The organism is Oligosphaera ethanolica, from assembly GCF_030814695.1.
GTDB classification, from domain to species: domain Bacteria; phylum Verrucomicrobiota; class Lentisphaeria; order Oligosphaerales; family Oligosphaeraceae; genus Oligosphaera; species Oligosphaera ethanolica.
Window position 1 is genome coordinate 4,266,619 of the sequence record NZ_JAUSVL010000001.1, and the last position, 57,671, is coordinate 4,324,289.

General features: G+C 61.3%; 43 protein-coding genes and 1 tRNA gene (1 of these 44 running past the window's edge). 14 read left to right on the forward strand and 30 right to left on the reverse strand.

Translation table 11 applies throughout. The features are described 5' to 3' along the window. Positions 1 to 324: 324 nt before the first annotated feature. A complete protein-coding gene (gene purM / locus J3R75_RS14915) occupies positions 325 to 1,380 on the forward strand; it encodes a phosphoribosylformylglycinamidine cyclo-ligase (protein ID WP_307263076.1) in 1,056 nt (351 codons plus the stop codon). A 69-nt stretch (positions 1,381 to 1,449) separates the two neighbouring features. Next, positions 1,450 to 2,436, forward strand: coding sequence for a uracil-DNA glycosylase (locus J3R75_RS14920; RefSeq protein WP_307263078.1), 987 nt, complete (start codon positions 1,450 to 1,452; stop codon positions 2,434 to 2,436). Between the two features lie 1,143 nt (positions 2,437 to 3,579). Here the strand turns inward: J3R75_RS14920 and J3R75_RS14925 are convergent. Both J3R75_RS14925 and J3R75_RS14930 read right to left on the reverse strand, forming a co-directional pair. Next, entirely contained in the window at positions 3,580 to 4,629 is a 1,050-nt protein-coding gene (locus J3R75_RS14925; protein WP_307263081.1) for a uroporphyrinogen decarboxylase/cobalamine-independent methonine synthase family protein, read from the reverse strand. Positions 4,630 to 4,832: 203 nt separating this feature from the next. Then, complete coding sequence (locus J3R75_RS14930; RefSeq protein ID WP_307263083.1) at positions 4,833 to 8,732, reverse strand: hypothetical protein; 3,900 nt, start codon at positions 8,730 to 8,732, stop codon at positions 4,833 to 4,835. A 1,508-nt stretch (positions 8,733 to 10,240) separates the two neighbouring features. Between J3R75_RS14930 and J3R75_RS14935 the strand changes: the two genes are divergently transcribed. The 6 genes from J3R75_RS14935 to J3R75_RS14960 all read left to right on the forward strand — a co-directional run bounded on the left by J3R75_RS14935 (position 10,241) and on the right by J3R75_RS14960 (position 17,384). Next, positions 10,241 to 11,359 carry a Gfo/Idh/MocA family protein gene (locus tag J3R75_RS14935; RefSeq protein WP_307263087.1) on the forward strand — a complete coding sequence of 373 codons (1,119 nt, stop codon included), beginning with the start codon at positions 10,241 to 10,243 and terminating at the stop codon, positions 11,357 to 11,359. Positions 11,360 to 11,509: 150 nt separating this feature from the next. Beyond that, entirely contained in the window at positions 11,510 to 12,880 is a 1,371-nt protein-coding gene (gene uxaC, locus J3R75_RS14940; protein WP_307263090.1) for a glucuronate isomerase, read from the forward strand. Positions 12,881 to 12,936: 56 nt separating this feature from the next. Then, entirely contained in the window at positions 12,937 to 13,884 is a 948-nt protein-coding gene (locus J3R75_RS14945; protein ID WP_307263094.1) for a metallophosphoesterase, read from the forward strand. A 58-nt stretch (positions 13,885 to 13,942) separates the two neighbouring features. After that, positions 13,943 to 15,043, forward strand: a complete 1,101-nt coding sequence (locus tag J3R75_RS14950) for a sugar kinase (protein ID WP_307263097.1) — start codon at positions 13,943 to 13,945, stop codon at positions 15,041 to 15,043. A gap of 27 nt (positions 15,044 to 15,070) precedes the next feature. Continuing rightward, a complete protein-coding gene (locus tag J3R75_RS14955; RefSeq protein WP_307263099.1) occupies positions 15,071 to 15,703 on the forward strand; it encodes a 2-dehydro-3-deoxy-6-phosphogalactonate aldolase in 633 nt (210 codons plus the stop codon). Between the two features lie 73 nt (positions 15,704 to 15,776). Next, a complete protein-coding gene (locus J3R75_RS14960; RefSeq protein ID WP_307263102.1) occupies positions 15,777 to 17,384 on the forward strand; it encodes a glycoside hydrolase family 5 protein in 1,608 nt (535 codons plus the stop codon). A gap of 536 nt (positions 17,385 to 17,920) precedes the next feature. Here the strand turns inward: J3R75_RS14960 and J3R75_RS14965 are convergent. Then, entirely contained in the window at positions 17,921 to 18,139 is a 219-nt protein-coding gene (locus J3R75_RS14965; RefSeq protein ID WP_307263104.1) for a hypothetical protein, read from the reverse strand. Between the two features lie 100 nt (positions 18,140 to 18,239). On the opposite strand from J3R75_RS14965, the gene J3R75_RS14970 reads away from it, so the two are divergent. Beyond that, the gene (locus J3R75_RS14970; RefSeq protein ID WP_307263107.1) at positions 18,240 to 19,436 is read left to right on the forward strand and encodes a mechanosensitive ion channel; all 1,197 of its coding nucleotides are present in this window, start codon (positions 18,240 to 18,242) and stop codon (positions 19,434 to 19,436) included. A 350-nt stretch (positions 19,437 to 19,786) separates the two neighbouring features. Then, positions 19,787 to 20,749 (forward strand): right-handed parallel beta-helix repeat-containing protein, encoded by a 963-nt coding sequence (locus tag J3R75_RS14975; RefSeq protein ID WP_307263109.1) that lies wholly within the window; start codon positions 19,787 to 19,789, stop codon positions 20,747 to 20,749. Positions 20,750 to 21,040: 291 nt separating this feature from the next. Here J3R75_RS14975 and J3R75_RS14980 read toward each other — a convergent pair whose 3' ends face one another. From J3R75_RS14980 to J3R75_RS15040, 13 genes are all read right to left on the reverse strand, one after another. Then, positions 21,041 to 21,742 carry a DUF1559 family PulG-like putative transporter gene (locus J3R75_RS14980; RefSeq protein WP_307263112.1) on the reverse strand — a complete coding sequence of 234 codons (702 nt, stop codon included), beginning with the start codon at positions 21,740 to 21,742 and terminating at the stop codon, positions 21,041 to 21,043. Between the two features lie 227 nt (positions 21,743 to 21,969). Then, on the reverse strand, positions 21,970 to 23,628 hold the full coding sequence (locus J3R75_RS14985) for a hypothetical protein (RefSeq protein WP_307263114.1): 1,659 nt from the start codon (positions 23,626 to 23,628) through the stop codon (positions 21,970 to 21,972). 586 nt (positions 23,629 to 24,214) lie between these two features. Further along, positions 24,215 to 25,120: a hypothetical protein gene (locus tag J3R75_RS14990; protein WP_307263116.1), complete on the reverse strand. Its 906-nt coding sequence runs from the start codon at positions 25,118 to 25,120 to the stop codon at positions 24,215 to 24,217. Further along, a complete protein-coding gene (glmM, locus tag J3R75_RS14995; RefSeq protein ID WP_307263119.1) occupies positions 25,117 to 26,469 on the reverse strand; it encodes a phosphoglucosamine mutase in 1,353 nt (450 codons plus the stop codon). The genes J3R75_RS14990 and glmM overlap by 4 nt, the downstream gene beginning before the upstream one ends. Positions 26,470 to 26,767: 298 nt before the next feature. After that, positions 26,768 to 29,044 carry a hypothetical protein gene (locus tag J3R75_RS15000; RefSeq protein ID WP_307263122.1) on the reverse strand — a complete coding sequence of 759 codons (2,277 nt, stop codon included), beginning with the start codon at positions 29,042 to 29,044 and terminating at the stop codon, positions 26,768 to 26,770. After that, on the reverse strand, positions 29,041 to 29,601 hold the full coding sequence (locus J3R75_RS15005; protein WP_307263125.1) for a DUF6125 family protein: 561 nt from the start codon (positions 29,599 to 29,601) through the stop codon (positions 29,041 to 29,043). The genes J3R75_RS15000 and J3R75_RS15005 overlap by 4 nt, the downstream gene beginning before the upstream one ends. Positions 29,602 to 29,865: 264 nt before the next feature. Beyond that, positions 29,866 to 30,246 (reverse strand): YdbL family probable chaperone protein, encoded by a 381-nt coding sequence (locus J3R75_RS15010; RefSeq protein WP_307263127.1) that lies wholly within the window; start codon positions 30,244 to 30,246, stop codon positions 29,866 to 29,868. 54 nt (positions 30,247 to 30,300) lie between these two features. Continuing rightward, positions 30,301 to 30,510 carry a hypothetical protein gene (locus J3R75_RS15015; protein ID WP_307263129.1) on the reverse strand — a complete coding sequence of 70 codons (210 nt, stop codon included), beginning with the start codon at positions 30,508 to 30,510 and terminating at the stop codon, positions 30,301 to 30,303. Between the two features lie 24 nt (positions 30,511 to 30,534). Next, positions 30,535 to 33,459 (reverse strand): intermembrane phospholipid transport protein YdbH family protein, encoded by a 2,925-nt coding sequence (locus tag J3R75_RS15020; protein WP_307263134.1) that lies wholly within the window; start codon positions 33,457 to 33,459, stop codon positions 30,535 to 30,537. A gap of 102 nt (positions 33,460 to 33,561) precedes the next feature. Further along, on the reverse strand, positions 33,562 to 35,922 hold the full coding sequence (locus J3R75_RS15025) for a DUF8769 domain-containing protein (RefSeq protein WP_307263136.1): 2,361 nt from the start codon (positions 35,920 to 35,922) through the stop codon (positions 33,562 to 33,564). A gap of 395 nt (positions 35,923 to 36,317) precedes the next feature. After that, positions 36,318 to 38,282: a carbohydrate ABC transporter permease gene (locus J3R75_RS15030; protein WP_307263138.1), complete on the reverse strand. Its 1,965-nt coding sequence runs from the start codon at positions 38,280 to 38,282 to the stop codon at positions 36,318 to 36,320. Between the two features lie 31 nt (positions 38,283 to 38,313). Then, positions 38,314 to 40,986, reverse strand: a complete 2,673-nt coding sequence (locus J3R75_RS15035; RefSeq protein ID WP_307263140.1) for an extracellular solute-binding protein — start codon at positions 40,984 to 40,986, stop codon at positions 38,314 to 38,316. 106 nt (positions 40,987 to 41,092) lie between these two features. Beyond that, positions 41,093 to 43,129, reverse strand: coding sequence for a DUF6785 family protein (locus J3R75_RS15040; protein WP_307263142.1), 2,037 nt, complete (start codon positions 43,127 to 43,129; stop codon positions 41,093 to 41,095). Positions 43,130 to 43,904: 775 nt separating this feature from the next. On the opposite strand from J3R75_RS15040, the gene J3R75_RS15045 reads away from it, so the two are divergent. From J3R75_RS15045 to J3R75_RS15060, 4 genes are all read left to right on the forward strand, one after another. Then, positions 43,905 to 44,252, forward strand: a complete 348-nt coding sequence (locus J3R75_RS15045) for an HTH domain-containing protein (protein ID WP_307259070.1) — start codon at positions 43,905 to 43,907, stop codon at positions 44,250 to 44,252. Between the two features lie 2 nt (positions 44,253 to 44,254). Then, the gene (locus J3R75_RS15050) at positions 44,255 to 45,613 is read left to right on the forward strand and encodes a transposase (RefSeq protein ID WP_307259069.1); all 1,359 of its coding nucleotides are present in this window, start codon (positions 44,255 to 44,257) and stop codon (positions 45,611 to 45,613) included. 1,912 nt (positions 45,614 to 47,525) lie between these two features. Beyond that, positions 47,526 to 47,601: transfer RNA gene (locus tag J3R75_RS15055), tRNA-Lys, on the forward strand. A gap of 136 nt (positions 47,602 to 47,737) precedes the next feature. Next, positions 47,738 to 48,817 carry a tyrosine-type recombinase/integrase gene (locus tag J3R75_RS15060; RefSeq protein ID WP_307263144.1) on the forward strand — a complete coding sequence of 360 codons (1,080 nt, stop codon included), beginning with the start codon at positions 47,738 to 47,740 and terminating at the stop codon, positions 48,815 to 48,817. 74 nt (positions 48,818 to 48,891) lie between these two features. Here J3R75_RS15060 and J3R75_RS15065 read toward each other — a convergent pair whose 3' ends face one another. The 14 genes from J3R75_RS15065 to J3R75_RS15130 form a co-directional block, all read right to left on the reverse strand. After that, positions 48,892 to 49,299, reverse strand: coding sequence for a hypothetical protein (locus tag J3R75_RS15065; protein ID WP_307263146.1), 408 nt, complete (start codon positions 49,297 to 49,299; stop codon positions 48,892 to 48,894). Positions 49,300 to 49,313: 14 nt separating this feature from the next. After that, positions 49,314 to 50,318, reverse strand: coding sequence for a hypothetical protein (locus J3R75_RS15070; RefSeq protein ID WP_307263149.1), 1,005 nt, complete (start codon positions 50,316 to 50,318; stop codon positions 49,314 to 49,316). After that, positions 50,315 to 50,533, reverse strand: a complete 219-nt coding sequence (locus J3R75_RS15075) for a hypothetical protein (protein ID WP_307263151.1) — start codon at positions 50,531 to 50,533, stop codon at positions 50,315 to 50,317. The genes J3R75_RS15070 and J3R75_RS15075 overlap by 4 nt, the downstream gene beginning before the upstream one ends. Positions 50,534 to 50,589: 56 nt before the next feature. Further along, on the reverse strand, positions 50,590 to 50,712 hold the full coding sequence (locus J3R75_RS15080; protein WP_307263154.1) for a hypothetical protein: 123 nt from the start codon (positions 50,710 to 50,712) through the stop codon (positions 50,590 to 50,592). Between the two features lie 27 nt (positions 50,713 to 50,739). Further along, the gene (locus J3R75_RS15085; protein WP_307263157.1) at positions 50,740 to 51,147 is read right to left on the reverse strand and encodes a hypothetical protein; all 408 of its coding nucleotides are present in this window, start codon (positions 51,145 to 51,147) and stop codon (positions 50,740 to 50,742) included. Positions 51,148 to 51,238: 91 nt separating this feature from the next. After that, entirely contained in the window at positions 51,239 to 51,415 is a 177-nt protein-coding gene (locus J3R75_RS15090; RefSeq protein ID WP_307263159.1) for a hypothetical protein, read from the reverse strand. Between the two features lie 226 nt (positions 51,416 to 51,641). Next, positions 51,642 to 51,932: a hypothetical protein gene (locus tag J3R75_RS15095; protein WP_307263162.1), complete on the reverse strand. Its 291-nt coding sequence runs from the start codon at positions 51,930 to 51,932 to the stop codon at positions 51,642 to 51,644. 11 nt (positions 51,933 to 51,943) lie between these two features. Further along, a complete protein-coding gene (locus tag J3R75_RS15100) occupies positions 51,944 to 52,345 on the reverse strand; it encodes a hypothetical protein (protein WP_307263165.1) in 402 nt (133 codons plus the stop codon). 3 nt (positions 52,346 to 52,348) lie between these two features. After that, positions 52,349 to 52,978 carry a hypothetical protein gene (locus J3R75_RS15105; RefSeq protein WP_307263167.1) on the reverse strand — a complete coding sequence of 210 codons (630 nt, stop codon included), beginning with the start codon at positions 52,976 to 52,978 and terminating at the stop codon, positions 52,349 to 52,351. Between the two features lie 130 nt (positions 52,979 to 53,108). Next, positions 53,109 to 53,294, reverse strand: a complete 186-nt coding sequence (locus J3R75_RS15110) for a hypothetical protein (RefSeq protein ID WP_307263169.1) — start codon at positions 53,292 to 53,294, stop codon at positions 53,109 to 53,111. Next, positions 53,291 to 55,240 carry a hypothetical protein gene (locus J3R75_RS15115; protein ID WP_307263171.1) on the reverse strand — a complete coding sequence of 650 codons (1,950 nt, stop codon included), beginning with the start codon at positions 55,238 to 55,240 and terminating at the stop codon, positions 53,291 to 53,293. The genes J3R75_RS15110 and J3R75_RS15115 overlap by 4 nt, the downstream gene beginning before the upstream one ends. 10 nt (positions 55,241 to 55,250) lie before the next feature. Then, positions 55,251 to 56,168, reverse strand: a complete 918-nt coding sequence (locus tag J3R75_RS15120; RefSeq protein ID WP_307263174.1) for a hypothetical protein — start codon at positions 56,166 to 56,168, stop codon at positions 55,251 to 55,253. A gap of 2 nt (positions 56,169 to 56,170) precedes the next feature. After that, entirely contained in the window at positions 56,171 to 56,473 is a 303-nt protein-coding gene (locus J3R75_RS15125; RefSeq protein ID WP_307263176.1) for a hypothetical protein, read from the reverse strand. A 14-nt stretch (positions 56,474 to 56,487) separates the two neighbouring features. Next, positions 56,488 to 57,671, reverse strand: partial view of a hypothetical protein gene (locus tag J3R75_RS15130; RefSeq protein WP_307263178.1) — the 3' portion only. The gene runs 1,261 nt beyond the window's last position; the window shows 1,184 of its 2,445 coding nt (coding positions 1,262-2,445); the start codon falls outside the window, past its right edge; its stop codon occupies positions 56,488 to 56,490.

A 57,671-nucleotide genomic window follows, 5' to 3' on the forward strand; every position in this document is an offset into this window, starting at 1 on the left:
AGCCCAGGGCAAGCACGCTGGAAGCGTGCGCCGCCCTGGGTACAACGGCGACCATGTTCGTGTTCCTCGGCCCCTTTTGCCCCTGTCGGCGAAGCTGACAGGGGCAAAAGGGGCAATGGAACTCACTTGCTTACCTGGGATTGACATCGGCGGCAGGTTTGGCCGCCATTATCAATGGGTGACCGCTTACGGCGCCGGGTGAAAAAAGCGTCTGGTGGGGCAAAAGAAGTGCCAGTTGGTGGTATATTACGGCTCATTCCGTAGATACGAGCCGCGTCATAGACTCGTTGCAATCATCCATGGACGCATTTGGAGACACATCCCTTGAGCAAGAACACAGCAGGCAAGTCAGAGGCCTACAAGGCCGCGGGTGTAGATATTGATTTGGCGACCAAATTGCTGGGACAGGTCAAGGCCAAGATTTCTGCCACCCGGCGGCCGGAGGCACTGGCCCCCATCGGCGGTTTTGGCGGTCTGTTCAAGATTGACCTGACACGCTGGCGCAAGCCGGTGATGGTCACCAGCATTGACGGCGTCGGTACGAAGCTCATGGTCGCCGCGATGATGGATAAGCATCGCAGCGTCGGTCACGACATTGTCAACCACTGCATCAACGACATCGCCGTGCAGGGCGCTGAGCCCGTGTATTTTCTGGACTACATCGGCATTGGCAAGCTGCGTTCCCCCCTCTACGAAGAAGTGCTTGAGGGCATTGCCGACGCCTGTCTGGCACAGAATGTCACCCTCATCGGCGGCGAAACGGCAGAAATGCCCGGCATGTACGGCAACGACTACGACCTGGTCGGCTGCATCACGGGCATCGTCGACGAGGATGCAATCATCAGCGGCGAGAAGATCATGCCCGGGCATATTGCCATCGGCCTAAGCGCCGACAGCCTGCACACCAACGGCTTCTCGCTGGCTCGCAAGGCCCTCTTTGACCAGGGCGGCTACACGGTGCACAGTACGCCGGCTGAGCTCGAAGGCGAGTGCGTTGGCGATGTGCTGCTCAAGCCGCACCGCTGTTACTGGCCCGCGATCCGGGAGGCGATGGCCTCTGGCCTGCCGCTGGACGGCATCGCCCACATCACCGGCGGCGGCCTCTATGACAACGTGCCGCGGATTCTACCCGAGGGCGTCGGCGCGCATTTTGAGGCCTCGGCCATGCCCGTGCCGCCCATTTTCTCCCTGATCCAGCAGGCCGGCGGCATTGACAGCCATGAGATGTACCGCGTGTTCAACATGGGCGTCGGCATGGTGTGGTTTGTGCCGTCAGCGGCCATGGAAGACGCCATGGCCATCTGCCAACAAAATGGCTTTGTGGCGGCGGTTATCGGCGAAGCCGTCAGCGGCGACCGCCGCGTCAGTATCAACCTCTGAACGAGTAGGACATCGCCATCGTCGGCAGCTGACTTAGTTAAAGCGCTTGGCGACGACAGGCCCTGAACAATGCCTGAGTCCATCAGCCATGAATTACTGCGACTTCTCGCCGCGATGAAAGCCGGCGGCCGGCGGGTGGCCTGGCTCTCCGATGCCAACCGGAACCTATTGCGCAATCCGCGCGCCGCCATGCGCCCCCCTGCTGGGCCGCCGGACGCGACGATGTCCCGCACCGGCATGACTGCCGACAGCTCGGCGACGACGGCTATGCCGACCGCACGACTGGCGCCGGTCATGCCGGCCGCCGGGTTTACGCCGCCACCGCCGGCGGCCAACACGCCACCTGTGCCGGCGCCGCCAGCGGTGCCGGCGTCAGTGCGTTTTTCCCCTGCCAGTCAAGAGCCGCCGGCGGCGCCTCTGGCGCCTTTGGCGCCACTTGATCTAGCGGCGACGGACTGGACTGCGTTAGAGGGTCTTTGCGCAGCCTGTAAGCGCTGCGAATTATGCCGGACGCGTCATCACGTCGTCTTTGGCCAAGGTCAGCGCAATGCCCGCTTGATGTTCATTGGGGAAGGGCCTGGGCATGACGAAGACATGCAGGGCCTACCCTTTGTCGGCGCCGCCGGCCAGCTGCTGACGAAGATGATTGCGGCGATGGGGCTGGACCGTCTCAGCGAGGATCCGGCGCAGGGTGTGTACATCGCGAACATCGTCAAATGCCGGCCACCACACAATCGCAATCCCGAGCAGCGGGAAGCGGACGCCTGTCTGCCCTACCTGCGGCGCCAGATCGAGCTGGTCAAACCCGAGGCGATAGTGCTGCTGGGCGCCGTGCCGCTGCAGTATCTGCTAGGCATCACCGGCATTACCAAGACTCGGGGGCAGTGGCTCAACTATGGCGATATTCCCGTGATGCCGACCTTCCATCCCGCGCTGATCCTCCGCTTCAGCAATTCGCCCCAGCTGGAACGGGAGAACAAGCTCAAAGTGTGGGACGACCTGCAGAAGGTCATGGCGCTGCTGAAACTGCCCCTGCCGCCGCCAAGAAAGCAGTAGGGAGCAGCCATTGCTGCCAGGCGTCCAGCGGGATAGGGCGCCGGCGGGACAGGGCGCCGTGGCCGGCTCGTCCTCCCCCGAGTCGCTCGGTGTCGTGTGTAAGCGCTGAGCGCAGCGCCGGACGCTAAGGTGCCGTTCACAAATTACGTTTACACATTGCCGTGCAAACGCTCTTTCATGTCATACCTTGTCGCCGGCCAACATATCCCTGGCCGCGAAGCGGCAAGCGCCCTGGAGGGGCGCTGTCATCGTAGCCCAGGGCAAGCGACGCCGAAGGCGGAGCGCCACCCTGGGTACAGCGCTTATTGCGCTCGTGTTCCTCGGCCTCTTTGGCCCCAGTCGGCGCAGCTGACTGGGGCCAAAGAGGCAATGGAGCCTCACCTTTTTTTTTTGCGATGTCGCACGCTTTCAGCGTGCCTGGGTATAGCTGTAAATGTAATTATCGAACGGCCCCTAAGTAAGAGGTCGTCCGTAAAAAGAAGCGCCAAGCGATTTTCGCCTGCCGCAAGCGCGTTCTCAGCCTTTCTATAGCCATAAAATCGTCATGACTACCGCGTAAACGTAATCGCTCAGCCACTATAATGTTGACACGACAAGCCCCTGTTTGCTGTGGTGGGACGTGACGTGTCAAGCCAATGTGGCGCCCTTCAGGCGCAATTCCAAGTTGCTTTCACACCCCGGGTTGCGGCGCCCTCCGGGCGCCTCACCCGGGGCTATGCATGGTACGGCCCTCCGGGCCGAACTTGGCCGATCTGACATTGTATTGCCGCGAAGCGGCAGAAGCGCTGAAAGCGCTAAACATACCAGCCCAGGGCAAGCACGCTGAAAGCGTGCGCCGCCCTGGGGACGACGGCGACTATGTTCGTGTTCCTCGGCCCCTTTGGCCCCAGTCGGCGAAGCTGACTGGGGCCAAAGGGGCAATGGAACTCACTTGCTTACCAGGGGTTGACGTCGGCGGCATGCCTGGCATCCGATATCAATGGCTCCTATGAAACACGCTGCCGCAAAGGTCGGCGGAAATCAAGGTCGGATGGCTGGGCGGCGGCGGGCCGTGGGTTTCCTGCAAATTGTCCCAGCGAAGCGCCGGGGTGTACACTGACCGGCTACGCGTAAACAGTGAGAAAAGCCCAGCCCAAGCCCTAGTTACGGGCAGTGTACGCGGCCGTGCAGATCGCGTCCGGCGCGCAAGGCCGCTTCGGCGGCATCGCGGCGCAGACCGATAATGAGGATGCCACGGTCTATGCTGTGCTGGAAGATCAGCTCCATGTCGTTGTATTCCGGCTGGGACAGATTGATGGCGCCCAGGCCTTCCTGGCGGCAGAGCGAAGGAATGTAATGCTCGCCACGACCGCAGAAATGCTCGGCGCCGCCGCCGAATTCGCGTAGCAGCCGCTGGTTGTAGGGGAAGATGAAGTCGTCGAACAGGTCCGGTGATAGATTCATGGCCGAGTCGTCGCGCAGCATGATGCAGCCGGGCTGCATCATGCTCCAGTGGCATGAGGTCGGGCCGGCATAGGGGTAGAGCGCGAGCCACTCGCGCATGAAGGCCGCGTAGGTGTCGGTAATCAGCGCCAGGGCCTGATGGGCCAGCTCGGGGCTGTCCATGAGGTCCAGGAACATAGCTGAGCCGCGCAGCAACTCATAGACGTCCATCGGGCCTTGGAGGTCCGGATGATAGACATTGACGTAACGGCGAATACGCGGGTAGGGCGCGAAGAGCTCGCGATAGAACTCGCCCATGGCGAAGACTTTTTCGCCGAGGCCTCGGCGCAGGTCGGGGATGCCGCGGTCCAGGAGCCGCCGTAGCTTGTCGTCATCGGTGGCCAACGGCGTCGTGGTGGGCAGAGTGTTGTGACAGTCGTCCATGATGAAGAGCTCGGCACCAAAGAGAGTCGGCATGATGCCGGTACCGTAATTGGCGCGGACGGTCAGCATCGCGCCACTGCCCTGAGCGACCTGCGCGCTGCAGGTCGCAAGCTGTTGCAGCGCCATCAGGCTGTAGTCATCCAGCGCGGCATTCACGCGCGGTGACGGCCAACTCAGCGTGGCCGCTGCGGTCGCGCGCCGGCGGGGCGAAAAGATGTCGCCACGGAACTGGCCGGCGCAGAATGCCGACCAGTCATTGCTGAGGGCCGTTTCCACGGCGTCATCAAGGCGGGTTTCCAGGTCGTCGAGATAGGGGCGCAGGTCCATGGGGCTCCTTGCTGGGGGGCTGATGATCGGTCTGATCGTTTGTCTTTTGTCTTCTTCGCGGACGGATCGTCTGTCTTTTGTCTTTCTTCGCGGACGGATCCGACGGATCGGACGGATCCGATTTCTGATCGGTCGGATCGGTCTGATCGGTCTGATCGGTCTGATCGGTCTGATCGGTCTGATCGGTCTGATCGGTCAGCTTGTCAGTCTTTGCGGTCGAGGCTGCGGTAGTAGTCATTGAGCAGGGGGCGGTATTCGTCCGCGACCTTATCAAAATCGGTATCGATGACGGCGTTGCCGCCGGTTTGGCTGATGCTGGTGACGGGCATGGGCAGTGCGGCGCCGCCTTTGAGTTCGATCTGGCTGTCTTCCAGGCGGCGGAGGACGCGTCGGCGGAGGCCGCCGAGTTCCTGCATTTGTGGCGGGGCGCTTTCCAGGGCGCGGAGGTTACGGGCGGCTTCGCCGAGGCCGCCGCTGCCGATGTAGAGCAGCCTGGCAGTAGCGAAGAGCACTTCGGTTTCCTGACGCAGTTTATGCGGCATCATGCCGGGGCCGGTCTGGTGCAGATCGCGGCGCGGTGCGGCGCCGAACATGCCGATGCTTTCGGATTGCCCGCCGAGCTTGCCGCCACCGGTGGCGCGTGCGTCCATGGTGGAGTCTTCGTCCTCGGTGACCATGCCCTTCTGGAATTGGTCGTGGGTGCGGCGGGCGTGGGTTTCACGGCCCTCATAGCCCTTGACGTGGTTTTCCACCAGTTCGCCGGTGGCCTGGCCCTCGCGACCGGAGCCGCTGCGGCCAGTCATTTCGTTGTCGTTGGGGCGGGTGTTGCCGGATTTGCCCTTGGCGGCGAAGGACGGCATGGGGCCGTCCATCACGGCCCAGCCCATCTCGATGTCGGCGATGATGTTGTTGCCGGTAGTGTCCTGGCTCTGCATGTCGATGTCGTTCGCCTGCTCCAGAAGTTCGCCGACGATGTCTTCGAGCTCGTCGGGCAGGGGCACCAGCGGGATGTCCGGCATCTCGTCAGTATCAAAACTCTCCATGTTCCAGACGAAGTGGTCGGGCACGTCCGGTAGCCACATTTCGACGTCCTCAACGCGCTCTTTGGTGTTGCGGATGGCGTCTAAGAGCGCGTCTTCCTTCTGGACGGCAATTTCGATGGAGGGCATGTTTTCGCTGTCGAGGGCCTGCATGACGTCTTCGAAGACTTCGCGCATTTTGCTGTTGAGTTCATTGCAGACCGGCAATTCGGGAAACTGGTAGAGATCGTTGGCCAGTTTTTCGACGAGATCGGCCATCTCCTTCTGTTCCTTGTCCATCTTGGCGAGCTGTTCCTGGACTTCCTCGTCGAAAACGCCACGGGCTTTGAAGTCGCGAGTGACTTCGGCGATGCGGGCCTGCTTTTTCTCCATGCCGTCGAGTTCGGCGGCGACATTTTTGATGACGGCGCTGGCGTCGTCGACGATTTTGCGGGCGTTGTCGACGCGCCATTGATTGAGGATGTTGAGGGCCTTCATGAGTACGGCGATGGTATCTTTTTGGCTGATGATGGCGGCCTTGAGGTCTTTTTCGCTGAGTTCTTCGGCGGCCTGGAGGGCTTTTTCGTAGGCGTGGTCCTGGTTGATGACGTCGTGGGCGTTGCGCAACTGTACGGCGAAGTCGTCTTTGGAACGCATTTCGGCTTGTGCGAGGCATTGGTCGCTGAAGATCATGATGCCTTCGGCGATCTGATCCTGGTTGTGGCCGAGGGCTTTCACGGCGATGTCCTGGCCATCGCTGGCTGCTTGAGTGTCCTTGATGGTCTCTCGCTGCATCTTGATGATTTTCTGCAGGAGCGCGAAGATGTCCGCCTTGTCCTGATGGGCTTGTTCGCTGGTGACGCTGTCGGCCATGTTGGCCAGAGCGCTGATGATGGCCGTCTGCAGCTTCGTGCACTGCGGGAGCAGCTCAGCGCGTTCGGCGCTGCCGGCGCGATGCAGCGTCGCAAAGAGCTTGAGCACCTCGGCCATTTCGAGATTGACCAGGCCGCTGAGGATGTCGCCCAAGCCGCCCAGGCCATCGCGCTGATCCAGGAGGGCAATGCCCATGGTGCGTACTTCCTGCTGCTGATTTTCCACGGCGCCGATGCGCTGGGAGCTCAGATCGCGGCCGAGCGCCGCCAGTTCGGCCAGCTGACGGGTGTCCCGCAGGGCGTCCCGCTGGACTTTGAGCAGCGCGGCAATGCTGTTTTCAACCTGCTGGCGGATTTCATCGCGCTTTTCGCCACTATTTTCCGCGCTGGGTATAATCACGCGGATGATGGCTGAGTAGCCGCGGCGCCTGGCGGCGTCGGGTGCTTCGTCTTCAGCCCAGACTCGGAAGCGACAGAGGGCGCCGCCGCGCGTGTTGAGCGTGCTCGTGTCAATGACAAAGCGGCCGGGAAACACCTTGGCGGCCTGGTCTTCCACTTTTACCGTGGCGATGTTGTCCGGCGTGCCAGCCTCTTTGAGCTGCTCGATGCCGACGGCGCCGACACCGAAGTCGTCTTCAGCCTTGAAGATGACGGGCAGGCCCTTGCCCGGGCTGACGGTCAGCTGCGTCGGCGTATCCACGAGGGTGACCACCGGCGCCTTGTCAGGGACAATCGTGAAGGGCAGGGGCAGATCGGCTTCAATCTGGTCGCTGGATAGCATGCGGATGCGCAAGGTGCCACCGTGGCCGACCCGGCCAGTGAGCTTGAATTGGCTGCTATCGCCGGTCTCGCTGCTGGCGATGCTGTGCTCGCCCTGGAGGAGTTCGACTTTGGCCAGCTTCGCCGTCGCCTGGCCGGCAAAGACCATCGCGGCGCCGGCCGGAAGCGCAAAATCCTCGGCGTCATGACGGATGAGCATATTCTGCTGGCGCATATGCGCCGGCGGCGCCACGGCGCATTCCCAGCGCAACAGCCCGGGCGGGTTGCTGACGTCGACGTGATACCACTCGGAACGCGCGTCGCCAGCCAGGACGCGATAGCGGGTCTTGGCGAAGAGCGGCTTGCTTTTGACCGTGAAGACGCCGCCGTCCTGCGCCGCCAGCGCGATCTTTTCACTGCCGTCCTCACTTTCCCACTGCAGCTCGGCGGTTTCGGGTAGGACGCCGGCCAAGGCGACGCTGAGGTCCAGTTCGGCGCCGCGTTGCCAAGTGCCGCTGCCGGGCTTGACCTTGGCGATGATGGTGTCGGTGTGCGGTCTGATCCCCACAAAGGGCATGAGCACGCGTAGGGTGGCCGTGCCCATGCCGCGCGGGGAGCAGGTGAAGGCCAGCAGCCATAACGACACCAGCGCCGGCATGGCCCGCTTCAGGTAGCGCCCAGGCTTGGGCGAATAGAGCTCGCGGGGCAGGACCTGCTCAAGACGTACCGGCGATTCGGCTAGCACGGCCTCGATGAATTCCGGCGAGCAGTCGTCCCGACGGCTGAATTGCACGGCGTTGATCAGGCGGTTTTCAGTCTGGGGGCGGACTTTCTCCACCACGGTGGCCATCGCTTCGTGACTGAGGCGGCGGCGGGAAAAGCGCAGGAGCCAGGCCGCAGCGCCGCCGCCAGCGCCTAACAACAGGGCCAGAGTCAGCCAGCGCCACGCGGTCGCCAGCGGCCAGAAAAAGTCAATGAGGACCACTACGAGCAACGCCGTGGCCAGCGCGCAGGCCATGGCGGCGCCGGCGAGGCCCGTCAGCTGGCCTTGCCGCTGCCGCTGTAAGCTGTCCAGACAGGACAGCGTCTGCCGCAGGCGGAGGCCCTGGGGGGCTGAAGGATTGGCTGTTGCTGCTGGTTGGCTCATGGGTGCTGGATCCATGCGGGGCGGCGGTTGCGTGGCGGGGGCGGAAAGCAGTCGCCGAGGCAACCAGTAGTATACAACCGGAACGCCGGCGAAAAAAGGCCCGCGCGTGCGTAACCGCGCTTTCTTATGTAATTGGTCAGTGTACACCCCGGCAGGGAATTCACCGGGGACAATTTGCACGAAACCCACGGCCAACCGCCGCCCAGACATTACACATAGGTGGCTAACCAGGCAGCGGATTTCATAGGAGCAATGCTCTTCACATAGCATGCGGCAATCGCCGGCGATGAGTTGATTGGTAACCATGCACAAGATCATTCGCCGAGGTTTTGAGCACCGAAGGTGCGCCCTAAGATAGCCCAGGGCAAGCGCCCGCAGGGCGCGTCGCCCTGGGTAAGGTGCCCCATCCCAAAAGAGCCCTGAAGGGGCGGCCTAAAAGACCTGCGACGAAGGGTCACAGCGCAAAATTGCCGCAGCAATCAATGAGTTCCATTGCCTCTTTGGCTCCAGTCAGCTTCGCCGACTGAAGCCAAAGAGGCTGAGGAACACGGACCAATATGGCGCGCTACCCAGGGCGGCGCGCGCCTTCGGCGCCGCTTGCCCTGGGCTATCTTAGTCCGCGCTTTCAGCGCTTCTGCCGCTTCGCGGCGGAAATGCACGACGAGAAAAGGCTGCTTGGTTGAAACAACAAGTGCCGTGGATACCGTTAAATGAAGAGCATCGGTTTCATAGGAGTGATTGATAATTGAGCGGTAGAGCAACAGGCGGCCCTAGGCGCGCCCGTCTCGGCTTTCAGCCTGCGCCGTCGCCAGAGGCTAGCGGGAGTCCACTGGCGCGCCTGTCTCCCAGGCCGCGAAGCGGTAATAAAATGCCAGATCGGCCAAGTGCGGTCAGGTAATAATAATGGATGCCAGTCAGTCCCCGGCGTCCAAGCAGTCCACAACTGGTCCCCGGTGTCCAAGGCGTCCTTCCACATGGTCCAGAAAGTCCCCACGGTCCAATCCATGGGACCATGCCTCATGTGTCTGTGAGTCCTCGCCCCAGTGCGCGCAGTCGCCAAGTCGTCCCATGGTCCCAGTCGTCCTCTGAGACCGGCCAATATCAATCTCTCCTATGAAACACGCTGCCGCAAAGGTCGGCGGAAATCAAGGTCGGATGGCTGGACGGCGGCGGGCCGTGGGTTTCCTGCAAATTGTCCCAGCGAAGCGCCGGGGTGTACACTGACCGATTACATTTTGCGTAATCGGTCAGCCATTGATATTGGATGCACGACATGCCTCTGTCTGGCGCGTTGGGACGCGACGTGCCTCGCCAATGTGGCGCCCTCCGGGCGCAATTCTAACTTGCTATCATACCCCGGGTTGCGGCGCCCTCCGGGCGCCTCACCCGGGGCTATGCATGGTGCGGCCCTTCGGGCCGAACTTGGCCGATCTGCATTTTATTGCCGCGAAGCGGCAGAAGCGCTGAAAGCGCGAAACATACCAGCCCAGGGCAAGCACGCTGAAAGCGTGCGCCGCCCTGGGGGCAACAGCGACTATGTTCGTGTTCCTCGGCTCCTTTGGCCCCAGTCGGCGGAGCTGACTGGGGCCAAAGGGGCAATGGAACTCACTTGCTTACCTGGGGTTGACGTCGGCGCAGGTTGGGCATCCAGTATCAATGGCTGACCGATTACATTTTGCGGCTTTAGTTTGGGGGTTTTCACTTGGATTTGAGCGGCAGGCAATTATGCTATAGCGTTTTTCAAGACTGGCGTCGCTCCGGGTGCGGCGTCAGCGTTGTCGTCATCACTGCAAGCAAAGCCCAGGAGAGAGACTATGGCAGCCCTTGAGAAGGTCCGTTTTGGCATTTTTGGCGCAGGCAGCATCGCGCTTTTCCGGCATGCGTTGGAATTGTCCCAGAATCCCGCTGCGGAGATCGTGTTGGTATATGACCCCATCAAAGCGCGTGCCGAGTATCTAGTCAGCCGTTTTGGCGGCACCGTGGCAACAAGCGAAGAGGAGATTTTCGCGAGCAAGAAGATCGATGCGGTGGTCGTGGCGACGCCGAACAGCGAGCATGCGCGGCTGACCATTGCGGCCTTCGCGGCAGGCAAGCACGTCCTCTGCGAGAAGCCCATGGCGACCAATCTTGAAGACGCCGCAGCGATGATCGCCGCCGGCAAGAAGGCGGGCAAGAAGCTGATGATCGGCCACAACCAGTGCCTGATGGCGCCGCACCTCAAGGCGAAAAAGCTGTTGCAGGAAGGCATCATTGGCGACGTGCTGACCTTCCGGACCTCCTTCTGCCACGGCGGGCCCGAAGGCTGGTCGCAGGACAATGGGCCGCACACGTGGTTCTTCAAGAAAGAGAAAGCCTACGTGGGCAGCATGGGCGACCTTGGCGTGCACAAGGCCTATCTGATTCCTTGGCTGCTGGGCACGGACATCGCCGAAGCCGGCGCCTTCATCGCCACCATGCACAAGAAGAACGAGAAGGGCAAGCCCATCACGGTCGACGACAACGCCGTGTGCATTCTACGCATGGCCAACGGTATCATCGGTCAGCTGACCGCCAGCTGGACCTACTATGGCGGCGAAGACAACACCACGACCTTCATCGGCACCAAGGGCCGTATGGTCCTGGGCGCCAATCCAGACTACCAGGTCGAAGTTTTCCTGGGCAACGGCGAACGCGTCCTCTACAAAGTCGGCGCCGTCGCCACCAACACCGTACAGGTCAAAAGCGGCATTCCGGACTTGTTTGTGGACAGCATCCTCGACGATTTCGAGCCGCCCTTCGATGGGCTCAAGGGCTACAAGGCCCTCGCTGCGGTCGTCGCCTGCATGAACTGCGCCGAAACGGGCCAGATATCCAAGGTCAACAACGTGCCGGTGCCAGTGAAAGCCGCCGCCGCCGCCAAGGCCAAGGCCACGAAGAAAGCGAAAAAGGCCTGATAGCGGCCTTGCCGGCAGCGCTGCGTAACTCGGCACGCCGCCGGCTGGGGCGGCAAGTCGCCAGAGACGGAAGCAGGGGGCACCACGTCAGGATCGTGGTGCCCCGTTGTTGTCAGAGCAGAACATTTGAGTACAACACCAGGAGTGACCATGGCTTTTCTTGATGCACATTATCTCTTGCAGGGCAAGACGTCCGAGGCCATCTACGCGGACATCGCGGACTTGCCCATTATTGACGCACACAACCACTGCGACGTCAAGGCCCTCAGCGAGAACCGCTGCTTCAGCGATATCTGGGAAGCCGAAGGCGCGACCGACCACTATGTGTGGGAGTGCCTGCGCAAATGCGGCGTGCAGGAAGAATACCTCACGGGCAAAAACCGCAGCAATCAGGAGAAGTGGCTGGCCATGGCCGCGGCCTTTGACAAAGTCGCCGGCAATCCCACCTACGAGTGGATACACCTGGACCTCAAGCGCCGCCTCGGCATCGACGAACTGATCAGCGCCGAAAACGCCCAGCTCATCTGGGACAAGAGCAAGGCCGTGCTCAACCGGCCGGACATGGCCCAGCAGGAGCTGATCAAACAGATGAAGGTGGAGGCCATGTGCTCCACCGATGACCCGGTGGACACCCTCGAATACCACCTGGCCCTGCAGAAATCGCCGCTGGCGGGCGTGGTCCGCCCGACCTTCCGGCCGGACCGTGCCATGAATGTGTACAAGCCCGACTGGGCGGACTACCTCGCGCAGCTCGAACGCCGCTGGCAGACCCACTGCAATTCCATCGACGACCTCATCGCCGTGCTGCAAAAGGCGCATGACTTCTTCGCCACCCTGGGCTGCAAGGCCAGCGACCACGGCATGACGGTGCCCTACGGCTATCAAGTCAGCACCGCTGACGCCAACGAGATTTTCCTGCGCGCCCGTGACCGCAAGAAACTGAGCAAAAATGACGTCGTGGCCTTCATGTCTTACGTCTTCAATGAAGTGGCCGAGATGGACGCGAAGAAGGACTGGGTCTTCCAGATTCACATCGGCGCTGTCCGCGACACGCGCGACTCGCTGTTCAACAGCATCGGCGCCGATGTCGGCGGCGATATCTCCGACCACCTCACGGACTACGTGACGCCGTTGCTGCCTCTGCTCAACCGTTTTGACCACCGCCTGAAGATCGTGTTGTATAACATGAACCCGATCCACAACGCCACCCTGGCGCAGCTGACACGGGCTTTCGGCGAAAAGGTCAGCCTGGGCCTGGCCTGGTGGCTCAACGACTCCTATATCGGCATGAAAACCCAGCTGGACTACGTCGGCTCAGTGGACGTGCTCAGCAATCTGGCCGGTATGGTGTCAGATTCGCGCAAGATTCTTTCCTATGGCTCGCGTCATGAGGTGTTCCGGCGGACGTTGTCGCGCTCGCTGGCCGGCATGGTGGACCAGGGGCAGATGCCCTGTGAGGTCGCCAAACGCCTGGCCGTCAGCTTGGCTTACGAACGCCCCAAGGCGCTTTTCGGTTTCTAAACACATACCGCCACTGCCTGCGGCCTGGCCATCGGGCGAACAACTGATTCAGACTCATGGGCAAACGTATCTTACGACGTCAGGACTTCGGCTGGAAATTCCAGCTGTTGCGGATAGTCTCGCCGTTTTTGTTTGCGGCGGGCTTCTGCACCTACTGGCTGGAGTCGTCGAAGATCACGCTGCGGCGCTGGCCTCTTGACGGCCAGGAGTTGCCGGTGCCGATGACCGGGCCTTTGCGCATCTTGCACCTGACCGACCCGCATCTGAGCGGCAACGCAGCCGTGCGGCGCTTGGAAAACGCCATATCCCTGGGGCTGGCCCAGCAGCCGGACCTGGCCTTGTTTACCGGCGATTTTGAGTTTGATGATCGCGAAGACCTGAGCGCTGCCGTGCACGCGGCGCTCCTGCGCCTGGGCACGGCCGTGCCCACCTATGCCTGTCTGGGCAACCACGATTACGCCAGCGGCGAACACGGCAAAGCCGTGCGCAAACCACAGTCGCGCCTGGCTGATATCAGGGCCTGCCTGGCAAAATGCCAGATCCAGTTGCTGCAGAATCAGCGGCAGGAAATCGTGATTCGTGGCCAGCGTCTGGCGATAGTTGGCCTGGGCGACTGGTGGTGGGGCGACATGAAGGGCAAGAAATGCCTGAAGATGGCCGGCAGCGAGGACCTGCCGGTGCTGCTCATGTCGCACAATCCCGACACCCACGTGTTTCTGCAGCCGTTCGCCTGGAATGTGATGTTCAGCGGCCACGCTCACGCCGGCCAGTTCCGCCTGCCTTTCACCCAGCGCTATCCCTTTGCGCCGTTACGCGACCGCAGTCTGGCGAGGCCGGGCCTGCATGCCCTCAAAGGCGGCCGCGTCCTCTGCGAAAGCGCCGGCGTCGGCGCTTACCTCGGCGTACGCCTCAACAGCCCGGCCGACGTGACCGTGCTGGATATCGGCGAAGGCGTTAGCGCAAACGCACCAGAAGGCCCCGCACCAGCGGCGCCCCCGCAGTGATCTTGTTGACTTGCATCCTCATTACGAAACGCCACCAAGAAAAACGAAAGGTCGTGTCATGTCGGAAAAAACGGTTGTTGGCTTTGGTGAAGTGATGTTGCGTCTCTGCCCGCCCGGCAAGCAGCGTTTTGGTCAGGCCCTGCCGGGCTCTTTGGATGCGACATTTGGCGGTGGCGAGGCCAATGTCTGCGTGTCGCTGGCGACGCTGGGCATGTCCGCCCGCTATCTGACGGCCCTGCCGGACAATCCGATTGCCCAGGCGTTCATTAGCCAGCTGCGTGGTATCGGCGTGGACACCAGCCGCGTCCTGCTCAAGAAGAGCGGTCGCATGGGCGTTTATTACGCCGAGCACGGCGCCGCCCAGCGCGGCTCCAATGTCATCTACGACCGCGAGGGGTCGGTGATCTCGCAGTGCGGTCCGGAAGACTATGATTTTGCGGCGATGCTCTCCGGCGCATCCCATCTGCACGTGACGGGCATCACCCCGGCGCTGAGCGAAAAGGCCTTCCTGGCCACGCTGGAAATCGTCCGCGCCGCCCAGAAACTGGGCCTGAGCATCTCCTGCGACCTCAACTACCGCAAGAAACTCTGGAAGTGGCGTGCGGGCACCAAGCAGCAGGAGCTAGCCGGCGAGTGCATGGGCCAGATCGTTCCCGAGGCGGATATCATCATCGGCAATGAAGAGGACGCAGCAGACGTCTTCGGGCTCAAGGCCGACGGCAGCGCGATCGAATCCGGCACCCTGTCCACGGCGGGCTATGTCCAGGTCGCGCAGAAGCTGGCGGCGCGTTTTCCGCGGGCGAAGTACATTGGCATCACCCTGCGGGAGAGCTTTTCGGCCGACCACAACAACTGGGGCGCCATGCTCTACGACTGCGAGGCGAAGAAGGCGTACTTCGCACCGCTGGACGGCAGCGGCCAGTACCACCCCTACGAAATCAAGAACATCATCGACCGCTTCGGCGGCGGCGACTCTTTCTGCGCCGGCCTGATTTATGCGTTGCATCACGACGATTTCAAGGCGCCGCAGACCGCGTTGTCCTTTGCCGTAGCCGCCAGCTGCCTGAAGCATTCCATACCCGGCGACTACAATTACTCCTCCCTCGGCGAAGTAGTCGCGCTTATGGGCGGCAATGCGTCGGGCCGGGTTATGCGCTAAGAAAGTACCAAGAAGGAAACCGAGACAATGACACTGCTTGACAGCTATATGGCTGAATGTCCCCTGATTGCCATCCTGCGCGGTATCAAGCCGGAGGAGATGCTGGCCGTCTGCGACGTGCTGGCTGACGAGGGCATCCGCCTGATTGAAGTGCCGCTGAATTCGCCCGATGCGCTCCGCAGCATCGGCATCGCCGCCGCCCATTATCACAGTGGCGGCCGGCTGCTGATCGGCGCCGGCACGGTGCTGACGGCGGCCGATGTCGAGCAGGTCGCCCAGGCCGGCGGCAAGTACATCATCTCGCCGAACAGCGACGCCGCGGTGATTCGCCGGACGGTGGAGCTCGGCCTGGTGTCCATCCCGGGCTTTCTGACGCCGACGGAGGGCTTCGCTGCCGTGGCCGCTGGCGCTCATTTCCTCAAACTCTTTCCGGCGGGCCCTTTCGGCGTGGGCTACATCAAGGACATCAAGGCGGTGCTGAAGGCGCCCATACTGGCCGTCGGCGGCGTCAACAACGACAATATTGGTACTTTCCTGACCCAATGCGCCGGCGTGGGCATCGGGTCGAGTCTCTACAAGCCCGGCAAGAGCCTGGAGCAAATACGGCAGGACGCGCGGGCGTTACTAGCAGCATTGAAGGCGTCCCGTAACGCCGGGTGAGGGCGCCGCCGCTGTTGCCACTGTTGCCACTGTTAGCCGATGATCGATACAGACTAAGCGAGGAGTAATCACGATGATGCAAAAGCTGCTGATGTCCATGGCCGGCATGTTCCTGGCCGCCACCTGCGCCCAAGCCCAGTTGTGGCCAAAAGACCCGGCCAATACCGCGCCATGGCGTCTTGACGCTGACAGCCAGTGGCTGCAGGAGGACGGCGCGATGGTGTTGAAAGTGGCCGTGCCACCGGAACGCGCCGCCGGCATGCACGGCGCCAGCATGGGCGTTGATCTCACGCCTTACCATGGCAAACAGATTGAAATCAGCTGCATCACTCGGCATGAGAAGCTCAGCAAGCCCAGCAAGGGCTACCTGGGCTTCAAATTCATGCTGAGCTTCGTCAGCAAAGGCACTCGCCAGTATCCCGGCGGTGGTGGCGGCATATCCCTGCCGGCGAACAGCGACTGGCGCCAGGTGGCCTTCATTGCCAATGTCCCCGACGATGCCAGCGAGGGCCTCTTCAATGTCGGCCTGCAGGAAGGCAGTGGCACGGCTTGGTTTAAAGACCTCAGCATCCGTGAAGTCAATATCTACCCGACCGTCGCGGAACTCCCCGAGGGTTTCCGCTGCGAATACGACGAGGCAGTCACCAAGCTGCCCATTCTGCGTGGCTGCATGAGCCCCGGACTCTCCGAAGGCGCCAAGGCCGAGGACCTCGAAGAACTGGCCCGTTGGGGTGCCAACGTCATCCGTTGGCAGTTGAATGCGCCCAAGGAAGTCCGCAGGGACAAGGAGCAGTACCGTGCCGTCTTCCGTCAGCACATGAAGAACCTCGACGAGCATATTCCGCTGCTTACGCGCCTGGGCCTGAATGTGATCGTTGATATGCACTGCCCACCGGGCGGCCGCTACCGCGATGGCATCGCCGGCACGGCCGGCGTTCTCGCCGGCAATGTCGCCGTCAACGAAAGCAACTGCGTCATCTTCTTCGAAAAAGACTACCTGGACCTTTTTGTGGAGGTCTGGCGGGAGATTGCGCAGCATTATCGCGGCGTGGGCATCGTCGTGGCTTACGATCTGATCAACGAGCCCACACAGTACAACGAAGTGCCTTATGACTACTTGACCTGCCAGTACCTGGCGGCGCAGGCTATCCGGGAAATTGACCCTGTCAAACCGATCATCATCGCCGCTAACGAGTGGAGCAACGCCAAGGCCTTCGGCTACCTCCAGCCGCTGCCGCTGAAAAATCTCCTCTACCAGGGCCATCTGTACGATCCCGGCGAATACACCCACCAGGGCGTCGGCCCCGGCAATATGGAAAAAGTGCTCCGCGGCGAACTCAAGACCTACCCCGGCCTTTTCGGTGGCATCGAATTCAACAAAGATACCCTGCGCAAAGTCCTCCAGCCCATTCGCGACTTCCAGCTCAAGTACGGGGCCAGAATCTACATGGGCGAATTCTCCGCAATCCGTTTCGCCCCGGGCGCCGCGCAGTATCTCGAGGACGTCATCTCACTCTTCGAAGAATATGGCTGGGACTGGAGCTACCACGCCTTCCGCGAATGGTACAACTGGAGCGTCGAATACGACGAAAATCCACATAACAACCAGCCCGCTACCACGGACACTGAACGCAAGAAAATCCTCCTGAAATACTTCTCGCGGAACCAAAAACGCCCGTGAGGGAGTCGGGGCGGCCCTGTGTGTCCGCCAGCATTTTTAGTCGGGGCGGCCCTGCGTGTCCGCCCTATTCATATTCTGCCAGTTACTGGCAGTCGTAATTACGGGGCAATGTGCGAAATCTTGTGATAGAAAGAGAGACTTGACACAGTAGTTCCGAACCCTTTGTCTACGCCGTGGGCGCTATCCCTGGGCTGGTATGCGTCGCGCGCCCGTCTCCCGGCCGTGGTGCGGGCGTCCCGCCCGCACCGTCGCCTGGGATCATGACCTTACCCGACCTCCAAACAGCCACACGCAAACGTGTCCGCCGCAGCAATCAATGAGTTCCATTGCCTCTTTGGCCCCAGTCAGCTGCGCCGACTGGGGCCAAAGGGGCCGAGGAACACGAGCGTAGAGGGCGCGCCACCCAGGGCGGCGCGCGCCTTCGGCGCCGCTTGCCCTGGGCTGGTATGCGGCGCGCTTTCAGCGCTTCTGCCGCTTCGCGGCGGAAATGCACGACGAGAAAAGGCTGCCTGGTTGAACAAGTGCCATGGATACCGTTAAATGAAGAGCATCGGTTTCATAGGAGTAACCACCCCGGTGTTTTCCCCACCGGGGTGGTTACTCCTATGAAACACGCTGCCGCAAAGGTCAGCGGAAATCAAGGTCGGATGGCTGGGCGGCGACTGGCCGTGGGTTTCCTGCAAACTGTCCCCGGTGAATTTCCTGCCGGGGTGGTTACTGACCGATTCCCAAGTAATTGCTACGATTGCATGCATTGAGCTTGCACAGCCTGACCCGAGCAGATAGAGTAAGGCAGTTCGGTGAACTTTTTCCCGGCTACCGAGGAGTGCGTCATAATAACCCCAGGAGGAAACCATGGAAGCAGTACGTGAATTCATTGATCCGTTCTTGAACACAATTGGCGAGTATCTGCCCAACGCGTTTGGTGCACTGATTGTGCTTGTCGTGGGCTGGTTGTTGATTGAGCTGCTCACCAAGGGACTCAACGCGCTCCTGGGTAAAGCCAAGCTGGACGAAAAACTCTGCTGCGGCAAAGAGGAGTGCAAATGCCAGGCCGGCAAGGGCCTTTCCAGCGTCCTGGTCACGGTGTTTCGTTACCTGCTGCTACTCTGCCTCCTGCTGCTGGTTCTGGACATCCTCGGTGTCAAGGGCGTGCTGGACCCGGTCCTGAACATGTTCAATCAGTTCATGGCGGCGATTCCCAACATCATCGCCGCGCTGCTCATTGCCATCATCGGCTATATCATTGCCAAGACGGCGTCCAGCGTGGTAGCGACGGTTTTGGGTTCGTTGGACAAGTACAAGGCCAAGCTGGGCCTGGCCGAGGGCTTCAGTCTGGCGCGCTTTGTTGGTCAGATTGTTTTCATCTTCGTCTTTGTGCCGGTGCTGATTGCGGCCTTGGACGTGCTCAAGATCGAAGCCCTATCGAAGCCGGCGACTGACATGCTGCAGTCGCTGATGCTGGCGGTGCCGAAGATTCTCAGTGCGGCGATTATCTTGGCCGTGGCGTTCTTCGTCGGTCGTTTTGTGACGACCGTGGTGAGCGACCTGCTCAAGAATCTCGGTGTTGACGCCATTCCTGGCAAGCTCGGTTTGGAATCGAGTTTCAGTGGCAAGTTCACGCTGTCGAAAGTCATTGGCGGCGTCGTGATGTTTTTCATCATGCTCGCGGCACTGGTATCGGCGGTTGAGAAGCTTGAGATGGCGAAACTTTCCGAGCTGCTTGGGCAGCTGACCCTGTTTGCGGGTGACATCGCCCTCGGCCTGGTGATTCTGGTCATCGGCGGCCTGCTGGCCAAAGCCGCGCATGGTGCCATGCGTGCTACGGGCACCAGTCCCTTCATGGCCGGCCTGGCGCGTGTGGCCATCATTGGCTTGGTCGTGGCCATGGGCCTGCGTTCCATGGGCATTGCCGACGACATCGTCCGCATGGCCTTTGGTCTGACCCTCGGCGGCGTTGCTGTCGCTTTCGCCCTGTCCTTCGGCCTCGGTGGCCGCGAAGCCGCTGGCAAACAGCTGGAAGACTGGTTCAGCAAAATCCGCGGGAAATAAGCGATCAGGTGCGGCTTGCGTCGGCGCAGCCAGCCGGTAGCAGTTTGACACGCAAGCGGTCGAAAAAATCACATGTGTGTACGGCGGTTCCCGCGTTATAGTGCGGGACCGCCGTTTATTTTGGCGACAATGGCCCGGCAACGCGGCTAATCGTGAAAAACACGCCGTGGTCTTGAGTTCAGCGTAGTGAAAAAATACCACAAAGAGGAGTTTTCGCCATGTCCCTGTATCGTATTGCTTCCAGGCGTGTTGCTGCGTTGTGCAGCGGCGTTGTTGTTGCCGCTGCCATGACCGGCTGTATCTGCTGTAAAACAATGCTGTCTGAAACTGACAACGGAGGAACGGAAAAAATGGTTGCGCAGAATGTCTTCGATGTCTCTCTGGCGGATTTTCCCCGGCTGGAGGGCGAAGTGTCCGACAATGGCCGCTTCAATCGTGCCGTGGCGGCCGGCGCCAACGGCGTGCTTTTTGTGCCTGCTGGCGTGTATGAGCTCAACGAGACGCTGAAGATCACCAATCTGTGTTCGCTGCTCATGCACAAATCCGCCGTCCTTCGCGCCGTAGCCGAGATGGACTACGTCATGGTGTACGACGCCAAGAATCACTGGACGAAGGGCAATGCGACCGATTTCAATCTCTTCATCAGTGGCGGTGACCTGGATGGCAATGGCCTGGCTAGCTGCTTGATGCTGACCGAATTCCACCATTTCACGCTGCGGGACATCACGTTGCGCAATGGCCGCAAGTACGGCCTGCGCGTGCAGGACTACGGCGGCAGCTACGAGCTGGTCGCCAATAACGTCTATGGTCGCTGCTATCTGCCGGGCCTGGCGGGCAATGTCGGTATCAGTCTTAATGGCGGCGACAGCCATTACACTGACTGCATTATGGTCGATTACACTATCGGCATGGAAATTACCCGGGGTGGCTCTAACCGCTTGACCCGCTGTCATGTGTGGGGTGGACCACTCCCGCCGCGCCAGGAAGGCGAAGACCGCGAAATGCTGGTCGATTCCATCAATTACAAGATCGCTGGCAGCGACACGGTGCTGCGCGACTGCTACGCCGACACCGGCAAGACCGGCTTCCTTATCGAGGGCAATGCCCGGCTGCTGGGCTGCGCCTACTACAATAACTACAACTTCAAGCTCGACGACATTACCGTCATTCGCCACCGTAAGGGCAAGCTGCTAGTGTCTGATGGCTACTTTACCAAGACGTCGCCAAAGGCGACGGTTTACGACGGTATCGGCGGCGCCATCTGGCGCGATAATATCTACAACGGCTTCAACGAGGCCGACCTGCCCAAATAATCACGACGACACGTCGCTCTACGGCAAGCCGCGGGGCACGGTACGGCACGGTGCGGCAGGCCGTCCGGCACTCCGGGGCAATGCTGCTATTCGGTAGCCCCACGGCAAGTTGCTGGGCACGGCAAGCCGCGGGGCACGGTACGGCGCGGTGCGGCAGGCCGTCCGGCACTCCGGGGCAATGCTGCTATTCGGTAGCCCCACGGCATGCCGTGGGGCGAAAAAAAGCGCCGGCGGGCATGAGTGGTGCCCGCCGGCGCTGCTGTATTTATGGCGTTTAGCTATTTACCGCGTTTAATCGGCGGTGCCGGTGTAGGTGGGGCTCCAGAAACGGCTGCTGCTGTTGCTGTAGGAGGGTATGGAAATTTGTTTGACGGCGCCGACATGGCCATCAGCGAAGGTGACGTTCAAGCTGCCGTTATGGCGGCCATATATGCGCATGCTGGTAGTCGGTGCGCTGGTCTTGGTGTAGCTGTCGACGTAGTAGGTAGGGGTTGAACCTAAGTCGTCAGTGCTCTCCAGGATTAATGCGGTGGTGCTGGGGCTAACGTAAGCCGAGTCGGCGATATTCAAGCAGCCGGCATTGAAGGTGTAATGGCCCTGCCATTTGTCGTTGGGCGCGCCCTTGTAGGCGTTTTTGGTCGCCGACGGGCAGTTGAAGCTCTTGATGTCGCCAACATTGGCGTATATCTGTTCGCGCCAAGTCACGACGTTGGGGTCCATGTAGTTTGCCGCGGCCATGCTGCGCTGCACGCCGTCGGGCCAAACGATGGTGGCGACCCAGTAGACGCGGTGGGTCATGCCGCTGGGATAGTCGTCAAAATACATGCGGCAGCCCAAGCCGATCTGTTTCAGATTCGAGGTGCAGGAGATCGCGCGGGCCTTCTCGCGGGCTTTGCTCAAAGCCGGCAGCAGCATTGCCGCCAAGATGGCGATAATCGCAATCACGACCAGCAGTTCGATGAGGGTGAAATGACGTCCGCGGAGCTTGTTCATCGGGAGTTTCCTTTCTGATAGCATGGGCCGTTCGGTGGTACGGTTGGTGTGAAAAGTCATGTTGGGAAGGCTGACATGACAAACGCGCTTATGCAAGTAAAATTGTGCTGGGCAAAGTATACAAAAAATCGTCGAAGACCACAAGAGAAATCGTGAGCAGAGCATAAAAAAGCCCCGGCACGGCGGCGGCGGGGCTGGATAGATCACGAGGCGTCTCGAAATGGGGATTATTTTTCTGCGTCGAGGACGGTGAGTTTGACATTGCGGAACATGTGGGTGTTGTCGCTCACGCGCAGGGCTTTGCCACTGTCGCTGCGGACGCCTTTGACGACGACTTCCTTGGTGATTACGTAGGGGAATTTTTCCACGTAGTCGCTGCTGGTATTTTTGGGATTGAAGTTACCGAAGATGGCTGGTCCGGCGTAGTTTTCGGGTGCATTGCCGTCTTTGATATGCAGGCCGTCGATGACGACGCGTTCGGGCATGTAGCAGGTATAACCAAAGTCGTGCATGCCGGAGTAGGCGCCGCCGAAGATGGTCGCGGCGGCTTTGGCGCCGCCAGCGGGTATGAAGACGCAGTTGCGGATGATGAATTCGCCCTGCCAGGTGCTGCCGTAGTCTGAACGCAGACTGATGAAAGTCCAGCCATTGATGGTGCTGTTTTCGATGGTGAAGGTGCCGCAGCCGATGGCGTTGACGCCGGCGTGGCCCATGGTGGAGTTGCGGATGGTGGCGTTGGCCACGCCCATGTGCGCGTCGAAGCGCGAGAAGGTGCAGCCGTCGTAGGTGAGATTTTTGCAGTAGTTGGAGCCGAGGATGCCCCAGTAGCGCCGGTCGTTGATGTCGTTGGTCTGCGAACAGTTGATGAAGGACACGTTGAGCGCGCGGTTGGCGCTGATGTCGTAGGTGCCCATGCTGACCGGCTTGCCGGCCGAGCCGATGGTCCGGTAGGTCTTGTGGCCGGTCAGGACGGTGTCGCGTACGATCACATTGGCGCAGTTGCCGATGTTCAGAAAGCCGCCGTAGGGGGCGCCGTGCTCCCCCTCGCCAGTGATGTCGTGCCGGAGCTTCTCGATCAGCACATTGGAGCGGCGGACGGCAATGCCGCGCCCGTAATAGGTGTATTTGGACTCCGCCTGGTTGGCGATAGTGGTGAAATGGCCGCCGCGGACCGTGAGCTGATCGTTGTCCAGCGGCAGGGCGGAGATGGACGTGATCTCGTCAAAATCCCAGATGATGGGTGTGTTGGGATCGACATTGCCGTCCTTGTCCACCAGGAAGATGTCCGTCTGGGCCGAGCCGTTATTCTGGTTCAGGCCGTAGCGGATGTAGCGCTTGACCTTGGCGTTGTTGGCGACAACAAGGCAGTCGCCGGGCAGGCTGATGCCGATGTTGGCCTGGTTGCGTTTGAGGCTGCTGACGCCCTCGGGCGTGAAGGCCTTGAGTTGCGAGTTGATCTGAAAGACGTTGGCGCCGCGATCTTTGACCTCGACTTTGCTGTCGTCGATGATGAATTTGGCGGTACCGAAGTCGGTGTCGGTTTCGATGGTAATGGTGCGTTTGCTGCTGCCGATGTAGAAAGCCATGCCGTCATCGGCCTTGACCGGTAGGCCGTGCTCATTGGCGTATTTGTGTGCAGCGGCAATGGCGGCGCCATCGTCGCTGGTGCCGTCGCCTTTGGCGCCGAAATCGCTGTAGCTGACAACGCCGTTGACTTTGAGGACGATGGCTTTCGGGGCGGTCATGGGCTTTTCTCCCGGTTTCTGGTCATGGGTTGCGGGTATGGGCTGACTGTAGGCCGTGCCGGCCAAAGCCAGGCCGAGCGTCAAGGCAAGGACGGGCCGGTGTGGACGGAATAGGGCAGATGCGAGGACGGATGTGGACATGGGATTCTCCGGGTAAGAGCTGTGCAGGGGATTATGCGGCCAATAGCTGAAAACACTACGAATGACCGCCCGCCATTATTGGCCTGGGAGGACGCGTGGTGGAGCGGCAAGGTGCACCCAAGGGCACCAAGGCGTGAAGGGTTACGGTGGTTTTGAGATGCCCTTTCAGGGCATTCTCGTGAGGGGACAATCCTTCCCCCGGGCTTCGCCCGGGGCTACGGTGATGGCGCCCTTCCAGGGCGCCCGAGCCGCCAACAGAGCCCGCCCTTCCATTGGTGCCCGAGCCGCCAACAGAGCCCGCCCTTCCATTGGTGCCCGAGCCGCCAACAGAGCCCGCCCTTCATGGTGCCCGAGCCGCCAACAGAGCGGCGCCCTTCATGGCGCCCGAGCCGCCAACAGAGCGGCGCCCTCACGATCGGGTGACAGGCGCGTTACAGTTGGCTCGCCAGGCCGGCGAGGCTCCGTTTGCTGGCATCGTCTGTCGGGGCAGTCTACAAGCCCGCCCTCACGACCGCCCTTACGACTGAGGAACGAATCAGTCCACCGGGTCCACCGGGGCCACCGGGTCCACCGGGTCCACTGGGGCTTATTCTTCGGGGTGGAGGTCGTATTGCACCACATCGCCGGGGCGGGTAGAAACGCCCGGCCAGAGTTTTCGGCCGGGATAGATGGCGGTGTGGATGCCGGTGTGGACATCGGCGCCGATGATGGCGCCGAATTTGCGTCGGCCGGTGTCAAGCAGCTTACCGCAGACCATTGAGCGGTGGTTTTTGCCGTCATGGCGGAAGTTCGCCGTGATGGTGCCGGCGCCGAAATTAGTGCGGGGGCCGACGACGCTGTCGCCGATGTAGCTGAGATGGCCGGCGGCGACTTTTTCCATCAGCATGCTGTTCTTGATTTCCACGGCCTGGCCGACGTGGCAGTTGTCGCCGATGTAGGTGGTGCCGCGGATATAGCAGTTTGGGCCAATCTTGGCGTTTTTGCCGACGACGACCTTGCCCTCGATGTAGACGCCGGGGAGGATAACGGAGCCTTCGCCGAGCTCAAGCACGCCGTCGATGGTGACGCGCTCGCGGACGGTGCCGAGGATGTGGTCACTGCTGAGGGCGCCGACGACGATTTCGCAGAGCCGCAGAAAGTCCCAGGGGTAGCGGATGAGCAGCTCGTCGTCATCGCCGACGAGCGCATTGCTGTCGCCGTCGGGTTCCTTGCCGTCGCGGCTGCCCCAGGCGAGGACTTGGCCGTCGGCGGCACAGAGCCGGAAGGGCGTGACGCAGCCGGCAAGCTGGCGGAGCAGCGCGTCCGAAGGCCAGAGCGATGGGTGGATGCTGAGGTGCAGAGGCGTTTTCTGGCTGACGGCGGCCTGCTGGAAACGCTGTTCCAGCCGTTCTTTGATGCTGATGCCCGCCACCGGGAGGTCCTGCAGCGCGAAACTGCAGGACAAGGGCAGGAGTTCGCTGGGCTTGCCGCCGTCGCGGATCTCTAGTTTCATGAGCAGAGCTCCCGTTCAATGACGTTGCAGAGATGGCTGGTCCACTGCTCAACCATGGCGCCGGTTTCGGCTTCCACCAGGACGCGGATCTTGTTTTCGGTGCCGGAGTAGCGCACGACGGTGCGGCCGCGCTCGCCGAGGGCGTCCTCGCAGTCGCGAATGGCGTCGCGCAGGGCCGGGACATTCTCAATTGGCTTCTTTTCGTTGACCTTGATGCTCTTGAGCTGCTGGGGATATTCCAGCATGAAGTCGGCCAGTTCGCGCAGGCTCTTGCCGGCAACGATCATCTGCTTGAGCACATGCAGCGCGGTGATGATGCCGTCGCCAGTAGTCACATAGTCCATGAAAATGATATGGCCGGACTGCTCGCCGCCGAGGTTGTAGCCGTTTTCGCGCATGCATTCGATGACATAGCGGTCACCGACGGCGGTGGTGACGGTGCGGATGCCACGGTCAGCCATGGCTTTGTGCAGGCCCAGGTTGCTCATGCTGGTGACAACCAGCGTGTCATTGGCCAGGCGCCTGCGGCTGAACATGTCAATGGCGCAGAGACCGAGGATGCGATCGCCGTTGACCACATTGCCGCTGGCGTCGAGAAAGATGATGCGGTCGGCATCGCCGTCGAGGGTGATGCCGACATCGGCGCCGTGCTGGCGGACAATCTCAGCGATGCTCTCGGGATGCATGGCGCCGCAGTTCTGGTTGATGTTGGTGCCGTCGGGGGTCACGGCGTAGCTAAGCACTTCTGCGCCCAGTTCCCTGAAGATGAGCGGTGCCAGCGAATAGGCGGCGCCATTGGCGCAGTCCAGCACGACTTTCAGACCACGCAGGCTCTGGTTCTTGACCGATGCCTTGGCAAATTCGATGTAGCGGCCGCGAGCGTCGTCAATGCGGAAGGCCTTGCCGATGGGGTCGGGCGTGGCATGCGCCGGCGAAGGCGCGTTCGTGTTGATAAAATCCTCAATCTGCTCTTCAATGCTGTCGGGGAGCTTGAAGCCGTCGGCGCTGAAGATTTTGATGCCGTTGTCCTCAGCGGGATTGTGGGAAGCCGTGATCATGATGCCGCAGGAGGCATTGAAGGATTTGGTCAGGTGGGCGACGGCCGGCGTGGGCATGGGGCCGACGCCGATGGCGTCCATGCCTTTGCTGAGCAGCCCGCTGGTGAGCGCGGCTTCAAGCATATAGCCCGACAGACGCGTATCCTTGCCGATGACGGCCTTGCGCTCGCCGTGGCCGGAGGCGCCGAAGACGTGCGCGATGGCTTTGCCGAGGGTCAAGGCGATTTCAGGAGTGATGGGATAACAGTTGGCCTTGCCACGAATGCCGTCGGTGCCGAATAATTTGCCCATATAATGGTGCTCCTCCTAATTGTCGGCGCACGAGACGCCAAGTGCTATTATTGCGATTGCGCTGATGAAATCGGGCACGGTGTCGCCAGCAGCGGAAGCCAGGTGGCAGCGAGGTCTCGCTTGCGTGTTGGCAGCTCCAGTGTGGGTGATGGATTAAAATACTAACCATATGGCAAAAAACAACCAATGGTATAGCAAAAAACAACCTGATGTGAAAAGATAATTGCACTTTTCGCAATGGAAATGCAATTCGGTTGTTGTTGCCGGCGTCACCTGCGGCTGCCATGTCGCCGACGGCTCAGGGGGCGGTGGCGGTGTTTTCATCCAGGCCGTAGATCATGACGGGCTCGCCGGAGATGGCGATGGTGATGGCGCCATTGACGGCGCTGACGCGGCGGCTGCGGCCGATGACGTCAATGACGGTGGCGTTGTCGCCGGCGCAGGGCAGGGTGACCGTGGTGCTTTTTGTCCAGTGCGGCACCCATGCTTCGCGGTGATGCAGCGCGTCATCGCGCTGGCTTTGGACATAGCCCTCGCTGCGGTCCCAGAGAATGGCGAGAGGGCCGCGTGGCGTGGCGAAGCGAACGACGTGGAGGTTGCTGTCGGGCGCTGCGGGGGGATTGACGCTTTCGTCGTCGCCACCGGGGCGGTGATAGCTGCTGAACTCGGCCTGGTCGAGGGCCTCGGCGATGGCGGCGTAGGCCAGGGCGGCGGCCTTCAGCGAGCCGTCGCGGCGGACGAGGCCATAGCTGTATTCGGAGTCGTTTTCGCGGACGCCACCGATATCGAAGTGGGTGCCGTCATTGAACTGGTAGAAGAAGGTCTGGCGGGCGCCGGCGGCCATGGCCAGGGCGTAGCTGATGACGGTGTTTTCGGCGGCGGCGCGGCAAGAGTCCTTCCACCAGTTGTTGGCGTGGGTGCAGGCGTAGACCTCGGTTAGGTAGAGCGGCAGGGGCGCGCCCGGCGGGCAGAGCTCGCGGATGGCGTCTTGAAAGACGCGGACGCTGCCGAAGTAATTCCAGAAGCCGAAGGCGGCATCGGCGGTGACATTGCCGCGGCCGGGATGCAGGGCGATGCCGTCGAGAAGCGCGAGGGCGCCGGCATCGTGGAGGGCGCGCAGAAAATCCAGGTCGGCACCGGCAATGCCGACGCTGACGATCTTGAAGTCGGCACCAGCGGCGGTGCGGATGGCGCGGAGGCGTTTGAGCGCCTCGGTGTAGAGCTCGGCGCGCTCGCGACGCATCTTTGTGGCTTCCTCGGGTGCCTTGTTGAGCGCGGCCATGTTCCACTCGTTGCAGAATTCGTAGACGGGATTCTGGCGCTCAATGACGGCGGCGGCGAGCTTCTGGATGGCGGCGTCCATGTTTTCGGGTTTGCAATCGGGCCGCAGGCTGGTATGGCCGAAGAAAGTGATGCCGTCTGGCGCATAGCGGTTATCTCCCTGGCGGACATAGCGGACGCCGAGGCGCTTGAGCATGGCCAGGGCGTCGTCGCGGCTGGGCTCGTTGAAGAAGGCCGCGATGCCGAAGATGCTGCGTTCGTCGCCGCTGAAGTCATGCGGCGGCAGGACGGCGATGGTCGTGCGCGCAAAAACGAGCTCGCGGTCCTGGTCGCGGATGCTGGCGCTGACGAAGAAGATGCCGCGCTGGACTTCGGCGATGGGCAACACGAAGGCCTCGCGGCGAATTGCGCGCTCGGCAAAGGTCAGGTCGCGTTGCTCCTGGAGGACGACTCGGCCGTCGAAATCCCGCACTTGCACGGCGAGGATAGCCGTGCCGGCGTGCGTGGCGCCGACGGTGACGTCGAAAGGCGCCAGGCCGTCTGCCGGCGCAAAGCAGTTGAAGGGCCTGGGCGTGCTCAGCACGATGGCGTAAGGACGATTGTTGAGCACGGCCGGGGCGAGCGCCGGCATGGCCGTCGGGGCAACCACATATTCGGCACGGCCGCTGTAGTTGCCGGGCTCACCGTCGGGCGTGAACGTGAGGTGCTGGCGGCGATCGTTGCGCCACAGGGCATTGCCGTGAATGGCCATCATTGCGCAGCTGTCACCGCTGCCGATGACGCGGAAGTAGCCGTCGTAGATTTCAAAGTCGCTGCCGCCAGCGCTGGCGGCGTGCTGCCAGCGGCCGGCCTTGAGGACGTTGCGGTGCTCGGCGCCCTCGGCCGGCGAAAATTGCAGCATGGCGCCGCCGGCCTTTACCGCCGGTGGCAAGCGCAAGCGGTAATCGGCGCGGATGACGGCATCGCCCAGCTCGTATTCGGCCGAAAAGGCCGCGTTGGCAGTGGTGTCATTTTCGACGACGTAGTCCACCTGGAGGCGCCCGTCGGCGATTGCGCGGACTTGCGTGGGGCGAAAAAGCTGCGGTGCGCCCCAGCCGACATGGAGGTCGCCGATTACGGCCAGCGGCCGGCCCTTGCCGTCGGCCAAGACGAGGTCACCGCCCTGGGCGTGGAGCTGGTAGTGCGCACGCTGCCAGCTCTGGGCACGGGCGGGCGTGGCGAGGACCGTGCCGAGGACGCCGAGGACGCTGAGGGCGAAAATGGTGGCTAAGCCGGCAGGGTGACGCCTGGTCATGGACGAGCCTCTGCGGGATGTTCCGCGCTGGTGACTGAGTTGTTGGCGGCCAGCGTGAAGCGCCATGAGCAGGCGCAGCTGCTGTCGGTGATCACGGGGTAGCAGCTGATGGCCTCGCAGCGGATGCGTTCGTCGATGCCGCGCGCGAAAGCACTGTATTCGGCCAGGCCGACGGGCCGGCAGGGATGCCAGGGCATGTTCTGGCGGCTGCGCGCCTGCTGCACCCGGCAGGTGATGGTGCGGAAAACGAGCGCGCCGTCTGCGTCGTCGACCATTTCCGCTTCGTTGACAATGGAGTTGAAATGGAGCGGCAACGCCTGACGCAGGCCGGCCAGGCCGGGCAGCTCGGGCAGTTTCAGAAAGGCCTTGAAACGCCGCGCCTCCAGGAACGCAAAGCGGTTCCAGACCGCCTCGTCCAACACCATGGCTTTGTCCATGCCGTCGCTTTTTTCGCAGGCCTGGAACCACACGCCGTCGAGAGCGACCATGTTCTTGGCAAGGCATTCGACTAAGGCAAGGAGCTCGTTTTTGCTAAGGGCGGCAAGGGGGCTTGGCATGGTGGATGATCGTTTTGGGGTGAGTTGGGTAGACTAATCATCGGACTGATCCGACTGATCGGACTGATCGGACGACCTGATCGGTCCGATCGGTCCGATCGGTCCGATCCGTCCGCGAGAGAAGGCAAAAGACAGCTGATCCGACGACCTGATCGGTCCGATCGGTCCGATCGGTCCGATCCGTCCGCGAGAGAAGACAAAAGACAGCTGATCTGTCCGCGAGAGAAGGACAAAGACCGCCGACTGCCGATTACAGCCCGCGCGTTATTTTTTCTTCCAGGTGCCGTTTTCGTCCATAATGTATTCGCCGGCGGCGGCCTGTTCGGCGAGTTGTTTGGCGCGTTGTTTGCCGACGAGATCGGCGGTGGCGCCGGTTTTTTGGGCGATGGCTTCGTAGACGACCTTGCGGTCGGCGTTTTCGGCGTCGATGACGGCCTGGTCGGCGGCGCTGAGTTGGCTGGACACGGCCGCTAGGTAGCCGCGGTTGTCTTCGCCGGCGAGGCCCTTGCTTTTCATGGCGGCGATGGCGGGCAGGCGGTTGATCATATTCTGCTTGATGGTCGCGGCGTCCTGGGCGCTGGCGACGGGCAGGAAGGCCGGCAGGGCAAGCATCAGAACGGCGAAAACGATGAGCATTTTTTTCATGGCTGCAACTCCTTGTTATTGAGGTTATTAAGGATATTCATTAGCGCGTGTCGGTCATTTTTGGGCATTTTTGTCGATATCACCAAAGAAGTCATCAAGGGCGCGGTCTACTTTGACATTGACATCGATGGTGATGTGAATGGGCTTGATTTCGATGGGTTTGATTTCGCTTTGGGTTTGGATTTCGTGCTTGGTTTTGATGCAGCCGGTGAGGGCGATGCCCCCGGCGAGCAATGCCAATTGGGTGAGTTTACGTGCGTTCATGCGGGCCTTTCTACGTTGTGATTGTTACTGTTGTTTGAAGAGCTGGTTGAAATTCTGGAACAATTCGGTGCTTTTTTCAAGGGGGATGTTGAAGTTGGCGTTGAGTTGCAGTCCCTGGAAGATGCTGGCGACGGCGGAGCGGACGATGTTGCCATCCTTGGGCGCGTAGTAGAGCGGTTGCGTGGGTTTGCCGTCGGTTTCGAGTTTAAGTTTGAGCATGTCCTTGTCGCTGTCGAGAGAGAGTCTTACCCACGAGTAGCTGTAATCCGAGAGGGCATCCAGGGCCAGCGACAGCTGGTCTGATGCCGCAGCCATGGCGCTGAGGGTGCCGGCCGGCCGCAGTCTGATCATGCCGGTTTCGCCTGGTGTCGAATAGAGGAACGCATCCCGGAAGCGCGGCCCGTGTTCCGTGAGCACAACCGGTATGGTCCCGCTGATGCGGCCTTCGCCTTGGTCCTGGCCGACGCCAAGCTGCTCAAGCAGGGCGCCAAGCTTGACCCGGTCGCAAGTGAGGGTGAGGCGGGGCCGTTTGGTCTCCGGCGAGAAACGGGTCGAGTCCAGCCTGATGCGGCCATCGCACCATTTGAAACTGAGGTTTTCGACCAGCCAGGAGTCCGGCCGTTCCATGCCAAAACGCAAACGGCCATTGCTGATGGCTATTTTGCCCACGTTGAGCTCTTGGAAAGACGCCTGCTGATTGCCGGCGCTGCGCAAGGTCGGCAAGTCCGGCAGGGCGAAGGACAGTTTCAGGCCGCTGACCGTGAGCTTCTGCCTGGGGTTGGCCACGACGCCATCGCTGAGGCTGAATATGGCCTTGCCTTGCTGTTTGCCGGCGGCCATGCTGAAAGCGGCGTCGCCAGCGATCTTGCCGTCGATGCTGAAGTCCGCCAGCTGGGGCACGAGCGACACCGGCAGAATGCCTGGCGGCAGGGGCTGTTCCGGCAAGGTGAACGCAGCGCGTAGCGTGACATCGGCGGCTGGGAAAGGCGCGATGTCGGCCATGAGGGTCGCCGTCAGGCCACGCAACGACGCGTCAGCCGCGATCGCCAGCCCCGCTTGGCTGAGGGTGGCCGTGCCATCCATGGCGCCGAGGGACTCCTGGCCGATCCGGCAGTCGCTGACGTGGAAGACGCCGACTGGCGCGGCAGTAGCCGGCGGCGGCCACAACAACGGCCATTCCAACGTGAATTGCGCGGAGAAATCCCGCTCGGGCATGGCAACGCGGCCGTCGTTGACGCGGACCACCGCCTGGACATCCGGGCCATTGGCGCTAAGCTCGACGCTGCAGGCGCCGATGGCGGCCTGAACGCCCGGGGGGCACTGCGCGGACAGCGCGCTGAGCAGCACGCGCGCCGTGGCGTCGCTGCCGCTGCCGCTGATATCCACGGTGGCGGCGCTCATGCCGGCCTGAATGTCGTCGCGCGTCAACGTGAGGTCACCGCATTCCATGGCCAGCTGGTAGTCGATGCTGTCGCCGAGCTGCGCCTCGGCGTGGATGGCCACGCTGTCGGCGCTCATGGCGGAGCGGAACTCGTCGTTGGCGACGCGCAGATCCTGGCACGACAGGCTCAGCTGGCAATGCCCGCCATCGTTGAGCCGCGCCTGCGCACTGATGGCCGGGGCGGACAGTCTCAGGTCGTAGCCCGCGATCCGCCAGGACAGCGGCGGCGCCGGCGGCGTGGCAGCGGCAGCGGCTTCGCTGGCGCTGCTGAGGTCGATGGCAATGGCGCCCTGGTCGCGGGTGACGGCGAAAGCCAGGGTCGGCAGCGACTGGTCGTTGATGGCGGCCAGGATGCTGCCTTGGGCGGCCTTGCCGGCGCTGTCACCAACGGCGTCGATGCGGGTGATGGCGAGTTTCGCGCCGGCGATGTCGGCGCTGACGCCACTGATGTTGATCGCGACCTGCTGATCGGCCTGGAGTTTGGCAGTGATGACCGGCTGGCATTGGACGACGAGGGATTGCTCAGTGACGTCAACGATGCCCTCCAGGCGCGCGTCCAGGGCGCTGAACGCACGGGTCCGGGTATTCATGGCCAGCGCGGCGATGGCCTTAATTTCGGCCCGCTGTTGGTCCAGATTGGCCTTGCAGGCGAGCTGCGCGTTGACGACCTGCAGGTCCATGCTGGCGAGTGCGATAACGACGTCTGCCTGGCCGCTGAGCGTCACCCCGCACTGCGCGGGGAGCAGGCGGCGGAGGCTGAGCGGCATGGCTTCGCTGTCGGCTTGCCACTGCGCACTGACGTCCACCCGAGCGGCGGCAATGTCGACGCGGCCCGTGCTGCGCAGGACATTGCGGGAATGGCGCAACTGCACTTGGAACGCAATCACCGGCCCGTCGGCCGCTGGTGGCGGCGTCTGGAGGAGGATCTGGCAGGCGACAGGAATGATCTCGTGGGGCGTGCAGACCAGGACATCGCCGCTGACGCGGATGGTGTCCACGCGCACGGGCAGCGATGCGTAGAAGGCAGGCAGGTCAAAGGGAGGTGCCGGCGTGGCAGCAGGCGTGGCGTCGCGCTTGAGCAGCTTGAGCAGAGGCAGTTCGGCGTGGCCGTCCTTGACGAGCACGGCGGCCTGCGCGGCGTCAATGTCGATGCTGTTGAGGTGGCCGCGCAGGAGCTGCAGGGGCCGGTAGCTGATGCGGACGCTGGGGATGCTCAAGTAGTGCTCAATGCGGTCCGGGCCGTCATGCGCGTCGCCGCTGCTGCGGCAGGACAGATCGCTGCCGAAGAGGCCGATGCGCGTGACCGTGACGTCAATGGCGCCGTCGGCGCTGAGTCCAGCCGCCAGTTTGTTGACGACTTGCTCGACCGCGCGGGGCAGCAGCGTGGCCAGAGCCAATGCCGCCAGCAGCGCCAGCGTGACCACCAGCCAGCACAGCGTCGCCACATGCCGGCGCAGAAAACGCCAGCCGCTGCTGAGAGATGACGCGATGCTCTGACGGAAACTCATGGCTGACTGCTGCTCCGGTTGGCGGGGGGCAAGATAACTACCAGGTTGCCGGTTGGGGCAACGCAGACCTTTGACAACGCGGCCGCTGACTTGTGCCCGGGCTTAGTGCAGGCCGGGTTCAGGCGAGAGCCGGAACTGGTCGATCTTGGCGCCGTCTTCGCGGACTTGCACGCGCAGGGTCACCATGCCTTCGGGGAGCCGCATGGGTATGCCGTCGGGATTGCTGCTGTCGGCAACCATGGCCCAGTACCAGTCCGTGCTCACCGTCGGCAGATGCCAGGTGAACTGGTCGAGGATGGAAAACTTCTCGCCGCTGGCGGATACGAAGAACGAGTCGTCTTCAGGCGATGGCGCAATGACGCGCGCGGAGAGGTAGTACAGCCCGGCTTTGACGACCTGGAGGTTCTGTAGCACATAACCGCCACCGCCTCCGCGGGCACCGGGTTCGCCGGGGCCCCACACGTAGCCGTTGCCGGATGCCTGCGGATCGTCCTTGGCCGCGACCATGTTCGGGAAGACTGCGGCGGCTTCCGCTTCCCAGGTGGTATCGCGGTCGGGCAGGACCGTGATGGCGTTGCCCTCTTGCCGTTTGAGCGCTTCGGCAATCTGCTGCTTGTAGGCGATGACTGCCGGCAGGCCGGCCAGATATTCCCCGCCGAGGTCGCGGCCATTGACGGCAAGGACGGCGCGTTCCGGCAGGGGCTCGGCTCCGCCAAGTGCCGTAAAGGGCTTGTAGCTGAGAAGACGCAACGCCTGGCCACTGGCGGCACTAGCCGTGATCGCGAGGCTGTCGCCATCACAACGCGCATCGGCGGCTGCGGCCGCAAAGTCCTGGCACCACTGCGCGAAGAGGTCGGCATCGTCGGCCTGGTCAAAGACGCGGACCCAGAAGGCGGCGCCGACGGGCGCGTTCGTGCCAATGGGCATGCCCCACTGGTCGTGGTGGGCGACGGTGAGGCGGATGACGCCGTGACGATTGCCGTCGTGGATGAGCGCCACCGGCGCGGGCTCGCCAGCCGTGTTCTGGCCCCAGACTACGCGGATCGCCGCCGCCGCGCCACCATGGCGGATAACCACGGTCTCGCCTGGCGCGACCGGCAACGCTCGGGGCGCCTTGGCGTCAAACGCGACCGCGCGGTCGCCAATGAAGAGCTCGTCACAGGGGTAGGGCAGCACAAAATGGGATTCAAGGGTCGGGTAGTTCCGGCTGTCGTCCTGCCGGTGCAACGCCAGGCCGAGGGCGTCCTGGCCGTCCTGAACCGCGTACCAGTTGGGCATGAGGTGGAGTGTCTTCTGATGCGGACCGGCGCCCTCGGGAATGACCTTCTTGCCATAGGGGTCGCGGCGGCCGTCGGCGATGAAATAACCACGGGGAAGATGCTGTGGTCCGGCGAAGTTCACGACCATCGGCGCGTCCATGTTGTGGTAGTTCTTGCCGGCGACGCTGAGGGCGACGTGCTTGCCGGCCCACATGACGCGGTATTCGTTGCTGCTGGGCCCCCATACCTGAGTGACGAATCGCGGTGTCGACTGGAGCTCGCGCAACCAGGCTGGCGCGGGCCGCCAGCTGCTCTGCAGCCACAGCAATGGCGGCGTGGCGTTCGGGTTCGGATCAGCAAAACAGCCGGCGGCGGCAAGCCAGCTGTCGATAATACCGCGGCCGCCGAGGTAGTCGTAGTCGCGGCTGTGGGCGCCGCCGAGGCGGAAAGCCGGCGCAAAGCAGTTGGCGATGGCGTCGGTCCAGAAGACGCTCAGCAGCGCGTCGCATTGCTCGCGCACGGCCGGCGTGACGCAGTAGGTGTGCAGGCGGTGGAGGCACATCAGATCGACGCCGGCGTAGGTCGGGCTGCAGTATTCATGGATGCCGTTGGTGGCCGTGTAGGCGCAAAAGTCGTCCAGGCGCTTGCGGCCTTCGGCGAGCACGTCGTCGCGTCCGAGCATTTCGCCCATGAGAATGAGGTTCTGGGCATTCATGATGGCGATGTTGGTGTAGCTTGCGGGCACGCGGTGGCGCAGGCAGCCCTCAATGGCGTAGTGGATTAGCTCGCTGAGGGCCTGCCGCTGCTTGTCGCTGAGCAGTTCGCGGTGTTTGATCCAGATGACGGCGGCATTTTCCATGCAGAAATCGCCGGCATTGAAATCGAGGACGGCGCCGTCACGCCAGTTCCAACGGAAGTTGCCGTAGCCGCGGCTCTCGGGATCGCGGTCCTGCATGCGCGCGGCGACCTCAAAAAGCCGGTCGATGCGGTCGAGGTCGATCTGAGCTTCGCAAAGCAGCAGCGCGTAGGTGAAGAGTTCGCGGGACGTCATGTTCGGCGCCAAGGCCTGCACGCGGCTCCACACGCTCGACCGCTCGGCCTGGCTTTTGACGATGGCGGCCAGGTCGACATCCTGGGCACGCAGGGGCGACGCGGCAAGGATGCCGAACGTGAGGACGATGGCGCTGAACAGGGACAATTTCATGGGTGTTTCTCCTATGGGTGCTGGCGGTTGGATGATCAAATTATGGACTAGCTTACGAATTACATATTCATTTTGCAGTGCAAACACTCTTGTGTACGAATCTCGTCGCTGGTCAGCATTCCCCTGGCCGCGACGCGGCAGAAGCGCTGAAAGCGCGAAACATACCAGCCCAGGGCAAGCGCGCTGAAAGCGCGCGCCGCCCTGGGTAAACCGGTAACTATGTTGGTGTTCCTCGGCCCTTTCGCCCCCAGTCGGCGAAGCTGACTGGGGGCGAAAGGGCAATGGAACTTACTTTTATAGCTTGCTATGTCCACGCATTCTGCGTGCTTTGACAAAGCTATAAATATAAGTGCCGAACAGCTCCCTTGTTGTCCGGCCTACCCGCGCCATCGGCCTTACTTCATCTGCGGGAGGATGATGCCGCGGAGGATGATCTTCTGGCAGAAAAGGAAGACGAGGAGCACGGGTATGGAATTGATGATGAACGCGGCCATGACGGTATAGGGCTCGCCACTGAGAGTTTGGTAGAACTGGTAGGTCCACACCGACATGGTCCACAGGCGCGGGTCCTGGCAGACGATGATCGCCCATTCCCAGCCATTATAGGCCGCGATGAAGGCGTTGAGCATACTGACTGCCAGGATGGGCTTCACCAGCGGCAGGGACACGTTGAAGAAAATGCGCACCTCGGAAGCGCCGTCAATGGTGGCAGCCTCGAAGAGCTCCTGCGGCAGCGAATCAAAGAAGCCCTTGAGCAGGAAGATGGTCATGCCATTGGCCGCGCCGGGCAGAACTAGGGCCGCGAAGGTGTTGAGCAGACTGAGGTCGCGCAGCAGCAAAAAGCCCGGAATCGCGGTGACCGCCGTCGGAAACGCCATCGTCGCCAGGCAGAAGACGATGATCTTCTCGCTCTGGCGCATGCGGAAACGGCTGAGTGCGTAGGCCGCCAAGGGATTGACGGTGAGGGTGATGACAATGCTCAGTACGACTAGAATGACCGTGTTGGCCACCGTGCGGCCGCGCCGGAACAGGTTGTCCAGCACGGTGCGGTAACTGGCCGTCATCTGCGAGAGGGTGTAGCCCCATTCATGCTGGTGGAAGGACGACAGCAGCGCCTCGCCGTAGGGTATGCGCAGCTGCTCCAGCGTGCCGTAGCTGCGGCCGTAGGCGCGGTTGATGGCATCGAGGCTACCGTGCTTGACCATGGCGTAGCGCTGGAAGCCGATCTCGGGCACGCTGTCCCGCAGACGCCAGTCGCCCACGGGCACCTCCGTCTGCACAAAGTCCAGCCAGATTTTGGCAATGGGGCCCTCCGGTACCTGCGGGCCGAGGGAGATCTGCTCCCAGCTCGTGAGGTCTTGCCAGTCTTCATAGTCCATGCGCATGACGCGGTTGAGATACTCGAGGTTGCGGAAGCGCTCGCGGATGAACTGCACATAGCGTTCGCTGCGCTCCGCCGTGACGTCAATCTCGATATGCCGCAGCGGCATGCGGTCGAGCAGGTAGCCGCGCCAGGCCTGCTGCAGGGCCGCCGGAGCGTCGGCAGGCACCGGGAAGGGCAGCTCGCGCAAGACGACTGCGTCGCTGATGCCCAGAGCCTTGCCCGCATATTCCTCCCAGGTGTAGGCGACCGCCGCCGGCCGCAGATAGCTGGCCGAGAGCTCGCGCTGGCGGTTGAGGAAGCCCGAGTAGCGGTTCTCGCGGTAGGCGTCGCGGAAGGCCAGCAGATCGCGGTAACGCGTGTCGAGGATGGGAAAGTAGCCGTGCTGGTCAATGGGCTCGCCGCTCCACTCGGAAGCCGACACTTTGAAGAAGTCGTTGATGGAGATCTCCCAGGAGCTGTTGAGCGCGTCCAGCGAGTCGTAGTGCTGGCGCAGGAAGGAGGCGACGAAGCGGTTGTCGTAGGCCAGGACGGTTTCCGCCAGGGGCCACTCGCGGAAGAAGTCGTTGAAATCACGGGTGACGGCTTCGATATACTGGCGCTGTTGCGGGTCGTCCAGGGGCTGGAGGACCTCGGCTGCCCACTGGTCGCTCTGCGCGGTTTCATCGCCAATCTGCGACCACATCTGCCAGGTCTCCGGCAGGGTCGGAAAGTAGCTGCGCAGCTGCTGCAGGGACGCACGATGCGAAGCCGGAAAGTAGGTGCAGAGGGTGCGCATGAAGCGGTCTGCACGGCTGAAGAGAAAGCGGGGGTAGGGACTGCGGCGCTCAAAGTCAAAGTGGTTGTTCATGGAGCCGCAGACGGTGATCATGAAGGGAAAGACCATCGCCAGGCTGCCAATCACCAGGGCGATGTATATGCCGGTGATCACCAGGCGGCCTTTGACGGAATGCCGTTCGGTTTCGTTGATGATGGACATGGTCGTTGCTCAGTTCTGGGCTGCTGTCGAGTTATTCGCTTTGCGCGCGGCGGAAATCCACCCGTCGGAGCACGCGCAATTGCAGGAAGGTAAAGCCGATGAGGATGCTGCCGAGGATCCACGCGTAGGACGTCGCCAGGCTGAAGCGCAGGTTGACGTAGGCCTCCTGCCAGATGGCCATGCTCATGACCATGGTCTCTTTGCCCGGGCCGCCAAAGGTCAGCAGGAAGATGCTGCCCATGCTCTGGAAGGTGCCGATGAAGGCGCCGACGAAGTTGATGATCACCAGCGGCAAGATCGTCGGGATAGTCACGTGCCGAATCTTGGAAATCAGGCCGGCGCCATCGAGCGCGGCGGCTTCGTAGAGTTCGTCAGGTACGGATTTGAGCGCGGCCAGGTAAATGAGGCTGCCAATGCCCGCCGAGGCCCAGACGCCGGGGAGGATGACGCAGGCCATGACGGTCGATGGATCGCCGAGCCAGTCCACCGGCGCAAAACTGCTGCCGAAGAGGCCGCACAGCGCGTTCAGCGCGCGGTTGATGGTGCCCTCCGCCCGGCTCGCGAACATGTCCTTCCACATCAGCGTCACCACCAGCCCGCTGGTCATCTGCGGCAGAAAAAACATGGTGCGGAAAAAGACTTTCAGCCGCGGCACTTCCGTAAGCAACAACGCCAGCAAAATCGGCGTGAAGAACGCCAGCACGAGATTCCACAACACAAACTTGAAGGTCGTGACGATGTAATGGTAGAAGTTCGGATCGAGCATGATGCTGATGAAATTGCTCAGGCCCACAAAGGGCGAGTGGCCCACGATCTTGTAGTCCAAAAAGGCCATGACCATGCCCTGCGCTAGAGGGTAGTAGCGCCACAGCGCAATGGACAGTATCGCCGGGGCCAGCATCAACCAGGGAAAGACTGTGCGCACGACGCCGACCGTGCTGGGAGTCTTACGCAGCTGGTCGCGGATGATCAGCAGCAAGAAGCAGCCCATGATGAAGGCCGCGACCGCAACAATGATGCGCGCTTTCGGCCGGTGCTTGTCCAACTCCTCTTGCGGTCGCTCGAACATGATGCCGGTGTTGGCGTCGCGTTCGAGATTGACCAGCGCGGTCTGGAAGTCGAAATGGCGGCCGCTGGGGCGCAGGACGAGGTCAATGACCTCGCGCTGGTAAAAATCGCGGAACTGCAGCCACTTGCCCATGAAGGGCTCGACGACCTCGAGGATCTCCCCGGAGTCGATCTTGTCCCACATGGCCAGGTATTCCTTGGGCGACTCGCGCAGATAGTCGTCAAAATTTAGCCGCCGCAGATCGCGGGGATTGAGGAAACGCGCCTGGCCGGCGGCGACTTTGCGGCGGATGGCCTCGTCATTGCCCTCGACACTGCAGACGATGGTCATGATCTCCCACACCAGATTGCGATAGGCCTTGCGCTCCTCGTCGCTGTCACCGCCGCGGGCGAGGACGTCCTTGCCGATCATGAAGAAGGAATTGGAGGCCTGCAGCACCGGCCGCTGCTCGCGGGTCATGGGCGGGAAGGGCATCATGCCCAGATCGCTGGGCTGCACACCGATGTTCTCGAAGTCGGTCATGTCGCCAGCCCAGAGCGGATACATACCCAGCTCACGGCCGAGCCGCCGGAAGACATCGAGGAGCCGCTCGGTACTCACGTCAATGCAGCCCTCGACGACGTCGGCGGGATCGAAGGTGACGACTTCGCCAGCGACCTCGGCCTGGCCGGCACTGGCCTGCTCAGGCGTGAGCTCGATGGGCTCGCCGCTCTCGGGATGCCGAACCCACGGCTGCCAGCGCAGGCGGTGGTAGAAGGCGACTGCCGCGCTGCATTCGGGGCTGGCCACATTACAGCGCCAGGACACGGGCGCACCGGCGAGGTCCTCGCCGGTGTCCGGCGCCACCAGCCGCGTTTCCTGCTCATTGAAGGTGTAGGTTTTGCCGGTCGTGGGGCTGACACGGTCCTGCACGACGATGCTGGAGCCGGTGGTGGCCACCCACGGCGCAAAGGCCCAGCTCTGCGGCGTGAGCGCAAAGCCGAAGGTGCGCGCCTCATGGTCGTAGAGCTTGCGCGCCCAGGTGATGAACTCGTCGTAGTCACGCGGCGGCTGCGCGGGGTCAAGGCCGGCGCGGCGCAAAACGCGGTAGCTGTAGAGGATGCCCACGTAGGTGCCGCTGCGGTTGGGCAGGGAATATACTTTGCCGTCGACGGTGACGACCTGCCGGTACAGCGGCTTGATCTTCATCCAGCCGTCCCATTTGGCCTCGTCTTCATCGACCTGGCCATTGCGGTCGGGCGTGCCGTCCGCCTTGAGTTTCGGCTGGCCATTTTTGAGCACGCCGTCTTCGCCGATCCACTCGGTCAAGGGATAGGCAAGGCCCTGCTCAACGGCCTGGCGGATGTCCGTCTCGAAGATGTCCGGCCCGATATTGGCGGCCATGGCCATGGCCAGGCTGGCGCGGGAACCCTCCGCCGGCATGCGGATGCCGTCCCACTGCTCCAAACGCACCAGCGGATGGCGCTTGAAGAACTCCCGCAGGTTGTAGGGCTGGCGATTCTGCGTGTTGTAACGCGACGTGATGGTGATGCGGATCGGCTCGGCGGCGGCCGGCGCGCCGGGAGCAGTGTCCGCCCGCAGGGGCGCCACGAGGGCTGTGGCCAGAAACAAAAACAGTGGCACAATGGCTTTCATCGTCATGTCGTCCTCGCGGAGTACGTGGAAGGAAGGTCGCACATCATGGATCGGGTAGACGCGCCGCGCGACTCTAGCTGTCGTTGTCGTCGGTCTTGGTGCGTGCTTAGCCCGGTAGGACCATGAAGCGCGGTGGGATTTCGCCAGTGATCGCGTAATATATTGCACCGACGATCGACGGCACGACCGCGCCGAGAATCTCGCCCGCAACCAGGCCGAACATCAGTGGCTTGAGCGCCTGGTAGCTCTTGGCACCGCCGTATTTGGACACCATGACTTTCACCAGCCAGCCGATGAAGAAGGCGCCGGCCATGCGCCGCTGCGGCTCGGTCGCCCAAGTCAAAAAGAGCACGGGATGCAGCGGCCACCAGGAAAAGCGCAGGCGCGCCAGCGAAAACAGCAGCACCAGCGCCAGACCACTGGCCACGGCAATCATGGCGACGGGCTCGGGACGGGCGTGACGGATGCGCTCGATGCTGCTGTAAGTGGCCGCGCTCTCCCGCAAGTCCTGCAGGCTGAGTTTCTCGTGCGCGGCGGCGACGTTGTCAAAGGGCATGCGCGGTACGACTTTCGACGCCCAGCTGTCCGCCCACTGCACGCCATGGCGGTACTGCAAATACAGCGTGGTGGGCAGGGCAATCGACATGCCGAGCACCATGGCGAGGCTGCAGTACACCAGGGTCTTGCCCAGCTTGAGCTTCTGGTCGTCACTGACTTTCAACGACCCGGAGATGAAGGGCAGCAGGGTCTCGCGCGGGTCGACAACCAGGGTGAGGCTGAGCATGAGCAAAATCATCAGCTGGCCTGTGCCCAACGCGCCGGTGCCAAAGAGCGCCCAGGCAACACCGCTGGGCACAAAATACGGCTGGATGTAAAACATGCCGGTCTCGGCCATGACGCGGCTGATCATCACAAAGAACATGAACAGCACGCCGATGTAAATGACCGCTAGCGGCCAGGCCAGGCCGGCCATGATCATCTGCAAAAACAATACCGGCACCAGCACCAGAAAGATGCGCAGGCCGATGATCACATGCGGCTCGACGGCGTCGCCCGACGCAATGAACAAGGCCCGCTTCAAGGCACTGCTGTAGTAGCGCCGGCCGAGATACATGATCATCCCGAACATGCCGAAGTAGGCGCCAAAGTTCAGCATGGACCGCGGCGTCAGGCCCAGATAGCCAACGCCGTCGATGTTGCTGGTCAGGCTGATGCCGTAGGTGGTGAAGACGCCGCACACGAAAGCCCAGAGAATCGGGCCGATGCCGCAGGATAGCACGACGTCCGTCGCCAGAAAATACGACAGGCCGACTACCGTGAAGTAGATGGTCGGCGACAACATGGCCGCGCCGCCGCCGCGCTGGAAGGTCGTGACCAGTTTGGCCATGGGCACGAGGTTGATGTTGGTCTTGAACGGTATGAGCTGGTCGGGATACCACTGGCACAGGAAGTTGTTGAAGTGGATCGCAAAGACGATCCCCCCGGCTATCCAGAACATGCGCTGGCGCATGATCGCCGGCAGGCCGCCATTGCTGCCCGGCAATAACGCGATGGTGAAATTGGCCACGGGGTAGGGCAGGTGCTCATGGTCGGCCCATTGTTTGTGCAACATCGGCGAGATCGCTATCAGCGCCAGCCACACGGTCAAGATCAACGGCAGCCAGAACAACAGCGTGCCCGTCCACGCCGACCACGGTATCTGGCTCAGGTGAAAGGGCTGGCCCGTCTGGCCAAGACCCTGGATGAAACCCGTTAGCGCCGTGTCCTCGTCAATCGAGATGTCCGCCAACATCTGCGGCGGACACTCCGCCAAAATGTCCTTCGAACGCCACCCCGGCTCCGTGCGGTTGATGTGATGCGGCAACATCAAGGACGTCGTGAAGGTCCGCATCAATCCCGATCCGGGGATGCAACAGGCCGCCAGCGTCAAGGCCATGATCAACGCCAGCTCTTTGCCCCGAAACGCCCGCTTGCCAAGCAAGGGATTGACAATCAATACCAAAAACAACAACAGCCCATACACCGCCACCGGCATGTTGTTGCCGACCAAATAAGTCTGATTCAAGATCTGATCGTTGAAATAACTCGCACCGCTGATAAAGGCCGCACCAAGAAAACCAATGAGAATTGCGCGTAGTGTCATGTGACTATATACCAAGGGGTTAGAGTGATGTGAGGGCACTTGCGGAGCGCAGGGAAAAAATAAATATAGTCTATAACGCACGGAATTGCGACCGCATTGGCAGCACCACCGCAAAGCACCCAAACACGGCAAATGACGCCCGCGCTGGCCCCCCGTCTCCCGGCCGTGGAGTGGGCGTCTCGCCCACTCCGACAAGACGGCTCATTAACCCGCCCCGGCCATCCACGCCGACCGTACCTGGCCCATATCCCGCCCTGTCGCGGCGCTCATATCCCGCCCGTGGAGTGGGCGTCTCGCCCACTCCGACGAGACGGCTCATTAACCCGCCCCGGCCATCCACGCCGACCGTACCTGGCCCATATCCCGCCCCGTCGCGACGGCCGTATCCCGGCCGTGGTGCGGGCGTCCCGCCCGCACCGACGAGACGGCTCATTAACCCGCCCCGGCCATCCACGCCGACCGTACCTGGCCCATATCCCCCCCCGTCGCGACGCCTGTATCCCGCCCGTGGAGTGGGCGTCCCGCCCACTCCGACAAGACGGCTCATTAACCCGCCCCGGCCATCCACGCCGACCGTACCTGGCCCATATCCCGCCCCGACGCGCGCCTGTCTCCCGGCCGTGGTGCGGGCGTCCCGCCCGCACCCTGGACTTTGGACAATTTTTTTTGTTTAAAAATAAATCTAAAAATTAATTTGCATTCTACCTACTCCGTATTATGCTACCCGTAGCTTGAATGCTGGCGTGTCTGGTCACAACAAAGAAGGGCTACGGGTATGGCAAAAGAAATCAGCAGCAATGATCTCTGTAATGTCTTGGAAACAATGCTTGAATCCGGACTAAAGGCATTGCGCTCGGCCAAAGGTTTGGACGGTCGCCTGGAAGCGAACCGAAAGGCAGCCGGAAAAAGATCTAACATGTTACTAGTTAGCGATATACTCCGAGAAGCGGGGGAGCCTCTTCACATCAATGAGATCCTTGACCGCGTGCAGAAGCGCCATGGCGTGAAGCTGCGTCGCGAGTCCATCGTGTCGGCGATGACCAAGAAGGTTCTCGACGGACACACGTTCCGGCGTACAGGACGCAACGAATTTGCACTGCTGGACCAAGAGGAGGACGATTAGCCATGGAAAACAAATCGCTGCTTGTGTGGTTGCGTGCTTTTTTGGCGACTCTGAGCGTGGGCATCAAGGATGTTCGGTCACGAAAGCGATTTGTCACGATAGGCATCGGCCTTTTGGGCGCCAGTCATCCAAAAACCATAACCAGCGCCATTAACTTTCTAGATATGGTGTTCCACTGGAGCGCGTTCTATAAACTTTTCTCCCGGAGTAAATGGGACTGTGAAGGCATATTCGGGCCCATTATCCAGGAGGCCGTCAGTCTCTGCCCAGTCTACGACCCCATCATTTCCGCCATCGACGATACGCTCGTGCGCAAGACCGGCAAAAAAATCCCCGGTACTGCTTACGCCCGGGACCCTATCAGCCCCCCGTTTCATGTCAATCTGGTCATTGGCCAGCGCTATCTGGAAACGACCATCATGTGCCACGGCTCTGATCCCAACTCCAGTCGAGCCGTACCCGTGGCGTTCAGACACGCACCACCGGTCAAGGCTGGAAAAGTGACAAGTCCGGAGGAGGAACAGATACTGAAGGAAGAGAAGAAAAAGCACAACATGAGTGTGCGCGGTCGCCAGCAGCTTTTTTCCCTTCGTGGGGCAATCGACGCAATACCTGGCGGTTACGACCGTGTCCTTATCCAAAGCGCCGACGGCAGTTTTGCCAACAGCTGTTTCCTGACTGATCCTCCTCACAACACCGTGATCGTCGCGCGAGCGAGGAAGGACACGGTCTTTGTCGAGCCTCTTTGCCCCGAACAACGCAAAGGCAATCGCAAGTACGGCCAACGTCTGCCTTCACCCAAGGATATTCTTGCCAGCGACAACTACGAAACGCGGACCATGGAGGTATTCAAGCACGGACGTAAACTTGCCGTGCATTACAAGTGCGTCCAAAACGTCAGGTGGCCGGGTGCGACCCACGATCAGCCCTGTAATCTCATAGTCATTAAGCCTTTTCCCTATCGTCTGACCAAGAATGGGCGCACTCTCTATCGGCAGCCTGCCTTCCTGGTCGTAACCGGTGCCATAAACAAGATCACGATCGAACAGGCTATAAGGGCTTACTTGCTTCGCTGGGAGATCGAAGTCAGCTTTCGAGACCAGAAAGCAATACTTGGCATTGGCAAAGCCCAGGTGTGGAACAAAGATTCAGTAGCTAAAGTGCCCGCTTTCATCTCGGCTTGCTATGCCGCTTTGCTTCTGGCAAGCATACGACTCTACGATGACAAGCGAAACGAGGCATTCCCAACGCGAGAACGGTGGCGAAACGACCCGGTCACCCGTCCATCCCTGCGCGATCTGGTGCGTTTAATGCAAAGCGAGCTGGCGGAGGGAAAAAAATCAGCACCGGACGTTGCGTAGGAGTCCGTGCAAGATTGTCCAAAGTCCAGGGTGCGGGCGTCCCGCCCGCACCGTCGCATGGGTCTAGGGCCTCACTGACACCCGATCAGCCTTGCGTAAGCGTTCCCGGGTTTACTACCCTCGCGGCACAGGACAGATCCCGGCCGTCCCCGACGCGCGCCTGTCTCCCGGCCGTGGTGCGGGCGTCCCGCCCGCACCGTCGCATGGGATAAGGAACCTCACACGACCTCCTAACGGCCACACGCAGACGTGCCCGATTACATCATGGACAGTATGGACAGTATGGACGCTATGGACAACACCCCGCATGATGTCCCTTTGGGAGCGGCGCCGCGAAGCGGCAGAAGCGCTGAAAGCGCGAAACATACCAGCCCAGGGCAAGCAGCGCTGAAAGCGCGCGCCGCCCTGGGTAGCGCGCCCATTATGGCCGTGTTCCTCGGCCCATTCGGTCCCAGTCGGCGCAGCTGACTGGGGCCGAATGGGCAATGGAACCCATCCTTCTGGTATGCACTGTCGCCCCCCTCAGGCTGCCCGGAGGTGGAGAACGCGTTCCAGGAAAGGAAACTTTTTCATCCTTTTGAGGTTGATAAGTATAACCAAACGTAGCGCCAAAAGAAGACCAGGTGTCGCCGGATGATGGCCAGCACTGGTGGCAGCAATACGGTCAAATTATCTGGCAACTGACAGTGCCCGATTGCGTCCCGAGCTTTTCTCCCGGCCGTGGTGCGGGCGTCCCGCCCGCACCGTCGCATGGGGCCAGGTCCTCACACGACCTCCTAACGGCCACACGCAGACGTGCCCGATTACGTCCCGAGCTTTTCTCCCGGCCGTGGTGCGGGCGTCCCGCCCGAACCGTCGCATGGGATAAGGAACCTCACACGACCTCCTAACGGCCACACGCAGACGTGCCCGATTACGTCCCGAGCTTTTCTCCCGGCCGTGGTGCGGGCGTCCCGCGCCACGGCATGCCGTGGCGCTACCGAGTTGCGCGTGTGTTTCGCGATTGTGGTGCGGGCGTCCCGCCCGCACCGTCGCATGGGATAAGGAACCTCACACGACCTCCTAACGGCCACACGCAGACGTGCCCGATTACATCATGGACAGTATGGACAGTATGGACGCTATGGACAACACCCCGCATGATGTCCCTTTGGGAGCGGCGCCGCGAAGCGGCAGAAGCGCTGAAAGCGCGAAACATACCAGCCCAGGGCAAGCAGCGCTGAAAGCGCGCGCCGCCCTGGGTAACGCGCCCATTATGGCCGTGTTCCTCGGCCCATTCGGTCCCAGTCGGCGCAGCTGACTGGGGCCGAATGGGCAATGGAACCCATCCTTCTGGTATGCACTGTCGCCCCCCCTCAGGCTGCCCGGAGGTGGAGAACGCGTTCCAGGAAAGGAAACTTTTTCATCCTTTTGAGGTTGATAAGTATAACCAAACGTAGCGCCAAAAGAAGACCAGGTGTCGCCGGATGATGGCCAGCACTGGTGGCAGCAATACGGTCAAATTATCTGGCAACTGACAGCGCCCGATTGCGTCCCGAGCTTTTCTCCCGGCCGTGGTGCGGGCGTCCCGCCCGCACCGTCGCATGGGGCCAGGTCCTCGCACGACCTCCTAACGGCCACACGCAGACGTGCCCGATTGCGTCCCGAGCTTTTCTCCCGGCCGTGGTGCGGGCGTCCCGCCCGCACCGTCGCATGGGATAAGGAACCTCACACGACCTCCTAACGGCCACACGCAGACGTGTCCAGCCGAAAACCGCAGGGACGGCGGTATGTGGGCGCTGAAAACAAAAGGCTGCAAGAAAGCCTGGCATCAATGACTGACCGATTACTTTTTCCCGTTTTTTTCGCGGCGCCATCCTTGCAAAATGCCCCGCCAGCGATAATTTAATGCTCGTTGTTTTTGATAACACACGCCTTCGTAGCTCAGTCGGTAGAGCAGCTGACTCTTAATCAGTTGGTCGACGGTTCGAATCCGCCCGAGGGCACCATCTTAAACCGCTATCACAGCGCAAGTTGTGATAGCGGTTTATTTTTTTGTGTACTGTGTTATGTTGTGTTATGAACGGTTTTGATCGTGCTCCGTTATACTGGAAATTAACACAATCATAGCACAGGGGGTTAGCCATGAAATTGTATCTTCGTGGCCAGGTGTGGTGGGTGACCCACTGGGACGGGAAAAAACAGACCAGAAAATCCACCGGTTGCACAGATAAATCGCAAGCCGAGGCGGTCGCTTTTTCCATTTTGGCGCCGATGCTTGCCGCCGGGGACGACCGGAAAATTGATGCCGTCGCTGAATCCATCAAGAAAAGTAAAGCGGTGGATCGGGCTGCCAACGCCTCCGGGTTGCGCATTGCTGATTGTTGGCGATTGCACCCGCATACTGGTCGTAATGGCCGCGAGCTGAAGCAGAGCAGTATTGACGCGGCGCAGATGTGCTGGAGGTTATTCGTTGAGTTTTGCGCTGAACGTGGACTGGTTACTGTTGCTGATGTGACGGCGTCGACGGCGGATGAGTTTCTCAAATCGCAAACCCCGAGGATGCGTGTCGTCTGCTATCTCTACTGTAGGGCAATGTTCGCGCGCCTGGGGGGGAAGCAACCATTTATCAGCAAACCCTCCGCATCAACGCCGGTGCATCGTGAGCCGCTGACGCGCGAGCAGATCAGTGCGCTGTTAGCCAGGGTCGATGCCCTGGCGACCGCGAAGCCCGTACACGCTGATGCCCCCGAGTTTGCCACTTTCACTCGGTTTTTGCTTTACACTGGCATGCGCTTGGGCGACGCGGCGACGATGCGTGTGGTTCAGGTTGATTACGAAGCTGGAACCATTGAACGTATCATGGCAAAAACAACTCGCCCTGTACGCTTCCCTCTGCACCCTGATATCATCAACCGTTTGCCACGCGAGGGAAACTTTTTGTTTCCATCGATGGCGGCGCAATATCAGCGCGACAAGATAGTCATTTCGCGCCGTTTTTCCCGAGCTATGAAATCATGCAGCATCAAGGGCGATGCGCACCAATACTGTGCCCACGCGCTCAGGACGACGTTCGCTTCTATTTGCGCCGAGAACGGCATCCCTTTGGCTGTAATCCAGAGTTGGCTGGGGCACAACTGCCCCAGTGTGACGCGCATTTATGCTCGCATTGAGGACATGCGCGCGAAACGCGCCGCCTTGGCTAAATTTCCGACGCTTGGATAAAAAAGGCCCCGGCGACCACGGGGGAAGAGAGGGAGGGAGGGGGAGTGATCGCCGGGGCAAGAATAGTATAGCGCCTATTTCGACCAGCGCAAAGCACTGGCGGCGAGTCTTCCGACCGCGCAGAACCGCCGGTGCTCAAACACCGGCTTGCCGCCCTCGACGGGCCGCGTGACGTTCCACGCGGCGTAACATTCCACGCCGCTCCACTCGCTCTTCTGCACAGCGTCCTGCGCCGTCCGCGCGAGGGCTTCTTGCATTGGAGCCGCCCAAACACCGATAATGGCGGCGGCGTTGTGCTCGGCAGCGAGTCCGAGAAGGGCCTGGCCGATGGCGTACACGTCGCCGTCGTCCATGATGTTGCGGGCCCCAAGTTCAATGCCCTGATCGAGGGCGACGACATTCCAGCCGCGTTGCTCGCACTCAGCGAGCTGCGTGGCGGTCGGCTGATGGCGCGAGAACCAAATCACATTCTTCTTTTCCATGATCTTCCCCTTTTTCAGATTTTGCCCGTCCTGCGGGCGTTGTGGAGCGCTATGCGGCGCTTCTTCTCAGACAGTGCCTGCCACTCGGCAGGCGACATTCCTAGCAGGGCGGCCGTTTTGGCTTCCTGCTCGGCGGCGATTCGCGCCGATTCGGCCGCCTTGGCTTCTGCTGCCGCTTTGGCTTTCGCCGCTTCCTCTGCGGCAATTTCTGCCTCGAGCGCGGCCATCTCGGCGGTTTCGCGGTCGGCCTTGGCCTTTGCGGCCGGCGCGGCCAGCATGATCGCCACCAGCTCATCGGTCGATAGGGCCGGGTTTTCTTTTTGTGCCGCAGTACCGGCGGCGTGAGCGGTACGCAAGGCGTCGCCCCAAGCCCTGTTTGCGTCCCGCAAGGCGTCGCCCGAAAGCCGGGTCCTATCGGGCGCGTATTCTTTGCGGATGGCGTCATCAACGACGCCTTTGGCCGCCCATAGTCGGCGGTCGAGGATCGCCTGTGCATCACGGCACTGTCCCGGCGTCATACCGGTCAGGCGCAGCGAGTCGGCCACCACGCCTTGGAGCCCGGCCAGAGCGGGGATGGCTGGCATCCCGGACCACAAGACGACGGCCCACGTGCCGTGATTGTTGGTCACGGGGGCCGACGGGGCGCTACTGTGGCCCCGTCGGCTCTGGCATACCGCCAGGATGTCAGCTGGCCGCGCTAAATCGATGATCCAACGGCCCCTCCGGGTGACAGTCGCCTTGCTGCCGTCGATGGCGTACAGCGCGGCTCCGCATGCCTTGGGCTCGGCCAAGGCAGCCAAGAAAGCCTCGCGACGCGCGTCGTCGAGGCGGTCAATGCCGACGACCTCGATGGGGGGGCAATCGCGTCCCGCGCCGGAGATCACGGCGCGGTTAGTCTGCTCCGCGCTGGCGGCGCGGTCTAGGGCGTCGGCAGCGACGCAGGCATGGCGATAGCCATTTTGCCCGCACATGGCGCGGGCATAGTCACGGGCAGCGGCGGCGGCGGTGGAGTAGCTCATTGCTCCACCTCCTCGAGACGGTCAAGGTGCTCCGTCTCGTAGCCCTCGCGGACCGTGACCTTGACGATCACGGTCGCGCCGGCGAGCGTCAAGAACTCGCCGCCGTTGACGCGGACGATGTCGCCCGCGTTGAGCGCGACCCGCCCATTGGCGGGCAGGCGGATTTGACGGCCAGTGCGGCCGTCATACGCCTCGATGTTTTTGTATTCGCTCATAATCATTGCTCCTTTGTCCTACCCCATATAGGGCAGGGCATTCTCGTTTTTCCGGCCTACTCTTCTTTTTTCTCGTTTTTTGTCTTTGCCCACCGCGCCTTGGCGGCCTTGCGTGCGTTCTCGCTGCGCTGCTCGGGCGTCAGCGCGGCGAGCGCCTTGCGACCCTTGGCCAGGCCCACGTTTGCGCGAGCTTTGGCGCCGGCGAGCTATGCCAACTGAGCGGCGTAGCTCTCGACAGACCTGTCAGTATCATCCCAAAATGCGGCGGCCCACTGGGCCAGGACGATCCACTGAGGCATTGTAAGGGCATCCATTTTTGCCAGCGTGGAGGCCTTGTCAAGGCCCCACTTGCTGTCCATGCCATCGAGCGAGCAGGCATCCTCAAACTCATATCGCAGGCTGTTGGCGTGCGCCACGTCGATGATGGTTGCATTGAGGATGTCGATAAGAGCGCAGAGCTCACGGACCGTAAAAAAGCCCTTAAGCGCCCTGCGTGCATCTTTTTCGCATGCAATCCAGCTCTCGATGGCCCTGTTGGCCGCCGCGCTCTTGTTTTTTGCTGTGGCAAGATACTTATCGACTTGAGGCGTTAGTCTGACCGTGATGTTTGACATGATGGTTATCTCCCTTACTGTAGTTGTGGAGCCGGTCTGGCTCCGTTTGTTGGCCGCCGGGACGGTGCTGCGCCCCGGCGGTTTTTTTTGTTTATTTTTCCACGATCCAGCACAGGGGGCCGTAAAAATCTAGTTTTCGATTCTTTTCCTTTGCCCAAACGTGCGCATCGGAAACACTGCGTCGAACAGCAGTGATGCAGCGAGTTCCGCCGGCTTCGCGTTTCATAAGACGAATTTTTGCGTTGTTGTTGTTGATCTTGCTGTTCATGGTCTGTCTCCTGTTGTTGTTTCTGGTTGCCTCGGGGTTGCTGCCCCGTTCTTGCTGTCTGAGATATACTATCAGGCATTAAATTACGTTTGCAAGTGCGTTTTGTAATTATTTTGTAATTATTTTAACGGGCAGGTGTTCTGAGCACAAAAAAGCCCGGCACCTGGGGAGTGTGGCCAGATGCCGGGCGGGGATGGTGGGCTCAATGCGCAGCCCACCGGGTATGTCATTTCAGGAGCCAGCCGATGCCGACCTTGTCGATTACTGCGAGGATGCCGCCGATGATTGATGCAATAAGTAGGCCCAAAAAGAAGCGTCCGATGGCCACTTTGCCCTGCCTGTAGCATCCAGACAAGTCGCGCAGCCCACGCAGTTCAGACTCGGTAAGCCCTAGAGGGCACTCGCGCGGTATCTCCCGGGCGACGGCCTGGGCGATGTCCCGGATGAGAGCCTTGCGGCGTTGCTCGCTTTCAGATTCGCGCAACAGGTTCATGATGACGTCTTCTGTCTCTCCCATTACAGCGTCTTTCATTTGTAGTGGAAATAATTGTGGCCAACCAGGCGGACGGCCTTGTAGGCTGGATTGATTTTGCGGCGGTCAACGAGCGCAGCCGGCCGGAACCAGCGCCAGCGGCCGTATTTGGCAACCCACTCTTTGATCATGTTATCGCGGAACTCCTCATCAATGCGCTTGCGGTCCTCGGCCTCACCTCCGACGTGATAGCCTTCGTCATGGATGGCCGCCGACGCCTGGTGATTGTGGTACACCCACGTCAGGATGTCATTATACCAGCAGCCCTCCCCGCCGACGCCGTTGCAGATGTCAATCAATTCCGACGCCGGGCGATGAAAGAAGGATGTGTTCGCGACGAGCCCGAGGGTAAAGGCGCGTTCGCGGAGTCGCTCAATTTCGCGTTCCGTGTACTTCATGGCTTATTTCCCCGTGGCAGCCTTCAGTGCTGCTTCCTCTTCAGCAGTCAGGCCCAAGCACTCGGGGCACTCCCTATAGGCCGCCACGAGCCATTTCCAGTCCTCCAGACTCATATTCAATCCTTCAGGAACAGAAGTGATAGTGGTGTCGGAGGATACCCATTCCTTGAGTTTAGCCAGTGTGAGCTTGGTGATACCAGTTCCATTTGACTGGGGCAGAGGCAGGGTAACAAGGTGGGGAGATAGCTTCACGCCGTCAACGGTCTGCAATTCAGCTGCCTGTTTGATGTATGCCTCGGCCGCTTCCGGCGCTGCTACCGCAAGGTCTACCAGATAGCCAGTAATTTGCACACCGGTTTTGCGGCTGATCTTCCGCACGCCCTTTAGCGTGTTCGTTGCAGGGTCGAACTGCAGGCCCATGCCCTCATCGACTTCAAGCTCCCAGCTGGAGTTTTCGCGAGGAACGTCGACAATATTTAGGCCGTCCGTCCAGCTGACGTTTGCTGTGAGCTGCCCAGGATCGAAACCGATGTTGGTTCTTTTCCCGACAGTGAAAACAGCTGGGTTGTGCGAACAGCTGCAGGTGATAAAAGCCAGGATCAGGATCAGAGGGATGATGCAGGTGTGTTTCATGGTGGCCTCCGTGGTTGAGTGCGGGCGTAAAGGGCTCTGCTATTTATACGCAGAGCGTCAACCTGCGGGGAAAGAGAAAAGCCCGCCGACGCAATTACGCCAGCGGGCCGGGGGTGGAGAGAGTGGATTGTCACAATTCTGGTTGTTGAGGTGCTTTTTCATCCGGCTGGTATTCGTCGCCGTGGTCAGGAACGTTACAGGCGTTGCCGTCCTGCGCCAGTTCGCCAGTGATGGCGCATACTCCTTCGCAGCGGCTGACGCCGGTCGGTTGCCAGTACGGACAATCAGGTCCGCAGGTCTGATATGGGGTGCTCATGAATTTTCCTCCAGTGGCGGAACCCAGCCGGGGCGTGGCGTGAGTTCCCAAGGTTTGGGGTGGTCGGGGAAGATCGCAAAGTGGGCCTCGGGTGGAATGGACTCTTTGAAGCCCTGGTAGTAGCGCACACTGAAATGGGCCTCGATGTCACGGGGATACACCCCGTTGGCTCTCAGGCAGATTGCGACGTATTCCTGGGGCGCGATGCACTGGTAATGCGGGTGCTGCTGGCCGCCGGCGGCACAATCAAGCTGAAATGACTGAAAGATGAAGCTGAAGTCGCCTCTGAAATAGGTCAGGCCGCCGCCCCAGGTCGCCCACGCAGATCGATACCAGTTGCCTATCTCACGCAACATGAACAGCTCCCCCTGCGGACAGCGATGCGGCGTGAAGTCGCGGAAGACCACCGTGTCCAGATCACAGGTCAGTATGGACGCTTCTGCCGGCCAGATGTCGCGGTAGTGTTCGACCTGCCCCCAGAAGGTGGCGCCGGCGGTGCGATCGAGCACGAGCGGGATTGTCTCGATGCCAGGCACATCGACATCGCTCTGACAGACGAAGCGGAATGGCGCCGAGCAGTGCACATCAAATTGTCGTTTGAGCCAGTGGACGTGCTGCGGCCCATAGGCACCGCCGGATCGGAGCAGGCAGGTGATGATCAGTGGATGCTCATCATCAATGACGCCGTACTCATCGATGGCGTGCTGATCATATACATCACGCGCTCGGACCGGCCCCACGGCCTGACCGTCACGGGCATCATGCAGCAGCTGCCCGTAACTCAGCGGTAGCAGCCGGCCGCCGGGTGTGTCGCGCCATGCAGGCATGCCGTCGTCAAGATACTCGAATTCCTCGCCCAGGGCCGACGCGCAGGCCCTGGTGCAGATGGTGCGCTCGCGATAGCAGCGCCCAGCCAATGGCCCATGCGGATAGTGCACCAGGAGCAGGCCGCCGTGGCCGATGCGTGGAGCCGGGCGCATGCCATGATACTGCTGTGGGGTAAGCGAGTGATTGAACGTCGCCCGGTTGATGGGAAACTTCTTGGTGCCGGCGACGTACCCCCAGAAATAGGTGTCGCCTGAGCCAGTCGAGAGCAACGGGATGCGGCCGCCCATGGCACGCTCGTAGAATTCTCTGGTCATGGCCAATGCCATGCCGGGGTGACCGTATGCGCCCCTTTCCGACAATGCTCGGCCCGCCGACTCCAACACACCGAGACGCCGGCCGTCATCTTGCTCGGCATAGTACATGTGGCTGTGCGGGCTGATGACATCGCGCTCGCGCAACGCCGAGGCGACTGCGGCGGCCCAGTCCTGGCGGGCGAAGGCACAATCCACGTCCAGGAAAACCAGCCCCTCGATGCGGCTGTCCTCCAGCGCGGCGTTGGCACCAATTGTCCACAGGGCCTCCTTGAGCCAGATGCGACGGGAACGCTTACCGATGGTTCGCGCGATGTAGCGCACGCCCGATAGGCCGGGAAAATATCTGTCTGCGTCGGGCTCGGCGGCCTCGACCATGACAATGGCGCCGGGCAGCGGTCGTGATTGCAGGGTCCACGCCAGTGCCCGCCGGGCGGCAGCGACGCGCTGTGGATCATGCCCATGATGGCAGAGGACGAGCGCGAGGTCAGCGATCGGCGGTTGATCCGTAGCTGGCGCGATGACATGCAGTGGCTGCCAGTCGTCACCTGATAGCATGGCCTGCAGGGCCGCCATGACCAAAGCTTGCCGTGGCGACGTGATGATAGGCAGGGTAATTTCTGGCGCCGTCGGCAGTGCCTCGACGGTCCAGCCAAGGGCCTCGCAGTTATCGTCAGTCAGTCCGCCTTTGCCCTGCCATAGGGCCGGCAGGGCCGCGTGCGCGATGCCGTCAGGGGCGAGGTAACGCTTGGCCTGCGTTCGTGGCTGTATGGTTTTGGGGCGAGTGTCGATTTTGCGGTTGAGCATGTTATATCTCCTATTCTGCGGGAACCTTGCGTATTACGACTGCGGAGTCAGGCGATACCATCCACGCACGATGGACGTACGCAGCAATGATTGGCGCGTACTCGCCTGAGCCATCTATGTTAGTCGAGTAGATGCGGTGTAGCGCACTGTTGCGTATGCCATAGCCGCCACGGTAAAACCACGATTGATATCCAGACTCTTCTACTGCATGGTATCCAGTTACAGCAGTCCATCCATCAGTTAGATTGTACTGGTCGAGACGCGATGCAGTAACTACTCCCGCGTAGTCTGCTTTTATCCCCATTAGGTTGCCATTCTTTATGGCAAATCCACCGTTCCAGGGCTCATACAGATTGAGCATCCCAGATACATCTGTATAACCAGGGCCATCAATTGGAGTGGATATATCGTCCATGCGATACAGATAGCCACCGGCGACCCCTAGAGCTACATAGCCACCACCATGGCGGCCGCTAATGCGATCAAAAGATCCACCAAGACCAGTCAGGCCCTGGCTATCTATGAGGTATGCGTAGCCTCCGAGCGTAGCAATTCCTGTCCCATCGCCTGCAACCATGTCCCAGCCTGATGATTCTGACAAAACAACCTCGCCGCCGCCAGCAAGGATTCGCCATAGGGTAGTATCAGTTTTAATTCCAAATCTGTCAAAACCTGAAAAACCACCAGATACTGCTATGTAGCCATCTGGTACCACGTGCAGCTCAAGGCCATCCTCGTTGTACTGGTAGTCTGCCAGGTCAATATTGGTCTCATATAACTGAGCAGAGTTGCCTGTGACATCCCATGACTCATAGGTATATTGCTGCTCCGGCGCTGGCGGGGTGTAGCGCAGCCCGGCGGCAGCCAGGTCGCTGTAGCGGTTGGGCACCCCTAGCGCGTTGCGCGTGTTGGGCAGGATGATGGCCATGCTTACACCTCGCTATCGTCGGCGCTGACCATGACCTTGATGCCATCCACGCTACCAGCGACTTTGAGCAAGTAGCCGGCGGGGAGGAAGATTTTTGAGTCCAGGAACGCGGCGTTGTTGGCAGTTAAGGCCATGATGCATGACCAGATGTCGCTAGTCCCGTCATTGACCGCCACGGTCAAGTTGCCGGCGTTGTCGCCTGCAGCGGCCAGTAGCGACACAATGGCCACCTCATGCCCCGTGTCGACCGTGACCAGTGTGGCGGGCGTTGATGCGACAGTGGTGTGCGAGTAGTTCTTCAGCATGGGCTATCCTCCTATTATCCAAAAATGAGCGCTTGTTTCTTTGCGATCCTGCGTGCTTCGGCGGCGGTGATTCCCGTTGTCCCGCCGGCACTCGCAAATCGCACGCGGCCACCGCGTGACACATCAAGCTCGCCGAAGTAAATGATGGTTTCGCCGGCCGACCAGCGCGTGACGATCATGCAGCGGCCATTCTCGGCAGCGTCACCACGCTCTATGACGATGCCGTTTCCTGCAGCGTCGTAAAGCTCAACTTGGGCGATGGGTGTAGTGCCGTCGAGGAGCAGGTGATTGCCGTGGTCGATGTCTTCGAGCAGCTCAGCCGAGGTGAACTCAAAATCGGGCACAATCGGAGCGGCCGCCCCGGGAGCGCCGTCAATGCCGTCTTTGCCCTTTGGTCCCACCGTGACCGGGACTGGGCTTGACCACGTGCCCTGCGTCGCGCTGGAGCGCTGGAACAGAGCCGGGCCGCCGGAGCCGTCGCCGTCGGAGGCGAGGTAGACAAACCCGAGCGGCGTCGAGTCGTAATTGTCGCGCTCCGCGAGCGTGCCGGATGCATCGATATGGATGCCAGACCCTGGGGCGCCGGGGACGCCGGGCTCACCCTTAAGACTGTCGAGGAAATCCTCCCTGGTGCCGATGTTTCCCGCCGCCAGCCACTCATCGTAGGCCGACTCAGCGTTGATACGGAACACACCGCCCCAGGTTGCGCCGCCGTCAACGGAGATTTTCATGTAGTGGTCGGCGACCTGCGGGATGTCGTGCCACGCAATACCGGCGCCAACAGCGACCTCAAACGCGGCGATATCCACGCCAGCAGTTCCTCCTAGATTCCACACCACGCGCACCGTGCCGGCGGCGTTGTAGAGCCGGACGCAACGGTCGCCGGCGGCAAGCGCGCCGTGCCAGTCGCCATCCTCGGCGGACGTGGCGGAGTATTGAATGCTCAGGTCTGCCGATAGGAGCAGATTCTCGGCGGCCGTGACTTCCTCTGGCGTCGGGTCGCCTTCCAGCTGGATGATGAGCGATTCGGGACTGAACGACCCGCCCGCGAGCTTGAAGCGGAAATAGGCACAGCGAGCGGTGGCGAACTCAACGCCAGGCTCTGCTACGGGAGCCCACCAGTCGGCGTCAGCCTCGACGTAGGTGGCTGCAAAACGCGCAATAGGCAACACCGCAGCCTGCGATAATGCAACGGCGG

Coding starts and splice junctions, on each gene's coding strand:
- J3R75_RS15015 (WP_307263129.1), bottom strand. CDS start 30,510: ATGAACGCACGTAAACTCACCCAATTGGCATTGCTCGCCGGGGGCATC.
- J3R75_RS15050 (WP_307259069.1), top strand. CDS start 44,255: ATGGAAAACAAATCGCTGCTTGTGTGGTTGCGTGCTTTTTTGGCGACT.
- J3R75_RS14920 (WP_307263078.1), top strand. CDS start 1,450: ATGCCTGAGTCCATCAGCCATGAATTACTGCGACTTCTCGCCGCGATG.
- J3R75_RS14990 (WP_307263116.1), bottom strand. CDS start 25,120: ATGAAACTAGAGATCCGCGACGGCGGCAAGCCCAGCGAACTCCTGCCC.
- J3R75_RS15115 (WP_307263171.1), bottom strand. CDS start 55,240: ATGCTCAACCGCAAAATCGACACTCGCCCCAAAACCATACAGCCACGA.
- J3R75_RS15125 (WP_307263176.1), bottom strand. CDS start 56,473: ATGCTGAAGAACTACTCGCACACCACTGTCGCATCAACGCCCGCCACA.
- J3R75_RS14970 (WP_307263107.1), top strand. CDS start 18,240: ATGGAAGCAGTACGTGAATTCATTGATCCGTTCTTGAACACAATTGGC.
- J3R75_RS15035 (WP_307263140.1), bottom strand. CDS start 40,986: ATGAAAGCCATTGTGCCACTGTTTTTGTTTCTGGCCACAGCCCTCGTG.
- J3R75_RS15105 (WP_307263167.1), bottom strand. CDS start 52,978: ATGAAACACACCTGCATCATCCCTCTGATCCTGATCCTGGCTTTTATC.
- J3R75_RS15090 (WP_307263159.1), bottom strand. CDS start 51,415: ATGAACAGCAAGATCAACAACAACAACGCAAAAATTCGTCTTATGAAA.
- J3R75_RS15005 (WP_307263125.1), bottom strand. CDS start 29,601: ATGCCAAGCCCCCTTGCCGCCCTTAGCAAAAACGAGCTCCTTGCCTTA.
- J3R75_RS14960 (WP_307263102.1), top strand. CDS start 15,777: ATGATGCAAAAGCTGCTGATGTCCATGGCCGGCATGTTCCTGGCCGCC.
- J3R75_RS14935 (WP_307263087.1), top strand. CDS start 10,241: ATGGCAGCCCTTGAGAAGGTCCGTTTTGGCATTTTTGGCGCAGGCAGC.
- J3R75_RS14950 (WP_307263097.1), top strand. CDS start 13,943: ATGTCGGAAAAAACGGTTGTTGGCTTTGGTGAAGTGATGTTGCGTCTC.
- J3R75_RS14975 (WP_307263109.1), top strand. CDS start 19,787: ATGGTTGCGCAGAATGTCTTCGATGTCTCTCTGGCGGATTTTCCCCGG.
- J3R75_RS15025 (WP_307263136.1), bottom strand. CDS start 35,922: ATGAAATTGTCCCTGTTCAGCGCCATCGTCCTCACGTTCGGCATCCTT.
- uxaC (WP_307263090.1), top strand. CDS start 11,510: ATGGCTTTTCTTGATGCACATTATCTCTTGCAGGGCAAGACGTCCGAG.
- J3R75_RS14930 (WP_307263083.1), bottom strand. CDS start 8,732: ATGGTTACCAATCAACTCATCGCCGGCGATTGCCGCATGCTATGTGAA.
- J3R75_RS15120 (WP_307263174.1), bottom strand. CDS start 56,168: ATGGCCATCATCCTGCCCAACACGCGCAACGCGCTAGGGGTGCCCAAC.
- J3R75_RS14980 (WP_307263112.1), bottom strand. CDS start 21,742: ATGAACAAGCTCCGCGGACGTCATTTCACCCTCATCGAACTGCTGGTC.
- J3R75_RS14955 (WP_307263099.1), top strand. CDS start 15,071: ATGACACTGCTTGACAGCTATATGGCTGAATGTCCCCTGATTGCCATC.
- J3R75_RS14965 (WP_307263104.1), bottom strand. CDS start 18,139: ATGCATGCAATCGTAGCAATTACTTGGGAATCGGTCAGTAACCACCCC.
- J3R75_RS14925 (WP_307263081.1), bottom strand. CDS start 4,629: ATGGACCTGCGCCCCTATCTCGACGACCTGGAAACCCGCCTTGATGAC.
- J3R75_RS15030 (WP_307263138.1), bottom strand. CDS start 38,282: ATGTCCATCATCAACGAAACCGAACGGCATTCCGTCAAAGGCCGCCTG.
- J3R75_RS15010 (WP_307263127.1), bottom strand. CDS start 30,246: ATGAAAAAAATGCTCATCGTTTTCGCCGTTCTGATGCTTGCCCTGCCG.
- glmM (WP_307263119.1), bottom strand. CDS start 26,469: ATGGGCAAATTATTCGGCACCGACGGCATTCGTGGCAAGGCCAACTGT.
- J3R75_RS15020 (WP_307263134.1), bottom strand. CDS start 33,459: ATGAGTTTCCGTCAGAGCATCGCGTCATCTCTCAGCAGCGGCTGGCGT.
- J3R75_RS14945 (WP_307263094.1), top strand. CDS start 12,937: ATGGGCAAACGTATCTTACGACGTCAGGACTTCGGCTGGAAATTCCAG.
- J3R75_RS14985 (WP_307263114.1), bottom strand. CDS start 23,628: ATGTCCACATCCGTCCTCGCATCTGCCCTATTCCGTCCACACCGGCCC.
- J3R75_RS15060 (WP_307263144.1), top strand. CDS start 47,738: ATGAAATTGTATCTTCGTGGCCAGGTGTGGTGGGTGACCCACTGGGAC.
- J3R75_RS15000 (WP_307263122.1), bottom strand. CDS start 29,044: ATGACCAGGCGTCACCCTGCCGGCTTAGCCACCATTTTCGCCCTCAGC.
- J3R75_RS15070 (WP_307263149.1), bottom strand. CDS start 50,318: ATGAGCTACTCCACCGCCGCCGCCGCTGCCCGTGACTATGCCCGCGCC.
- J3R75_RS15110 (WP_307263169.1), bottom strand. CDS start 53,294: ATGAGCACCCCATATCAGACCTGCGGACCTGATTGTCCGTACTGGCAA.
- J3R75_RS15095 (WP_307263162.1), bottom strand. CDS start 51,932: ATGGGAGAGACAGAAGACGTCATCATGAACCTGTTGCGCGAATCTGAA.
- J3R75_RS15075 (WP_307263151.1), bottom strand. CDS start 50,533: ATGAGCGAATACAAAAACATCGAGGCGTATGACGGCCGCACTGGCCGT.
- J3R75_RS15040 (WP_307263142.1), bottom strand. CDS start 43,129: ATGACACTACGCGCAATTCTCATTGGTTTTCTTGGTGCGGCCTTTATC.
- J3R75_RS15045 (WP_307259070.1), top strand. CDS start 43,905: ATGGCAAAAGAAATCAGCAGCAATGATCTCTGTAATGTCTTGGAAACA.
- J3R75_RS15085 (WP_307263157.1), bottom strand. CDS start 51,147: ATGTCAAACATCACGGTCAGACTAACGCCTCAAGTCGATAAGTATCTT.
- J3R75_RS15100 (WP_307263165.1), bottom strand. CDS start 52,345: ATGAAGTACACGGAACGCGAAATTGAGCGACTCCGCGAACGCGCCTTT.
- J3R75_RS15065 (WP_307263146.1), bottom strand. CDS start 49,299: ATGGAAAAGAAGAATGTGATTTGGTTCTCGCGCCATCAGCCGACCGCC.